Annotated in this window: 46 protein-coding genes and 2 pseudogenes; 22 read left to right on the top strand and 26 right to left on the bottom strand. The window is 49.8% G+C overall.

What is annotated here, in order from left to right; genetic code table 11:
• Positions 1–6 precede the first annotated feature (6 nt).
• From BSZ32_RS07185 to BSZ32_RS07155, 7 genes are all read right to left on the bottom strand, one after another.
• Positions 7–243 (bottom strand): hypothetical protein, encoded by a 237-nt coding sequence (locus BSZ32_RS07185; protein WP_105042814.1) that lies wholly within the window; start codon positions 241–243, stop codon positions 7–9.
• Between the two features lie 74 nt (positions 244–317).
• Positions 318–581, bottom strand: a complete 264-nt coding sequence (locus tag BSZ32_RS07180) for a Txe/YoeB family addiction module toxin (RefSeq protein WP_105042813.1) — start codon at positions 579–581, stop codon at positions 318–320.
• Positions 578–820: a type II toxin-antitoxin system Phd/YefM family antitoxin gene (locus BSZ32_RS07175; protein WP_105042812.1), complete on the bottom strand. Its 243-nt coding sequence runs from the start codon at positions 818–820 to the stop codon at positions 578–580. The genes BSZ32_RS07180 and BSZ32_RS07175 overlap by 4 nt, the downstream gene beginning before the upstream one ends.
• A gap of 462 nt (positions 821–1,282) precedes the next feature.
• Entirely contained in the window at positions 1,283–2,134 is an 852-nt protein-coding gene (locus tag BSZ32_RS07170) for an HAD-IIA family hydrolase (protein WP_206018750.1), read from the bottom strand.
• A gap of 259 nt (positions 2,135–2,393) precedes the next feature.
• Positions 2,394–2,783 (bottom strand): hypothetical protein, encoded by a 390-nt coding sequence (locus tag BSZ32_RS07165; RefSeq protein WP_105042811.1) that lies wholly within the window; start codon positions 2,781–2,783, stop codon positions 2,394–2,396.
• 71 nt (positions 2,784–2,854) lie between these two features.
• Positions 2,855–3,496: a YceI family protein gene (locus BSZ32_RS07160; protein ID WP_105042810.1), complete on the bottom strand. Its 642-nt coding sequence runs from the start codon at positions 3,494–3,496 to the stop codon at positions 2,855–2,857.
• 43 nt (positions 3,497–3,539) lie between these two features.
• Positions 3,540–4,259 (bottom strand): pirin family protein, encoded by a 720-nt coding sequence (locus tag BSZ32_RS07155; protein WP_105042809.1) that lies wholly within the window; start codon positions 4,257–4,259, stop codon positions 3,540–3,542.
• 110 nt (positions 4,260–4,369) lie between these two features.
• Here BSZ32_RS07155 and BSZ32_RS07150 point away from each other — a divergent pair, with 110 nt between their 5' ends.
• The 9 genes from BSZ32_RS07150 to BSZ32_RS07110 all read left to right on the top strand — a co-directional run bounded on the left by BSZ32_RS07150 (position 4,370) and on the right by BSZ32_RS07110 (position 15,350).
• Complete coding sequence (locus BSZ32_RS07150; RefSeq protein ID WP_165788709.1) at positions 4,370–5,242, top strand: LysR family transcriptional regulator; 873 nt, start codon at positions 4,370–4,372, stop codon at positions 5,240–5,242.
• A gap of 197 nt (positions 5,243–5,439) precedes the next feature.
• Positions 5,440–6,504: an alkene reductase gene (locus BSZ32_RS07145; RefSeq protein WP_105042807.1), complete on the top strand. Its 1,065-nt coding sequence runs from the start codon at positions 5,440–5,442 to the stop codon at positions 6,502–6,504.
• 89 nt (positions 6,505–6,593) lie between these two features.
• On the top strand, positions 6,594–8,291 hold the full coding sequence (locus BSZ32_RS07140; protein ID WP_105042806.1) for an esterase/lipase family protein: 1,698 nt from the start codon (positions 6,594–6,596) through the stop codon (positions 8,289–8,291).
• 3 nt (positions 8,292–8,294) lie between these two features.
• Positions 8,295–9,320, top strand: coding sequence for a lipoprotein N-acyltransferase Lnb domain-containing protein (locus tag BSZ32_RS07135; protein ID WP_105042805.1), 1,026 nt, complete (start codon positions 8,295–8,297; stop codon positions 9,318–9,320).
• A 9-nt stretch (positions 9,321–9,329) separates the two neighbouring features.
• Complete coding sequence (locus tag BSZ32_RS07130) at positions 9,330–10,337, top strand: M42 family metallopeptidase (protein ID WP_165788708.1); 1,008 nt, start codon at positions 9,330–9,332, stop codon at positions 10,335–10,337.
• A gap of 152 nt (positions 10,338–10,489) precedes the next feature.
• Positions 10,490–12,400 (top strand): DUF3604 domain-containing protein, encoded by a 1,911-nt coding sequence (locus tag BSZ32_RS07125; RefSeq protein ID WP_105042803.1) that lies wholly within the window; start codon positions 10,490–10,492, stop codon positions 12,398–12,400.
• 6 nt (positions 12,401–12,406) lie between these two features.
• On the top strand, positions 12,407–13,246 hold the full coding sequence (locus tag BSZ32_RS07120) for a peptidyl-prolyl cis-trans isomerase (protein WP_105042802.1): 840 nt from the start codon (positions 12,407–12,409) through the stop codon (positions 13,244–13,246).
• Positions 13,247–13,308: 62 nt separating this feature from the next.
• Positions 13,309–14,235 carry a HupE/UreJ family protein gene (locus BSZ32_RS07115; protein WP_206018749.1) on the top strand — a complete coding sequence of 309 codons (927 nt, stop codon included), beginning with the start codon at positions 13,309–13,311 and terminating at the stop codon, positions 14,233–14,235.
• Positions 14,232–15,350 (top strand): hypothetical protein, encoded by a 1,119-nt coding sequence (locus BSZ32_RS07110; protein ID WP_105042800.1) that lies wholly within the window; start codon positions 14,232–14,234, stop codon positions 15,348–15,350. The genes BSZ32_RS07115 and BSZ32_RS07110 overlap by 4 nt, the downstream gene beginning before the upstream one ends.
• Before the next feature lie 204 nt (positions 15,351–15,554).
• On the opposite strand, the gene BSZ32_RS07105 is transcribed toward BSZ32_RS07110, so the two are convergent.
• Positions 15,555–16,079 carry a hypothetical protein gene (locus BSZ32_RS07105; RefSeq protein WP_105042799.1) on the bottom strand — a complete coding sequence of 175 codons (525 nt, stop codon included), beginning with the start codon at positions 16,077–16,079 and terminating at the stop codon, positions 15,555–15,557.
• A 781-nt stretch (positions 16,080–16,860) separates the two neighbouring features.
• Here BSZ32_RS07105 and BSZ32_RS07100 point away from each other — a divergent pair.
• Positions 16,861–17,793, top strand: coding sequence for an amidohydrolase family protein (locus BSZ32_RS07100; RefSeq protein ID WP_105042798.1), 933 nt, complete (start codon positions 16,861–16,863; stop codon positions 17,791–17,793).
• 88 nt (positions 17,794–17,881) lie between these two features.
• On the opposite strand, the gene BSZ32_RS18330 is transcribed toward BSZ32_RS07100, so the two are convergent.
• Positions 17,882–18,700 carry a DUF6515 family protein gene (locus BSZ32_RS18330; protein WP_129589642.1) on the bottom strand — a complete coding sequence of 273 codons (819 nt, stop codon included), beginning with the start codon at positions 18,698–18,700 and terminating at the stop codon, positions 17,882–17,884.
• 695 nt (positions 18,701–19,395) lie between these two features.
• Entirely contained in the window at positions 19,396–20,421 is a 1,026-nt protein-coding gene (locus BSZ32_RS07090; protein ID WP_206018748.1) for a DUF3500 domain-containing protein, read from the bottom strand.
• 253 nt (positions 20,422–20,674) lie between these two features.
• On the opposite strand from BSZ32_RS07090, the gene BSZ32_RS07085 reads away from it, so the two are divergent.
• Positions 20,675–21,301, top strand: coding sequence for a hypothetical protein (locus BSZ32_RS07085; RefSeq protein WP_105042795.1), 627 nt, complete (start codon positions 20,675–20,677; stop codon positions 21,299–21,301).
• 133 nt (positions 21,302–21,434) lie between these two features.
• Here the strand turns inward: BSZ32_RS07085 and BSZ32_RS07080 are convergent, their stop codons facing one another.
• The gene (locus BSZ32_RS07080) at positions 21,435–21,920 is read right to left on the bottom strand and encodes a HEAT repeat domain-containing protein (RefSeq protein WP_129589641.1); all 486 of its coding nucleotides are present in this window, start codon (positions 21,918–21,920) and stop codon (positions 21,435–21,437) included.
• Positions 21,921–22,341: 421 nt separating this feature from the next.
• Here BSZ32_RS07080 and BSZ32_RS07075 point away from each other — a divergent pair, with 421 nt between their 5' ends.
• Entirely contained in the window at positions 22,342–23,547 is a 1,206-nt protein-coding gene (locus BSZ32_RS07075) for an NnrS family protein (RefSeq protein WP_105042793.1), read from the top strand.
• Between the two features lie 23 nt (positions 23,548–23,570).
• On the opposite strand, the gene BSZ32_RS07070 is transcribed toward BSZ32_RS07075, so the two are convergent.
• Both BSZ32_RS07070 and BSZ32_RS07065 read right to left on the bottom strand, forming a co-directional pair.
• Positions 23,571–24,248, bottom strand: coding sequence for a hypothetical protein (locus BSZ32_RS07070; protein WP_129589640.1), 678 nt, complete (start codon positions 24,246–24,248; stop codon positions 23,571–23,573).
• Between the two features lie 178 nt (positions 24,249–24,426).
• Positions 24,427–24,777: a zinc ribbon domain-containing protein YjdM gene (locus BSZ32_RS07065; protein WP_105042791.1), complete on the bottom strand. Its 351-nt coding sequence runs from the start codon at positions 24,775–24,777 to the stop codon at positions 24,427–24,429.
• Positions 24,778–25,178: 401 nt separating this feature from the next.
• On the opposite strand from BSZ32_RS07065, the gene BSZ32_RS07055 reads away from it, so the two are divergent.
• Together BSZ32_RS07055 and BSZ32_RS18755 are read left to right on the top strand one after the other, a co-directional pair.
• The gene (locus tag BSZ32_RS07055; RefSeq protein ID WP_165788707.1) at positions 25,179–25,352 is read left to right on the top strand and encodes a hypothetical protein; all 174 of its coding nucleotides are present in this window, start codon (positions 25,179–25,181) and stop codon (positions 25,350–25,352) included.
• Positions 25,353–25,403: 51 nt separating this feature from the next.
• Positions 25,404–25,553: a hypothetical protein gene (locus BSZ32_RS18755; RefSeq protein WP_165788706.1), complete on the top strand. Its 150-nt coding sequence runs from the start codon at positions 25,404–25,406 to the stop codon at positions 25,551–25,553.
• A 128-nt stretch (positions 25,554–25,681) separates the two neighbouring features.
• Here BSZ32_RS18755 and BSZ32_RS07050 read toward each other — a convergent pair whose 3' ends face one another.
• The 3 genes from BSZ32_RS07050 to fbaA form a co-directional block, all read right to left on the bottom strand.
• Positions 25,682–26,965 carry a carbohydrate porin gene (locus BSZ32_RS07050; RefSeq protein WP_105042788.1) on the bottom strand — a complete coding sequence of 428 codons (1,284 nt, stop codon included), beginning with the start codon at positions 26,963–26,965 and terminating at the stop codon, positions 25,682–25,684.
• A 69-nt stretch (positions 26,966–27,034) separates the two neighbouring features.
• Positions 27,035–28,036 (bottom strand): aspartate/glutamate racemase family protein, encoded by a 1,002-nt coding sequence (locus BSZ32_RS07045; protein WP_105042787.1) that lies wholly within the window; start codon positions 28,034–28,036, stop codon positions 27,035–27,037.
• A 444-nt stretch (positions 28,037–28,480) separates the two neighbouring features.
• On the bottom strand, positions 28,481–29,509 hold the full coding sequence (gene fbaA, locus BSZ32_RS07040) for a class II fructose-bisphosphate aldolase (protein WP_105042786.1): 1,029 nt from the start codon (positions 29,507–29,509) through the stop codon (positions 28,481–28,483).
• 121 nt (positions 29,510–29,630) lie between these two features.
• On the opposite strand from fbaA, the gene BSZ32_RS07035 reads away from it, so the two are divergent.
• Positions 29,631–30,623, top strand: a complete 993-nt coding sequence (locus BSZ32_RS07035) for a hypothetical protein (RefSeq protein ID WP_105042785.1) — start codon at positions 29,631–29,633, stop codon at positions 30,621–30,623.
• Between the two features lie 154 nt (positions 30,624–30,777).
• Positions 30,778–31,845 carry a DUF21 domain-containing protein gene (locus tag BSZ32_RS07030; RefSeq protein WP_105042784.1) on the top strand — a complete coding sequence of 356 codons (1,068 nt, stop codon included), beginning with the start codon at positions 30,778–30,780 and terminating at the stop codon, positions 31,843–31,845.
• 421 nt (positions 31,846–32,266) lie between these two features.
• On the opposite strand, the gene BSZ32_RS07025 is transcribed toward BSZ32_RS07030, so the two are convergent.
• Positions 32,267–33,418 carry an alpha-hydroxy acid oxidase gene (locus tag BSZ32_RS07025; protein WP_105042783.1) on the bottom strand — a complete coding sequence of 384 codons (1,152 nt, stop codon included), beginning with the start codon at positions 33,416–33,418 and terminating at the stop codon, positions 32,267–32,269.
• A gap of 509 nt (positions 33,419–33,927) precedes the next feature.
• Between BSZ32_RS07025 and BSZ32_RS07020 the strand changes: the two genes are divergently transcribed.
• The 3 genes from BSZ32_RS07020 to BSZ32_RS07010 all read left to right on the top strand — a co-directional run bounded on the left by BSZ32_RS07020 (position 33,928) and on the right by BSZ32_RS07010 (position 37,926).
• Positions 33,928–35,604 carry a ribulokinase gene (locus BSZ32_RS07020; RefSeq protein WP_105042782.1) on the top strand — a complete coding sequence of 559 codons (1,677 nt, stop codon included), beginning with the start codon at positions 33,928–33,930 and terminating at the stop codon, positions 35,602–35,604.
• 11 nt (positions 35,605–35,615) lie between these two features.
• Entirely contained in the window at positions 35,616–36,311 is a 696-nt protein-coding gene (gene araD / locus BSZ32_RS07015) for an L-ribulose-5-phosphate 4-epimerase AraD (protein ID WP_105042781.1), read from the top strand.
• An 82-nt stretch (positions 36,312–36,393) separates the two neighbouring features.
• Complete coding sequence (locus BSZ32_RS07010) at positions 36,394–37,926, top strand: sulfatase family protein (protein WP_105042780.1); 1,533 nt, start codon at positions 36,394–36,396, stop codon at positions 37,924–37,926.
• 77 nt (positions 37,927–38,003) lie between these two features.
• Here BSZ32_RS07010 and BSZ32_RS07005 read toward each other — a convergent pair whose 3' ends face one another.
• The 6 genes and pseudogenes from BSZ32_RS07005 to BSZ32_RS06975 form a co-directional block, all read right to left on the bottom strand.
• Positions 38,004–38,783 (bottom strand): SDR family oxidoreductase, encoded by a 780-nt coding sequence (locus BSZ32_RS07005; protein ID WP_105042779.1) that lies wholly within the window; start codon positions 38,781–38,783, stop codon positions 38,004–38,006.
• Positions 38,784–38,858: 75 nt separating this feature from the next.
• Positions 38,859–40,261 (bottom strand): annotated as a pseudogene (gene uxaC, locus BSZ32_RS07000) (glucuronate isomerase).
• 4 nt (positions 40,262–40,265) lie between these two features.
• Positions 40,266–41,351, bottom strand: a complete 1,086-nt coding sequence (locus BSZ32_RS06990; protein ID WP_105042776.1) for an Ldh family oxidoreductase — start codon at positions 41,349–41,351, stop codon at positions 40,266–40,268.
• A gap of 7 nt (positions 41,352–41,358) precedes the next feature.
• Positions 41,359–41,853 carry a gluconokinase gene (locus BSZ32_RS06985; protein ID WP_105042775.1) on the bottom strand — a complete coding sequence of 165 codons (495 nt, stop codon included), beginning with the start codon at positions 41,851–41,853 and terminating at the stop codon, positions 41,359–41,361.
• A gap of 4 nt (positions 41,854–41,857) precedes the next feature.
• Positions 41,858–42,838, bottom strand: a complete 981-nt coding sequence (locus tag BSZ32_RS06980) for an NAD(P)-dependent oxidoreductase (RefSeq protein WP_105042774.1) — start codon at positions 42,836–42,838, stop codon at positions 41,858–41,860.
• A gap of 59 nt (positions 42,839–42,897) precedes the next feature.
• Entirely contained in the window at positions 42,898–43,665 is a 768-nt protein-coding gene (locus tag BSZ32_RS06975) for a substrate-binding periplasmic protein (RefSeq protein WP_105042773.1), read from the bottom strand.
• Between the two features lie 482 nt (positions 43,666–44,147).
• On the opposite strand from BSZ32_RS06975, the gene BSZ32_RS06970 reads away from it, so the two are divergent.
• Positions 44,148–45,332 (top strand): DDE-type integrase/transposase/recombinase, encoded by a 1,185-nt coding sequence (locus BSZ32_RS06970; RefSeq protein ID WP_105042772.1) that lies wholly within the window; start codon positions 44,148–44,150, stop codon positions 45,330–45,332.
• Positions 45,333–45,453: 121 nt separating this feature from the next.
• Here BSZ32_RS06970 and BSZ32_RS06965 read toward each other — a convergent pair whose 3' ends face one another.
• Complete coding sequence (locus tag BSZ32_RS06965; RefSeq protein WP_105042771.1) at positions 45,454–46,743, bottom strand: Gfo/Idh/MocA family oxidoreductase; 1,290 nt, start codon at positions 46,741–46,743, stop codon at positions 45,454–45,456.
• Between the two features lie 179 nt (positions 46,744–46,922).
• Here BSZ32_RS06965 and BSZ32_RS19690 point away from each other — a divergent pair, with 179 nt between their 5' ends.
• Complete coding sequence (locus BSZ32_RS19690) at positions 46,923–47,558, top strand: sulfatase-like hydrolase/transferase (RefSeq protein ID WP_240610577.1); 636 nt, start codon at positions 46,923–46,925, stop codon at positions 47,556–47,558.
• A 12-nt stretch (positions 47,559–47,570) separates the two neighbouring features.
• Positions 47,571–48,380: pseudogene (locus BSZ32_RS20205) on the top strand (sulfatase-like hydrolase/transferase); the annotation flags it as partial.
• Between the two features lie 577 nt (positions 48,381–48,957).
• Here BSZ32_RS20205 and BSZ32_RS06955 read toward each other — a convergent pair.
• Positions 48,958–49,293 (bottom strand): hypothetical protein, encoded by a 336-nt coding sequence (locus tag BSZ32_RS06955; RefSeq protein ID WP_105042770.1) that lies wholly within the window; start codon positions 49,291–49,293, stop codon positions 48,958–48,960.
• Between the two features lie 90 nt (positions 49,294–49,383).
• Positions 49,384–49,575 (bottom strand): hypothetical protein (locus BSZ32_RS18750; RefSeq protein WP_165788703.1); only part of this gene is annotated, 192 nt, incomplete at its 5' end.

The raw sequence follows: 49,575 nt of genomic DNA, 5'->3' as shown, positions 1-49,575 counted from the left end.
CTTTTTTTATATTATTTTTATTAGTCTGTCTTTTTTTGTTTTTATGGCTGCGGAGCCAACTAATTCGCCTTCTTTCTCACCGATGTAGGTGGTGGGTATAAAATCATCGCCAAGATAGGATGTCATTTTATGGATACGAGTTTCAAGACGACCATCGCTACTTAAATGTGACCACTCGCTGTGATGCCACTGCGCAAGTTGCTCGATACGAGAGGGTGCTTCCTCTAAGTTTAAAATATGCATAATTTATTCTGACCCATGTATAAAACTCTCACGTTCCACTATCACTCTGATGTGGAGCTAGCTTTGGGTTTGCTTTATTCGTAGTGACTCCACAAGCGTAACACCTTGATCACTGGATCGCCATCTGAAACCATATACACCAATCTGTGCTGGATATTAATACGCCTAGAATACGCGCCCTTAAGATCACCTACTAATGCTTCAAACGGAGGTGGATCAGCATAGGGGTCTTCTTTTATAATCTCGAGGAGCTCTTTCGCCTTCTCGGACAAGTGCGAACCCTTGAGCTTCTTTGCGTCCTTCCGAGCTTGCTGAGTATAGACTAATGTGTAACTCACAAATCAATCTCCTCTGCACAATCTTCAATCGGCTCAGCCATCCCCTTGACGATTGAATCTCTCATGCCGGGAATACCCAGTAGATAAAGCGTCTCTTGAATCGCGCGCCAATCGTCTTCAGCGACCAATACCACATTTCCCCGCTTGCCTGTGATCTGCACTGGCTCATGCGTGGACTGAGCGGAGTCGATTAGTCTATATAGATCGGAGCGGGCTGATGTTGCGGTGATCGTCTTCATGTAGCTAGCGTGCGCTATAACGTGCGCTTCAGCAAACTTTTATTTTATGACTCAATGATTTATACCATTTGAATGGTTAGATTGGGGTAATGACACTGAAGGTTTTCTATTCTAGCAAGGCTCAAGGAAAGAGCATAGCGAGCTATGTGACTGACGAAGAACGCCGCTAGAATGGGAAAGATTCAGCGTTATATAAGAATTCAGCTTGGCTGACAAATCACCAACTCAAAACCAATCATTACTCCAAGGTAACTGTGAAAATGGTATTAGAACAGAAAAGATGGGCAGATATGAATGATGGGAACTCAAGAGATCTGCTCTTATGCCATTCCTTCGTCGAGCCTTGATTTATCGAGAAATCACTCCGGCATTAGTCTCTTTTGGAACTCTAAGCGGTATAAGCTCATGTCATATTTAGCTTAACTACGTGCCATTGAGGTATAGATCTAGTACAAGCGTGCATTAAGAAGCATTGGCCATTTCAGGGAGGGCTGGCTCAGCAGTCTGACCTGATAATGGTTTTAGGAAGAACGATTCTGGAAGATCATTTAAACAGGGTGCTATGATGTCTGGTCTGTACGCGTAATGAGCGACATCATTTTCGGTGGTGTGGCCGCTGAGTACCAGAGCTGAGCGGTATCCCATTTCTACAGCACCCAGCACGTCGGTGTACATCGTGTCGCCGACCATGATTGTTTCATCAGTGCGCAGGCCTAGCGTCTTGCGTGCCATGCGCATCATGACTGGCGATGGCTTGCCTAGAGAAAAGGCTTTTTTCCCGGTGGCTGCCTCGATCATTGCTACGATGGCTCCACAGCCTGGGCGGATTCCTTGGTCGGTCGGGCAGGTGGTGTCGAGGTTGGTTGCTATTAAGGAAGCACCATTATAGACGAGTCTAACAGCTTTCTCTATATTTTCAAAATTCATGGTTCGACCTTCACCGATAACGACGAAGTCCGCATCATCGTCGACCACTGAGATACCATTCTCGTGGAGGGCGGAGCCTAGTCCATTTTCGCCGATGACGTAGGCGGTGGCGTTTGGCTTTTTCTCGGCGAGAAAACGTGCGGTGGAGATGCCGCAGGTGAAGATGTCTTTTGGTGCTGCTGGGATACCGAGGCGGTTGAGTCTGAGAGCCATGTCACGCCGAGTGCGTTGACTGTTGTTAGTAAGAAAGAGGTAGGGTATTTCTAACTGCCGAAGTTTCTTAAGAAAAGCTGCTGAGCCTTCGATGAGGTCCTTGCCTTTGTAGATAACTCCATCCATATCGAGAAGGAAACCTACTTTTTCGTATTTTTGAACTGTTGTAGCCATGCAATAGCGCACAGCATTCGTTGTGCCATTTTCATTGGTTGACGCTAAAAAAATGGAAATTTTTGCTGTCCGTTATTTTAGATGAATGGTTCTTTATTTTAAGTACAAATTGTACTCATCTAGCAACTAGATCTAGCGGGTAAATGCCTCTGGTTGATGGTTTAGATGTATTCGGTTCATGGATGGATAAGAGCACAAAAAAAGCCCTAGCATTGCTAGGGCTTCAATAGTTTGTTAGGTAATGTTCTTGTGCTGGGAACTAGTCACCGAGTAGGCCGAGGAACTTGTTCTTGGCTGCGAACAGTAAATAGGCAGAGAGGACTGAGATCACAATGACGGGTGGTTGGAAGACCGCACCACCACCGATGATGAGGATGTTGATGGCGAGGATGTTGATAATGATAGGACCGAGTATCAGCAGTCCAATATTGCGCGTCTTGGGAATGGCAACGAGGAGACCACCTGTGATTTCGAAGATCTTAACAAAGGTCAAAAATCCTGTAGGAACAATGGCGCCGAAGAACATGGCTTTAGCCGAGCCTTCTTCCGTTGGTCCGCCCGCTGGCATGAAGTTTAGAAAATGGTTGAGGCCAAAGGTGATGAAGCCGAGACCGAGGAGGACTGCGGCGGTGCTAGGTAGTTTTTTCATGATAATATAGGGTTGTTCAATCTGGGACGCGTTTATCTAAAACACGTCCCAGAATTGGATATATGCTAGATTTAGCCTTCTGTCGCTGTTGGTTTTGCGTTGAGGTCAAAGCGGATGACTACTTCTTCGTTGATGAGGTCGTCTTGCATGCCTGGGTATTTCACATCGAAGTCGAAACGATTGATGAAAAAGTCTGCCTTCAGGTTGATGGATTCAGCGGATTGTGTGACGGTGACAGGAATGTCGATCGACTTGGTGACGCCGTGGAAATTGAAGTTTCCTGTGAGCAGGTGGGTCTCACCCTTTGCTCCTGTTTTGGCTTCGAGAGCAGTGACGGTGAAGGTGCTGGTAGGGATGGCTTCCACATTGAAGAAGTCAGCAGAGATTAGGTGGCCTTGGAGCTTTGGGTCATCTGCGAAGGTGCTGGTCATATCGATGACTACTTCATGGCCACTAGCGGAAAGTGTGTCGCCATCGACGTAGAAATGTCCTGAGAATTCTTTGAATCCACCTTCGTGGCTTCCTGTGACTTTGGAGCCAACGAAGGTGATAGCTGAATTATCAGTGAAGCTCCATTTCTGGCCAGTGGCTGCTGCTGTGGAGACTTCTTTGGCTTCAGAGACGGTCGCTTCTGTGGAGTTGTCGGCTGGGTTTTCACAGGATACGAGTAGTAATGTGGTGGCTCCGGCGAGTGTGAATAGTGTTGTTTTCATAGTATTATTATTTTGTTAGTATTAGTTAGGTTTGATTTGGTATTTATTTGAGATCGAAAAAGAGCGCTTCAGTATGCTCTATAGCTGTGAGGGAGATCGAGCCATTTTCTTCCATAAAAGCGGCATCACCCACAGAAATTTCTGCATTATTGACTCGGAGCTTACCTTTGATGAGCTGAACCCAAGCGCCGCGGCCTTCTTTTAGATCGTGGCTAACACTCTCCCCAGCCTCGAGTTTGATACGGTAGATATAAGCGTCTTGGTGGATGGTGGCTGATTGGTCACGGCCGTCGGGGGAGATGAGTAGGGCCATTTTATCGTTGCGCTGTTGAGCATTGGGAGTCCAGTCGGTGTAGCTGGGTGTGAGCCCTTGGCGCTCTGGGGTGATCCAGATTTGCAGTAGAGAAGCTTCCTCTTCGCTGGAACCGTTGAACTCGGAATGAGTCACTCCTGAGCCGGCGGACATCAGTTGGATCTGGCCAGGGCGGATGCAGCCTTCATTACCCATGCTGTCTTTATGATTGAGGGCACCACTGAGGACATAGGTGAAAATCTCCATGTCGCGGTGCGGGTGGGTCGGGAAGCCACCACCGCCAGCGATCCTGTCTTGGTTGATCACCCGCAGGCTGCGGAATCCCATTTGCTCTGGGTTGTAGTAGTTGGCAAAGGAAAAGCTGTGACGAGCTTTGAGCCAACCGTGGTCGGCTTGTCCTCGGTCGTCAGATTTGAGAATTTGTACTGTGGGTATTGCTTGCGTTGTCATGGCTACACCTTGCCAAATAAATCTCCGTTTGTCTCATGTTGAGAGTGAACTCATGGCATGCCTAATGGGTATGCTTGATTATGCCTAATGGGAGTGCTAGAAGTGGTGCCATGCAAATTAGACAACTTCGTTACTTCATCAAGGTCGCTGAAATGGGGAGTATCACGGCAGCAGCGAAAGAGCTGAGAATGACCCAACCCGCATTGAGCCGACAGATCCGCGCCTTTGAAGATGAGTCTGGCTGGAGCTTGCTCGATCGTGGAGCTAAATCGATCCGCCTCACCCGTGCCGGCCAGGTGGTGGTGAAAGAAGGACTGACCATGGTGGATGCGATGGATCAGGGGCTCGCTCGGATGCAGAGGGAGATTGAGGGCGGAGTGATCCGTATTGGATATGCTCCGAGCCTCGGGGGCAATTTGCTGAAAAAAGCGATGGGTTGCTACATCCAGCGTCATCCGACGGTACGGATTGATCTGGTCGATTCGAGTTCAGAAGAAATGCGTAAAAAAATCCAGACAGGAGAAATCGATCTCATGGTGGGAGCCAAATCAGACTCGAGTGACATGGAATGGGAGGTTTTGTTAGAAAAGCACCTCTGTCTAGCGTTGCCCAAACAACACGAGTGGGGGAAAAAGCGCTCGATTTCTAGTGAGTTGTTAGATGGGAGGAGGGTCTTACTTCTTTCTCGTCACGAGTACCCAGAGTATTTCCAGGGAGTGAGTAAATTTTTTCGTGAGTTGGGGATCAATGCGAAGGTTGCGGGTGAGTTCGATGGGATTGAAAGCCTCCGCGTCGCATTGGAGGCAGGTATTGGCATCGCACTCGTGGCAGAGGGGTCATCGGTGGGACCGGATATAAACCTGCTAAAAATCAAGCCAACTGCAAGTCCAGTGGAAGTAGCTGTAGGGTGGCGCGGAGATCGGGCGCTCGATTCGATGACCGCCGCATTCGTTGAAGAACTAAGACAAGCTGCACGGGCTTAAGTGCTCAGTCCTAGCACGATGAAAATTTTCTACTGCGAAAAAGACGAAAGGCGCTAAAAGGCCAGCACGATGAAACACCTCTACCACGAATAGTAGCAAGTTAGTAAAGCGCCACCTATGTTCTGACCTCACTGCGGGAAAGAAGTATGTCTGCCTCTTGTTGACGGGAGAGAAAGTAGGATTATGATCGGCTCAATATGGCCAATCAATCAACTGCTCTTCTTTCTCCGATCTCTATGGGTGCTTTGGAATTACCTAACCGAATGATTATGGCTCCTTTGACACGTTGCCGCGCTAGTGAAGGGCGCGTGCCCAATGCCATGATGGCCGAGTACTACGCTCAGCGTGCTACGGCGGGATTGATTATTTCTGAGGCTACTTCGGTTTGCCCAATGGGTGTGGGCTATCCCAACACTCCGGGGATTTGGTCGGACGATCAGGTGGAGGGGTGGAAACTAGTGACGGATGCCGTGCACCAAGCTGGTGGACGTATTGTGCTACAGCTCTGGCACGTGGGGAGGATCTCTGACTCGTCCTACCTAGATGGTGCATCGCCAGTGGCTCCTAGCGCGATTGCTGCTAAGGGTCATGTCAGTTTGGTGCGTCCCGAGAAGGCATTCGAGACTCCACGAGCGCTGGAGTTAGATGAGATCCCAGCGATTGTCGAAGCCTACCGTAAGGGGGCTGAGAATGCCAAGAAAGCTGGATTTGACGGTGTCGAACTACACGGAGCGAATGGCTACTTGCTAGATCAATTCTTACAAGACAGCACGAACCAACGAAGCGATGTGTACGGCGGGGCTATCGAGAATCGTTCCCGTCTGATGTTAGAGGCTGTGGATGCAGCTATTTCTGTCTGGGGGGCTGACCGAGTGGGATTGCACATCGCACCACGTGGTGATGCTCATGATATGGGCGACTCGGATCTAGCGACGACCTTTACCTATGTTGTTCGCGAAATGGGGAAACGTAAGATTGCTTTCTTGTTTGCTCGCGAAGGCAAGGGTGATCCTTATCTAGGACCGATGTTGAAGAAGGAATTTGGTGGGGTATTCATCGCCAACCAGCAATTAAGCATAGCCGATGGCGAGGAGATGATCGCAGCAGGAGAAGCGGATGCTATTTCCTGGGGGCAGCAATTTATAGCAAACCCAGATTTGGTGCGACGCTGTGAGGTCGGTGCAGATTTAAATGATCCAAACCCAAATACTTTCTACGGTGAGGGCCGAGTGGGCTACACCGACTATCCATTTCTCGATTGAGAAATCCGCAGCTGAGTGAGGGGCGGAAACTAGCAGCCTCGATGGGAGGTTGACGGATGAGGATGAACTCTCTAAATGACCGTTAGTTTATGCCGCTCTCATCTTCCTCACTCCTTCGTTTGTTTGCCCTTGGTTCAGCACTCATGCTTTGCTCGCAGTGCAGCCATATTTACGTCCATGAAAAGGAGAATCCTGTCGTCGATCTGATGGACTACAAGCAGTCGATTGACTCGATCAGTAGCCAACAAGAACTGCTTTACGATGGGATCTACGAGCAAATCATTGTCGCCAGAAAACACGAGAATAGGAAGCCGGACTTAGCTGTCGCGATTTACCTGCAGGTCGCTGAGGCCGTTTGGAGGTCGAAAGAAGATGGCTTCATACCGCTCTACAACCACGCGATTGGTCAGGCTGCGGATCTGATCCAGCAGCGTGGACTGCGAAATAATGGAGTCTATCAGACGAGTTCGAATAGCTACCAAGTTCAGTTTGATAGTAGTCAATCAGCGACTTTTTCCGAATCAGGGTTTGAGGATATTGTCCCTGTAGACTGCTTGGAGAGGAAGGGCTTACGCACGGAGGTGAGCCAAGCGGGTGTGGGAGCTCCTTTGGTGGTCATGCATGGAGTGGATGGGGAAAAGGAAAATCCTTTTATCAGCCCGATTGGTGGAGATTTCAATACAACCCTATTGGTAGATTTCAGTCAAAAAGGTAAAGCCGTCTTTCGCTTCTATGATGTGACCAAAGTGAGCACGATAAGTTTTTGGGGTCGGCAGCAAGACATGAACGTCAATCTCACCGCAGGCTATTATATGCTAGCGAAGCGTAAAAGCGAAGGTGGCGGAGCTTCCCGAATCATGGGGGTATTTAGGCCGATGAAGTATTCCGGTCGTATGGGGCTCTATTTGGAATCTAGATTCGATCCAGATAAGATACCATTGATCTTAGTGCATGGTCTAGTTTCTAGCCCAATGACTTGGGCTGACCCGATGAATGAAATGCTGTCTGACCCAAAAATCCGGGCGAACTACCAAGCTTATACGTATTACTACCCTACGGGGTTTCCTGTACGAATGACTGGGGCAAAGTTGAAAGAAGACCTGCTAAGGTTAGAGGCCTACGCTCGGAGCCAAGGGGCGGCTGAGAATGCCGATAAGATGATCATCTTTGGACACAGTATGGGAGGGCTACTGACTTCGCTCAATATACGTGAACTTAACGAAACAACGTGGTCGAAACTTTCTAACGAACCGATTGATGCACTCAGAATGTCAGATTTGGTGAAGGAGGATTTTAAAACAATTTTCGAGAAGCCGCAACCGTCTGGAATAAAACGTGCGGTATTCATCTCCACCCCTCACCGTGGAAGTAATAAAGCAAATACTTGGTATGGTAGCTTTGTCGCGACATTGATCAAAATTCCTAATAACTTACTTGTGTTAGATTTTGTTGGGGCAGCTCAATCGATGACAGATTTAGGCAAAAGTGTGTTCAACCAAGATGGCCCAATGAATAGCATGGTGACCTTGCGCACAGGAAATCCAGCACTGGAGATGGTAGCTGATAGACCTATCTTACCCAGAGTACCGTACCACTCGATCATAGGGGATAGAGGTAAAGGGGACACTCCGAATAGCTCAGATGGAGTGGTTCCCTATGCCAGTTCACACATAGAAGGTGCCGAGTCTGAGGTGATTGTCCCCTCTGGGCACAGCTCGCACCACGACCCCGCAGCAGTCAAAGAGCTACAACGTATTTTACTAAAACACCTTAAAGAGAACCCTTAGAATATGATGTACTATTTTTCATTCGATTGGCAAAAATGGCTAAAGAAAATTCTTCGTGTCATAGGCAATACGGGTCTGAATGTATTTATCCTCTATTGGTGTGGAGCAGTGTTTTATGATGGACCATTTGGCCAAGCGAATCTGTGGAATGCTTTGTTGGCCATTGTCTGGCTGACGGCAATGGCGCTAGCATGGCGTAAGCTCCAGCTAAGATGGCAACAAGTAGTGAGCGTGTTTGCTCTATCGCTCGTAGTCATCATCCCATGGAGCTTTATCCAACCGTCGAACGACAAGCAATGGGCGCAGGGCTTTGAGAAAACGGGCCATGTGACCATCGAAGGTGACCTCGTCACTTTCCATAACTTCCGCGACTTCGATTACACCAAAGAGGGAGTCGTTAACCCTGTATGGACAAGCCGGCAAGTCCATCTTTCAAAACTCAAGGGGATGGACATTTTTCATGATAGGTTCCTAGGAAACCTGATGGCGCATCCTATCCTCTCCTATGATTTTGGTGACGACGGCCATATTTGCCTCAGCATTGAGACCCGCCGTGAGGTGGGGGAGAAATTCACTCCAGTGGCTGGTCTGTATAAGGTCTTTGAGCTGCAGTATATTTTTGCCTCTGAAGAAGATATTGTTCGCGTGCGTACTAATATTCGTAAAGAACCGGTCTTCCTCTATAAATCAGCAGTAAATATCGATGAAGTTCGTGAGTTGTTTATTAGCTCGGTAAAAGTGCAGAATGAGCTACTCGTGAAACCCCAGTTCTACAATGTGATCAATGCCAATTGCACCACTAGCATTCGAAATCAAATCCCTAAAGACCGTCAATCACCCTTCGATATCCGTATGTTAGTGAATGGTTTGTTAGACAAATACTTATACGAAAAAGGAAGTATTGTCAGCCAGGGTCTGAGCTATAAGGAGCTACGAGATCGATGCCAAATCGACAAGGCAGCTCAAGTCGCCCACGACGACCCAGAATTCTCCAAACGCGTCCGCGAAGGCAGACCGGGGCAGGAGTAAAAAATCACCATGACCGACTATTCCACACTAAGAGAGCTGATCAACATCGACTCACCTTCGGGTTTTACCCACGATGCCTGTGATTTCATCGTCCAGTTGCTTGTAGCCGAAGAGCTGTCGCCATTAACCACTGTGAAGGGCGCTGTGCGCTGCTCGCTCGGGCAGAAGCCAAAGCTGGCGATTGCGGCACACGTTGATACTTTAGGGGCGATCGTTTCTGGTATCAATCACGATGGCACGCTGAAGTTCTCACCGATTGGTGGTTTGTCGTTGACTGGGGCCGAAGGCGAATACGTGCGGATTCGTACGCTCGAAGGTAAGGTCTTTACCGGAACCATTTTGCTCAATGATCCTTCATCGCACACCAACAATGGGCGCGAGGCTACGGCGAGAACGATCAAGAGCATGCACGTGCGACTAGACGAGGAAGTGGCGAATAAGTCCAATGTGGAGAGTCTTGGAATCTGTATCGGCGACATCATTTGTCTCTACCCGAACTATGAGGAGTTGCCGAGTGGCTACATCAAATCACGCTTCATGGACAACAAGGCGGGCTGCTTTGTTTTGTTCGAGCTAGCGAAGCGCCTTAAAGGGCAAGACGTGCCGGTAGAACTATTTTTCTCAAATTACGAGGAAGTAGGCCACGGTGGAACTTGTGGCTACTCTGATGGTATCGAGGAATTGTTAGTGATCGATATGGGCGTGTTAGGTGATGCTTGCGAAGGTGTTGAGACCGCGTGTTCGATCTGCGTCAAAGACTCGACAGGTCCATACGATTATCAGATGCGTAAAACGTTGGTTGAATTGGCGCGCGACAAAGGTATTGCACATAAGCAGGATGTTTATCCCTTCTATGGATCAGATGGCTCCGCTGCTCGTGCTGCTGGCAATGATTTTAGAGTGGGGCTCATTGGCCCAGGGGTAGCCTCGTCACACAGCACTGAGCGCACCCACAAGAAGGGCGTGGAAGCGACTATAGAACTCTGTCTCGCCTATATCGGGCAGTTGCAGTTGTAGGAAATTTACTTCGGCTATTCTAACTATTAGATGACCGCTCCGAAGGGTGGTTACCTCAGTGATCGCTGAGTGTGCTTGACCCCACAGCCGTTATCGTAGTATGAAGTAACTCTTCCGATTTTTTGTCGACACGATCTAACACAAAAACTGCTATGAAATACCCATTCCTTACAACCATCATTTCGATGGCATCGGTCTCAGCGCTCCATGCCGAGGCTGTCACGGCCCAAGAACAGAAAGATAACTTTTCACCCTATGTCGGGAAGACGTACCCGAGCGAAGTCTACTGGGGTGACACCCACGTGCACACAGCTCTTTCGCTGGATGCTGGGTTGTTTGGCAACACACTGGGTGTGGAGGAAGCTTATCGTTTTGCAAAAGGTGAGAAGCTTACGTCAGCGACTGGAGTTCCTGTAAAACTTGCTCGTCCTTTGGACTGGTTAGTAGTGAGTGACCATACAGATTTGATGGGGTTTGCAACCGACCTACAGGCGGGTAAGCCTCACATTTTAGCCAATGCAAAGGGCAAAGAATGGTATGACGGTTACAAAAAAGGGGGAGACGCTGCTGGAGTTGCAGCCTTTGATTTGATCACCCATTTTGCTCAAATGAAACTGCCACCAGAATTTGTCAAAGCGTACAGCCCCGGTGCTCCGGAATTCAAAAGCGTTTGGTCTAAAATTGTTGGAGCAGCAGAAACCCACAATGATCCAGGGAAGTTCACCGCCTTTATCGGCTTCGAGTGGACCTCAGTGCCGAAGGGGTTCAACCTCCACCGCAACGTGATTCTCCGAGATAATGGAGACAAAGCGATGCAGGTAGTGCCGCCAACAACACAGCCACCAATGGGCAGTACGGATCCATTAGATCTTTATAAATGGTTGGAAGAGTACGAGAGCAAAACTGGTGGCAAGGCATTTTGTCTAGCACACAATGGCAACCTGTCTAACGGATGGATGTTCCCAACAGAAGACACCTATGCTGGTGGCAAAGTGGATGCCAACTACGTGAAGCTCCGCGCGAAGTGGGAACCGCAATACGAAATCACTCAGATCAAAGGTGATGGCGAGGCGCATCCTGTGCTTTCGCCAAATGATCCGTTTGCTGATTATGAAAACTGGGACGTGGGTAACCTCGATCTCACCCAGCTGAAAAAGCCAGAGATGCTCAAAGGCGAATACGCACGTGAAGCTCTCAAGCAAGGACTTCTCCTTGAAAAGAAATTTGGGGTGAACCCCTACAAGTTTGGATTCGGTGGTGCGACTGATAGTCACACTACTTTAGCAACTGCGGATGAAGACAACTTCTTCGGAAAGTCTGCTTCTGCTGAACCATCGGCAGGTCGGGTGAACCATCCATTCATCGAATCAAAACTAGGCAAGATCGAAGGCCACACATTGGTGGCTTCTGGATACACAGGTGTCTGGGCAGAGGACAATACCCGCGCAGCACTCTTTGACGCATTCATTCGTCGGGAAACATACGGAACCACTGGACCACGTATGAAGGTACGCTTCTTCGGTGGCTGGGACTACACAGACGCTGATCTAAACGCGCCAAACTCCACGACTCTGGGCTACCAAAAAGGTGTGCCAATGGGCGGAGATCTGAAAGCTCAAGCTGACGCTAAAAAGGCTCCTACATTCATGGTGTCCGCTTTGCGCGATGCTGTTGGAGCAAACCTCGACCGTGTACAAATCGTTAAAGGCTGGATAGATGCTGATAGCAAGCTTCACGAAAAGGTCTACGACATCGCCGTCTCCGGTGACCGAAAAATTGACTCTAACGGCGTCTGTAAGGCTGCTGTTGGAAACACAGTGGACTTAGAAAAGGCAACTTGGTCTAACACCATTGGCTCTACTGATCTAGGCACTGTCTGGACGGATCCAGATTTCGATGCCACTGAATCATCCTTCTACTATGTGCGCGTGTTAGAAATCCCGACTCCTCGCTGGGTTGTATACGACAAGCTTCGCTTCGGTGTTGAGTTGCCAAAAAATGCCCAACTCATCGGCCAAGAACGCGCGTACACATCTCCGATTTGGTACTCACCTAGTAAGTAACCAAGGATGAAATTTCTGAAGGAGCCATTGCTTCATTTCATGTTGATAGGAGCGGGGCTGTTTGCTCTTTATGGCTGGGTAAATCCAGAGGCTAACCAAGATGGCGATCGTGAAAAAATTGTCATCACTGAAGGGCGAATTGCCCAGTTTATCAGCATTTATGAGAAAACTTGGCAGCACCCGCCGAGTCAGGATGAACTAAAGTCATTGATCGATGACTATGTGCTGGAAGAGATCTACTACCGCCAGGCAGTAGCGATGGGAATCGACCAAGACGATACCATCATCCGCCGCCGAATGCGTCAGAAGTTAGAATTTCTCACCGATGATGTGATGTTAGGTACTGATGCCAATGACGAGGATCTGTCGAAATTCCTCCATGCACACCCAGAAAAGTTCAGCAAAGACGGGCTCTATAGTTTTGAGCAAATATTCATCAACCCTCAGCGTCATAGAGACGATCTAGAGGGTTATCTGGCTAGTGTCAGGGCTAAGCTTAAGGCTGGAGAAATCGTTACGAGTGATTCGTACTTCCTCCCCCCAAAAAATATGCAAACGCCCGCGTGGAAGGTGGATCGCGATTATGGTGCTGGCTTTGCTAAAAAGCTCGATGGACTGGTGTTAGCTGACTGGAGCGAACCATTGCGCTCTGGACTTGGTGTCCACTTTGTCCGTTTGTCTGAGCGCACTGCGGGATCGCTACCTGCGCTAGTTGATGTGCGTCAGAGGGTCGAACGCGAATGGCTCCATGCCAAAAAAGTAGAGAAGCGCAGCGCCTTCAATGAAAAATTTGTTGAACAATACGACATCGTGATTGAGTGGCCTGAGGAGGACACCGACGCATGAGACTATGGTTGCTTCTTTGTTGCTTCATTTTTGGGCAGCTGGGTAGTCTCCAAGCGCATGAGATGCGTCCAGCATACTTGGAGCTTAAGGAGACTGGAGCAGGGAAATTTGATGTATTGTGGAAGGTTCCTGCGCGCGGTGCGGACCAGCGATTAGGCTTATATTTACGCTTTTCTGACGATGTGAAAACAATAGGCGAACCGGTGTCGGGTTTCCTCAATGGGGCACATGTGCAACGGCTACGGGTGCAGCGTGAGGGTGGGTTAGCAGGGACTGAGCTACACATTGATGGACTTGATAAAACGATGACGGATGTTCTCTGCCGAGTCGAGTACGCCAACGGAAACCATCTAACCACTCGAATTTCTCCCGAAAGCGCGAGCTATATTTTTGCGACTGAGCCGAGCCAATGGGAAGTCCTCTGGACTTATCTTGTTCTTGGTGTGGAGCATATTCTTTTGGGAATTGATCACCTGCTCTTTGTACTAGCCCTGCTGTTAGTGGTGCGCAGCTGGAAGTTATTGTTCGGAACTATCACAGCTTTCACTATTGCCCACAGTATCACACTAGGCCTTGCCAGCTTAGGTTTCGTCTCTGTTCCTGGTGCACCAGTCGAGGCGATTATAGCTCTGAGCATTGTCTTTGTCGCCGCTGAAATAGTCCGCTCGTACCGCGGAAATCCAGGGATTACTCAGCGGGCACCTTGGATCGTGGCTTTCAGTTTTGGGCTACTCCATGGATTCGGGTTTGCTGGAGCCTTGAGCGAAATTGGTCTGCCGCAGAGCGCAATACCAATGGTCCTATTGAGCTTCAACGTAGGAGTCGAACTCGGTCAGTTAGCCTTTGTTTTGACTCTGGTGCTGGTGTACCAAACCGTGAAACGTGTCCCTCTGAAGCTACCGCAATGGTCACGGTTAGTAGCTCCCTATGCGATCGGCTCAGTGGCTGTATTTTGGGTGGTTGAGCGGGTTCTAGCATTCTGGCAATGAGAGCTTATCTTCTAGCGGCAGTATTGCTGAGCTGGTGCTCGGCAATCGCTTGTCAGATTTGTTTACCCTATCCGAAAGACAGCCTGCTGGATCGAATCAATGCATCGGAGAGTTTGGTGTTAGCGAGGGAGAATCCAGACAAAGCTTATAGTTTGTCGACCATTCGGATCTTACGTGCCTCGCCTGACGTTCCCGAGCTAGAGCTCTTTCTTCCTAGTAGCACACGTAGGATGTTAGATGTTTACCCTGAGCGTTCTCTGCTGTGCGGATGGAGCTCGGGCGATTGGCAGAACCTTGCGGTTCAGACAAAAGAAATGGAAGCAGTACTACCACTTTTGCTAGCGAATTCTTGGGCTGAAGATCGTACACAGCGAGCACAATTTTTTGTCGAATATCTGAACTCAGCAGACCTCCAGCTCCAGCGGATGGCTCACTTGGAGGTAGCGCGTGCCCCTTACGCGGTCATCCGCACGCTGGGTCCGGTACTGGATTTTTCTGAGGTAAGACGGTTTCTTGGGGATTCAAGGATGCTAGAGTGGCACGGGCTTTACATTTTATTACTCGCTCAGAGTGGCGAGAAGAACGATCAAGATCTGATAGGAAAACGCTACAAACTCAACGAAGTCTATAGCATCTCGCTGCAAGCTGCTGCTTGGGCTCTAGCCTATCTAGAGACTGATGCTGCTGCTCTGCCACAGATCCGTACGGATTACTTCGAGGACTTAGTTCATGAAGAGAATGAGGTCAGTGCGGTGCTGGACGCCCTGTCAGCGTACGCCACCATTCACACGGATAAGCAGCCAGCCATTGCAGAGATGTATGCGGTCGCGCTAAAGCGCTTCCCCGAGCAGCTCTCAAAGAGGATCGATGACTTACAAGCGTGGCGACAATGGCAATCAGCGGGCGCCGTAAGTAGCGTATTTACCCAGCAACAGCAGGAAATGAGTATCGAGCACATCAGCAAGGTGAGAGCATTCCTGAGTGCCGCCTCGGAGCAATCTAGTACTGAATTGGTTGATAAGCCGTCGAGCACGCTGCTCTGGCTCTGTAGCATCCCATTAGTTTTGTTAGGATTCCTGACTTTTTCAAAATTCAGGAAATGCTCTGGAGCCTAAGAGGGATGATAGCATTAGCTTTTATTCAGTGATCTGTTGTAGCTGTCTAAGCTCGGAAAAGTCGAATGTTCTGGTTTGCAAAGTCTGGTGGCTTGGATCCTTTCTTATCGTGACCACGCGATCTCACCTCACCTTCGACTTTCAGACATTGGACAGTCTGAGCAGAGGGATCAGCCTTGCATGCTGGCAACTGCCTACTTCTCCTCAGTGGACTTTTCCTTCTGCTCGCCAAGCATCGCGGGTGGGCTGGCTGATTGGTTTGCCCCAGCCATTATTTTCTGCGAATAGGGAATCTTGATAGAGAGCGATTTTTGGGAAAATGAGGCTCTCACGTTCGGCTAGGTTGAGCGAAAATTTGAGGTAGTCGAAGGAGGTTTCGTCATCGGCAGTGCGGAAGAAATTCCCCCAGAGGATTTCCACCGGAGCCTCGCAGACTGCGAAGAGTTCTGCCTCATCGATTGGTAGCTGCGGCATTATTTCGTCTAGGTCGTCGGGGAGATCATCGGTGAGGCCGAAGTCGACGAGATCGCCACGTTTCGCCTCCCAGGCTGAAAATTCTTTTGGTTCACCCTGCAGTGGATGGTCCCACAGGTGGTCAAAAAACTCATCGACCAAAGCATGCTTGAGGCCAATCTTGCGGAAGTAGGCCTCGGTAATGTGCAGGGAGATACAGGCGCGCGCGGTGAGCGAGAGTGGTTGGGCTAGGCTGATGAACTTATCGAGAGTCACAAGTACGAGTGTTCAGATCCAGAGCTCACGAGCAATGCTTTTTATCTTTCGGTCGAGGTTTTTGGTAGGGTCTGACTACCAGGAAAATGCGGAAGGCGACAGTATGTTTGGAGAATGAGTGCTCGGTTTTCAGTTTTCAGAGCTGTACGATGAAACCTTGGAATGATGGAGCAGTACCATTCGAATTGCGAATGCTACCGACTCGCTACTCTCCCGACAATGTGTCGAAGATCGGGAGGTCTAAGGTCGAGCTAGTAAAGTCTGGTGACTTTGACCCAAGCTTATCGCGACTTTCGACAGCCCGATCCAAGACGACAACTCAGAGTGATGCCTCCACCTAGTGGCGTGGTCGATACTGAATGGGCAGACCTTGTGACCGTAACTGGTAGAGAGGCAATACTGACTTATACACAAAGAATTAGGCTTTAGCGGACCTTTCCCGTGGTTTCCAAGATGCGTCAGTTATCGTTCCGTTGTTCAATTAATAGTCTAAAGAGCGGGTGGCGAAATTCCGGCATTTAGGCCAACATGCATAGCCTCAGTTCTTCGAATTTCGTCTTGATCTATAGTCGATGGGTTCTAACAAGAAGTGTATTCTTACAGCACTTGGGTTAGCAATCGATTCGGCAGTGTTCCTATCAAACCAAGAACAACGATTTTCGATGCCTCGGCCAGCCCACGGCTACGGAGACAAACCAGAGAGTCAGTCGATCATTGGACGTTAAGTCGGTGGAATTTTCTGGTGTCATCACAGCTGCCTCCTAGGGTTGTCGGTGTTACCATGAAATTTCTATTCTCCTTTTTACTTCTGATCACGATCGCCGCAGCTGACCAGCGTCCGCTTCCCAAGGTGAAGCACATGATCGATACCCACATCCACCTCTACGATCCAACCCGTGAAGACGGTATTCCCTGGCCACCGAAGGGGGACGAGGTGCTTTACAAACCACACCTGCCGGCGGAGTTCAAACGGGTCTCAAAACCCACGGGTCTCACGGGTGTTATCATTGTTGAGGCCAGCGACCGCCTTGTGGACAACCGATGGGTGCTCGATCTAGTCAAGGGTGACGACTACTTCGTCGCCCTCGTCGGCAACATCGATCCTTATGCCGACGACTTCTCGGAGCAGTTAGGCAAGTTGAAAAAAGATCCACGCTTTGTCGGTATTCGAGCGCGCAACGGAAGTGCGAAAAAGAAGATCGATTACTCCGACCCAAAATTTCTCGCCAGCATGCGTGAACTTGCGAAGAACAATCTGAGCGTTGACATCCTAGCCAATGGTGGAGGGGTGGAAGCTGTCAAACAAGTTGATCAACTGGCTCGGACGATTCCGCATCTGCGCATCGTCGTCGACCATGTTCTCGGGTATGATTTCGACGGTAAAGCAGCCAACCCCGAGTGGGTTGCTGCGGTTGAGAAGCTGGCGAAAAACAAGAACGTCTGGTGCAAAATTTCCGGGCTCTACCAGCGCAGCGTTCAGCAACCTGCGCCACATGACATCAACCACTACCGCAGCGTGCTCGATGTGCTGTGGAAAAACCTCGGTGCGGAACGACTCATCTTCGGTAGCAACTGGCCATGCACCAAAAACAGCGGCGACTACACCAGCTTTGTAAAAATGGTGAATGAGTACTTTTCCGCCAAAGGGCAGGAAGCCTGCGAACGCTACTTCTGGAAGAATGCCGCTGAGGCTTACAGTCTGAAGGTCGACTGAACGCCGTTGAGAAAACTGAGCTGATTCGCGGAGTGTTGCAGAAGGGTCTCGGTTTGCTGGGTATCGAGGGGCCGGAGAGAATGGAGTGTTACCTTAGGCGACGTTTGCCTTTGTCGGAGCTCGACTTGGACTTCAATTGTTTGGAGATGGTATGCTTTTTCTTTTTATACTCGGGTACTCTTGAGCTTTTAGTCCGGGTTTTGGTGGACGGCTTGGTGCGAGTGGAAACGTATGTTGATGATCCACGCTTGGGGGAAACACTTTGAGAATGATCGCTGTGTTTCTTGGTAGCTTTGCCGTGTTTTTTTCTATCAGAGCTATTGCGTTGTCTGTCGTGGGTTCCATGGCTGGAGCGGCTACTATGGCTACTATGGCTACTATGGCTACTCTGACTGCTGTGACTGCTGTGACTGCTGTGACTGCTGGGTCGACGGTATGAGTCGGACCTGTGGTGTTTGCTGCTGCTTGAGTATCCGTGGCTCTTATGCTGGTTGTGACTAGAGTATCCTGATGGCCTTTGGCAAGTCACATAGCGGCTGCCGCTCTTGCGGTACCAGGTGCTGCCGTGGTTGTAGTAGCTGCTGCTACCGACGGTGACGCTGCGGTATCCGTATGGGAGGCGACTGATGCCGTGGCTGCTGTGGTGACCACTATGGCCGATTGACCCGTGGTATCCGTGGGGGCGTGAGCAGCTGATGTAGCGACCGCTACTGCGACGGTACCATTGGCTTCCGTGGTGGTAGTATGGCGTCCCGCTGACGTAGACTGTGTTGTGGCCGTTGGGGAGAGTGGTATAGCTTGCGCTGCCGTAATGAACGGATTCGCCGTAATAATTGGGATCGACGCAGGATGATAGTAGCAGGAGGGTAAGGGCGCCAAGCGCACCGAGCAGGAATGGAGTCTTCATAGTTGAATAGACGCGAACCACGGGAGAAAATTCATTTTCATTTTCAAAAGCCGGCTAATTTTTGAGTTTTCTGGTTGGGAAAATACAAAGCCAAGTGTCTTCACTTGCGCTTGGCTTTAGCTGTACGTGGGAGACGAGGTGTTGAGATGGCAGACTTCAGTTTATAGAGCCAGCAGGATGAAACCCAATTTCAACCGCGAAATACGCTAGGGAATACGGGGGATTTTCAACCTAACATCGAGCGCTGTGATAGGTCTCATGTGCAAAACATGCACGCCTCAGAGGAGCCGAATAATAGCCATGGAGTACAATGCCTTGGCGTATTACTGCAGGATTAGACACACAATACTTGCGCAATGTGACGGTCTCTCCACGTAGCGCGACCGTCTCGGTCGCTCAAATAATCCCAGCGAAGCTGCTGACTCACAGCGCTCAGAGCCCACCAGCGAACTTCCGCGTGCCATTCAGTCCCGTCATATCCACACAAACCCGGCTAATATAGCCCTCCATAGAACCTGATTGTTTTTCAAGATCCTTTATAGAAAAAGAGATTGCTCAAATTTAAGATCATTTAGTTTTGCTGTCTCATCAGATCACATCTCACAGATCGAAGATGATTTGGATGTGCAGGATTTGACACCCCATATTTAAGCGTAGGTGGCGGTGGGGATGATGAGTAGGGAGAGGGAGGTGACCTATTTTCTGTTCTCAGGCTGGCGAATGTGCAGCCAAGCATGGACATGGGGCTTGCCGCGGAAGTAGGATACCATGTTAGGACCTTCGATTTGCCATACGTCCCAGACATTATCGTCGCCGATGTTCTCGCCTTTGTAGAAGGAGAGGTGGAGATTATCGATTCCGCCAGCTTCTACGTGTTTCATAGCCTCCTCCGCATCTACTTTGCGGAACGGAGCGAGGATGTCGCCCAAGACTTTGCGAAGGTGGTTTTTTTGATCGTGTGTTAGATCAGATGCGCGAATACCAGCGAGACCTTCTTTCTTGCCGGTCAGCGCGACGGTTTTGAGCCCGTTCTCACCACGGCTCTTGTTGAGTAATGCGACCTCGCGTTGTTTGCCGTCGAGCATCTGATAGACCTCGTTTGCTTTCATGGCTTGATACCAATAGGCGTTGCCTTCGTGCTTTGGTCCTTCCCGGAAACCTCCTGCGGCGTGACCGTAGAAAATGGGTCCACCGAAGGCAGCGCCTTTCATGGAGTCACCATCGCAGCGACGCGTGCAGTGGCGCCCAGTCAGAACGAATTCAAATTGCCCTGAGCCCGGCTCCCCGAAGATCGCGATGGAGGAGCCGCCATCGAAGCCGTCTCGACCACTGTCGGAAACTACCTGATTGTAGACTTTATCAGCATACTCTTCACTGTGGAGTCCCATAAAAATATCCTTGATCATGGCCTGCTGGTCTTTGGTGAAATCTTTCACCATCGTTTTCGTGATGTGCCAGTTATTATCGACCTCGAGGCGTAGCTTGTTGTTGTAGGCAAAGCAGATTTTGTTTCGTTGCTCCTCGTTCAGACTATCGTAGAGGGTTTTGACGAGGGTGTCAGAAGTCGGCTTTGCTTTGGCCAGGTTAGCGGCACTGCACGGGATGATCCCGCCGGCTCCGATGGCACCAACGGCGAGACCGGCGGTCTGGATAAAAGATCGGCGCGTTACGATCTGCGGACGGCGATTGGAATCGGGGTCGATGTTCATGGCGTCAGACACTGTCAAAATATGAGGAGGGTGTCGATGGGATTTCGTAGGCGTAGCGATGTGAAAATTCAGCACTAAGGCCCCAGCTTCATTCTTCCTTGCCTCAAACATCTGGCATGAGTAGGTGGGGGAGACCACCTTTTCCTTCTTTCATCCTGAGCGTTAGGAATTGATCTTATTTTTGTAATGGCGAGCATGTAGTGTTAGTACTTATAGATAGTGGATGTTAAAAACATTTACTCTATCAGTGTATACAGCGGCTAGTATGCTAACTCCTATATTTGGCCAATCAGCGAAACTCGTCAGTGTCACCGCTGCGGCAGGTGTGCCAGAAGGTGCCGATTTCCAAGTAAAGCCGATGGGCTATGAATACGGAGTTACTTTGCACTTCTTTGTGACGGGTGAAAATATGATTTCCTTTGATGAAAAATCACTGAAGGCTGATGGCTGGAAGCTCGGTTCCTTTCCCAAAGTAGGTGACGATGGCAGCCAAGCATCATTCGCGATTCAGAAGAAGGGCAACTATCTAGGCAAAGTAGACAACCTCAAGGTCGAGGGCTCAGTGGTTCTCTATACAGGTGGTGAGACCAAGACGCTCACTCAGAAAATGAAGGTCGGTGACAAGGTGGTCGAGATGGGGTCATTCAAAGTGAATACTGGTAAAGCAAAAGGATCTTTTGGCGGGGAAGGAGTTCACGTCAAAGGTGACATCAAAAAGATCAAACAAGTGAAGGTACTTCAAAATGGCAAAGAGCTCGACCGACAAGGCTCTTCTTGGAGTGACGGCTCAAAGACGTTCAACTTTAAGGGACTCAAAGGCGAAGGCGAAGTCGAAGTCACCCTCATCTACTGGCCAGATTTAAAGAAAACAGAGGTGTCTTTTAGTAAATAATTCCACTCGGACATTCGCTCCTTCGTCGCCCCAGACGGCTCTCAATTTTTCCAGTCGCTCTCGCGCACTGCGATTATAGGATCATCTATGTCGATTTTGTAAAAACCAAGGGGCTTTTTTTCCACATCAGTGATCAACCAGACATGTCCCCTATAAGATAGGGCGCAGACGGCAGTCGCTCCGGGTTTGAGCTCGCCACGCCACGCTTTCCTGCTGCCGTCGGTTTTGCAATAAAAACCCGCACCGGTTTTTTCGTAAGGTTCCGAAAGGTGAGCTTCACGGTACCGCCTCCCATGGTTGATCGATACTTGCCATTCTCCACATTTTCGGGATCGTTCCATTGCAGTTCTCTGCTTAAGGAGGCCAGATAATCGAGCACGCCACGCACTCTTGCGCGTGTCTCGGGATTCGGGTCATCGAGAAATGCGCCAAGTTGTACAGCCACAGCCTCGCCCATTTCTTTGAGTTCTTTATCTGCCTGCTGACGGATGGTGAAACGCTCATCCCCGAGCTTACGAACCAGTGCTTCGACTTCGGATTTATCCGGAGCCTCCGCGGCACTGAGAGCTGCAGTGAAAACCGCCATGCAGCTGAAAAGGGTCAGGATGATTCTGTGCATACTGAGTGTCATAGAATTGGTAAGAAAAGTGGATCTGAAAAGAATTTATAACAGTTTGATTCCCCCTTCTATATTCAATTCTTCGGGTTTTAAATGATATTTTATCACAGCATTAGAAATCTATTCGATAGTGCGCCTTCAAAGCCAGAGAATCAATGGATGATTGGGCATTAAGTCGGCGGAATTTTCTGGTGTCCTCACATTTGCCTCCTAGGTTTGTCAGCGTTACCATGAAATTCCTATTTTCCTTTTTACTTCTCATCACGGTCGCCGCAGCTGACGAGCGTCCTCTCCCCAGACCATTTAGTCTGTCTCACTGATCGATTAGTAGTCTTGCGCATTTCTTGGGGTGTGGGGGAGGAAATAGGCGTGTGGGTTGAATTGCCTTTCTCGCTTGCTGAGGATGGCGTAGAAGGGGTGTGTGAATACCAAGCTTGTTGCTGCGGAGCCTTATCGGCTGTTCTTTCCTATGGCATTGTTGACTGGGGTGGTGGGGGTGATGTTGTGGCCTTTGTTTTACTGGCAGATGCTCGATTACTCCCCGCTTCAGGCGCACACGCGGCTGATGATTCAGGGATTTGTCGGTGGCTGTGTGATTGGATTTCTGGGGACGGCGATGCCTAAAATGCTGACGGCTCCGTCGCTGAAGTTGTGGCAGGTAATGACATTGGTGGCGGGGTACATTGGCTATTGCGCCGCGCATTCTAGTGGATTGCAGCCACTGGGTGATGGAGTTTTTGCCGCGACGTTGAGCTTCATGTTAGTATGTTTCGGAATGCGAGTAAAGGTGAGGAAATCTGCTGTTGGTCCGCAAATGGTGCTGGCTGTGATGGGAATGGTGAGTGGAATTCTGGGAGCTGCGTGGTGGGCCTTTTGTATGCCGTCAGAGCATTTTCAGGTGAGCATTTTTTCACAGCGATTGCTGTATCAAGCGTTCATCTTGCTGCCGATACTGGGAGTGGGAAGCTTCTTCTTTCCGATGGTGCTCGGGGTGAAGAAGGAGGAGATAAAAGGGACCCAGGCTTGGAGAAGGAAAGCGGGCGAGAGTTTTGTTGTTGGAGCGCTTATTATTCTTACCTACTGGGTTGAAGTTTACGCGCAACAACGCGTGATGGCGTGGACGCGATTCCTTATTTGTTTCATCTGGCTGACCAAGGAAAGTGGCTGGCTCAGGAGGACGGGCACGAAGGGCGTGATGGTGCATTCACTGCGCGCTGGTATTGTTTGTCTGCTCGGTGGCATGATTGCTGTCGCCGTGTTAGAACAGCATCGCGTAGCACTAGAGCACACGCTCTACATCGGTGGATTTGGGCTGATCACCATGATTGTCGCCACCCGTGTAATCTATGGACACAGCGGGCAAGGGGCGAAATTCCAAAGGTGGGTCAAACCACTGGTGGCGTGTGTGGCGCTGCTTATGTTAGCAATGGCGACACGAGTCTCCGCCGACTTCATGCCTGCCATACGCAACATCCACCATACCTATGCTGCGATCTGTTGGGTGGTGGTCAGTGCCATCTGGGCCCTAGCCGTTTTCCCCTTCATCCACCGCTGCCCACCAGCAGTGAAGGCCAAACCTGCAGCGCCTGTGAAGTCGGTGTTAGATATGGATTTCAGGAAGAAGTGAGAAGTGTGGAGTGTGGAGTGTGGTTAGCTCGTTTGTTTCTGCCATGTTTTCATCTGGGCGTGGGCTCTGGGGTCGAGTTTTGGTCTGCCGTAGCCGCGTGCGTTACGGCTGGCATCGCTAAGAATTTGGTAGCTGCTAAATGGATTTGAAAGTTTGTTGGTGTAGCTAAGCTGGCGGGAGACCTTGAAGATGGAGTTATACGCATCACGTGGAGGGACGAAGGTGTCAGGTGTGTGGGTGGTGATCTCGTGATCGACGTAGATGATGTCACCACAGGGTAAGATTTCCTCTACAGTTTCCACGTGGGTATGGCAGTGGCCGGGGATGGTGTAGCCGGTGAAATGGCTCACTTGTTGGGAGTTGTTTACTTTGGCTGGTTCTAGATAGAAATGTTTCTTCCCGTCTATGGCTGCACGCTCTGCGGCACGAACCAGAGAAAAGTAGGCCGTGGCTTCCGGGCTGGGACGGTTGTAGCTCTCGAACCCGATTTGGTAGTTGTTCGCGGACTTGCGGGTTTCGGTGTAACCTCCCCAACGTGAGCTTGAGCCTTGCCAGTTGCCACTTGGGCGGCTGGTGAGCGGATGGTAGTGAAGGTCGGCGGTAGTGCATGCAACGGTCAAGCAGCAAAGGAAGCCTAGTAGTAAGGAGGCGAAGAATGGTTTCATACCGATTTGGACGAGAGCTAGGCAATTTCTATTCATAGGAGTTTTTGTTTTGGCGCGCGGAGTACTCATCCATTCAGCGAAGCGCTCTCGTCAAAACAAAAAAGCCAAGCGCTGGTGAGCACTTGGCTTTATGAAATTGTTAGGCAAGCAGTTAGCGAAGCAAAGGCCTTTCCCCTTTTTCCTTATCACTTTCCCCTCCTCGGCTACGCCGAGGTTACTGATTCACCTTTTTGACGAACATGGCTTTGAGGCCGATGGAGAGTCCGTCCATTTTGCAGGAGATTTCGTGGTCGCCTTCTTCCTGGATGCGGATCGGCTTGGACTTAGTGCCACTTTTTAGGACATTGGAGGTGCCGGTGAGCTTCTTATCTTTGATCATCTGGACGATGTCACCCGTCTGCAGGATGTTGCCGAAGGCGTCCTTGACCACGCGTGGCCCAGTGGCTTTTTCCTCTTCAGCGACGGCAGCTTTTGGCCATTCATGGCCGCAAACCATGCATTCGAGCTTATCAGAGTGCTCTGCAACGTCGTCCATTGTGCAGAGTGGGCAGGTATTATCAGACATGCCTTCAGCTAGGCTGAAGGAGTGATAAGTTGCAAGTTTGAAGTGGTGAATCGCTGCGCGATAGTTTGAAGTGTTCAGTGTTCAGACTGGTTAGATAAAACCAATGTGTGTAGTTTGTGTGGGTGATGTCGTCTCCTCCAAAATCGAGAAAAGCGTGGTGGGTTACCCTTGGGGTGACTTTTTGTTTGTTTGCATTTCTGCTGTTTCTTGGAACCGGGAGGACTTGTGGCGGTGGGGCACGGATATACGCAATCAACAATGGGAAACAGCTCTCCACTGCTCTGTTTTCATATGCGTCAGACCACGATGGGATGTACCCGAATGAGCAAACTGCGATGGCGGAGTTTGGTGAACCTGGCGACACGGCCGAGGCGTGTTTTACTTAGCTATTGAATGCTGATGTGATTGATGATGAAGAAGCTTTTTGGAGTAAGAAGAACATAGTTCTCGGTACCGTCGCTGCGGAGACTCCGGATAACGACGGCATACTCACTGCTGGTGAGAATGCTTGGGGGTATGTTCGAGGTTTGACCACTGAAGATTCACCCGACACACCCATGTTATTTGATAGTTAGAAGGTTGCGGGGGAATTTAGTACTCGAGTGTGGGAGGGGCAGGCGTTAGTAGTGAAACTCAATGGCTCGGTAAAGACGATGGATATTTCGCCCGCCGATAAGCCAGTTGGCCTCGTTTTAGAAGAACGTGACGGAAGGAAAGTGAACATCTTCAAAGACCTTCCGGAAGGAGCAAAGTTACTAGTTCCAGGTTTGGAGTAGGGTGAATTCCTATCGCGATTACGCGATCTGGTTGGACATTTGACCTTATGACTTTGGACATTGGAGAGTGTCGAAGGTCTGAAAGTCGAAGGTGGAGTTAGAAAAGTATGGGTGCTTTGATTCCCGGGTTAGAAGAATACTCGAGCGCGGAGTCCGAAGGATACAACACTGTCCTTGTCTTGGTTGAGCGCAGGGTTTCCTATAAGGTTGATATTGGGAATGACTTCAAGGTTCCGCGTCAGCCGGAGGCGAGTGAAGAGCTCGAGAGCGTATTGGTCATGCAGTGCCGGCCCGAATGTGTCTTGGTTAGGTTCGGACCAATTGAGACCTAGGCCTACCAGGCTAATTCCGTCTGATAGATGATAGGCCGTTCCAGTGCTAATCGATTTCTGGAAGAGGCTGCCACCGTCCTCGGCGTAACCGCCTCTGAGGAAGTACATCCACTTTGTGCCAATGGAATGCGAATATGAAAAGTTGGCTCCCCAACCATCAGACACTCCCGCGCCATCACGTTCATCGACATGCCACAGCGTGACGTGTGCGTTGTCGAGGTAGAAGCGCTCTTGTGAGGTAGTCCAACCTAGCTCGATGGATTTGAAGTATTCGTTGTCGTTAAAAAAGGTGTCGAAGCCATTGAATGGGTCGGTGGAGTCAGCATTGGCGTCAGCAAAACCGGTGATTAGGTAGAAGTTGTCCGTAAGCATGGCATTGAAGTAGGCTCCTAGGGCCGCATCGTCGGGCACTCCGATAGTGGCACTCCCCGTACCAAAACTAAAGTTGGTGAAGCCATTCCAAGGCGAGGCGAGGGCGTAGAGATCCACCCAATCCGTGGTGTCGATCATGCCTGCTATAAGTTCGACGCGACCGTCCTTAAAAAGCTGCTTCCAATAGAGGTTTGTGAGCCTAGGTCCGGAGTCACTGAGAGGGCCAAAAAGAGCTCCGGCGTAGCCCATGTCGGCTGCGGCCCCATTGTAGGCTGGAGTCGTGTAGCCATGTCGGTGTTCCGCCTTCCAAATAAAGGTGCCAGTATTACCAGATTCACGTCCGATGAGATCCCATGACCCGTAAAATCGTAGAGCTCCACTAGCATAGAAATCCCTTCCGCTGAGACTACTCGAGGCTGCAAGTGCTCCGGAAGTGTAGTCCAAGGTGTAGGAAAATCCATGTTGTTCACGCAGCTGGTCTTTCCAGTTGAAATAGCTTTCAAGTCCGCCGACTCCAGTCAAGGAATCTGTAATGCTCGCGTCATCGTCTTGCTGATTTTGAACAGAGTTTGGTCCACCAAAGCCGGTTGATGAAGCTACATCCACTGAAGTATCGGTTTGGCCAACCATTTGTGGTTCTTCAGCCATTCCGGAAAGGCATGACAGTGTGAACAGTAAAATGAAACTGCTGGATTGTTTATTCTTCATGTGATCTCTCAGGTTTTTGCGTTTCTAACGGAGGTGCAATATTGGATCGTTCTAGGTGTGTTATGCTGGCTAAATATGACCGACAAATGGGCGACGCACGCAACCGTGGTAAATGAACTCGGTTAGAGATGTGTAGTCCCAAACCGGCATTTTTGTTAATTTCTGAACAGCCACTGCGTGCGGAGAGAGTTCCGTGCATTCGAGTAGAATGACAGCGATGTCTTTATCCCTCTTAAGCAGTCGCTTGATGCCTGCAAGGACATCGGCTTCGAACCTAGCTGCATTGTACTTGCCAGTGCAGGCCATCGCTGCGGCGAATTCTAGATCATCTCCGCAACCTTCGATCACAACGCGCGTGGCTTTGTCCTCGGCACTCAACCCACAATTTTCCATCGCTGGGCCGCTACTGAGTAGTGGCCCATTGGCTGTAAGCACGCCAACCTTCTTGTTGCGTGGCATGGAGCGCACGATCATTGGCAGCATCATCAGGCTGGAGGAGAAAAAGGGAGTGTCGATTTGATCCTGCACAGCCTTCTGGTAGTGACCAAAGAAGCCGCAATTTCCCATGATGGCACTCACGCCCTGTAGCTCGAGCCACTTAGCGGCCTCGACGACACCATCGGTAAAGTTTTTCACTGGTGTGGTAGCCATCACGTCCAATACGTTGTCCGAGTTCATCTCGCGATAGAGCATCGGGAAATCAAAGGTGGTGGCATTGCCCATGTTGCCGGGCATCATAGGTAGGTTGGCACGAAACTGAACTAGTCCGATTGTCACGCCTGAGACGTTACGTCCGCTCCACCAAGTAAGATCAGAATTGTCTGGGTCGAAGCCGGTTTCTTCCGTGTAAAGGTCTGTATCTTTCTCGCCTGGCTTGAGCGTTTTCCAGTCGGGAGTGCTAAATTTTCCAGCCTTGGCGGCATCTTCGGCGCTGGCTTGCTCGGCGGCTCCTATTACTGCTCCACCAAGTATGGCGGCTCCGATAGATTTCCCAAGAAATTCTCGGCGAGCAATGGGGGCATTATTTGTTGGGGTAGATTGATCTAACTTGTTGGGGTTTTCAGGAGTCATAACATTCGACCATTATAGAATAATCCTTTTAGAGTCAAGAGGGTTTGAATGGTGCCTAACAATGGTAAAATGTGTTAAGTGACTGTTGGGGTAAGACTTGAGCTATAGAGCGATCGCCGCCACTCAGATCTTTTCTGACTTTGGACCTTATGACTTTGGACACTGAGGAGCATCGAAGGTCTGAAAGTCGAGCTAGCAAAGTCTGGTGACTTTGTGGGGGGGGGCTATCGCGGCCAAGCGATGTGGCTAGACCTTGGATGTTCTGACTTTTGGCAATTGGAGCGTGTTGGTTGGTCTGCCAATCGTCTGCAAAGAGGCTGGAAGCATCTTCTACGGTACGAAAAAGCCCTGCTAGGTGAATGATCACCTAGCAGGGCTTAGAAAGTATTTTTGCGAAGCAAGAAACTCAGTCTGAAAACTGAAAACTGCTCACTGAAAACTCATTCACTTTTTATAAATCGTCTTACCTGTGGAGAGGAGGTCGTCACAAGCTTCTTTCATGCGCTCGCAGAGGCCTTGCTCACCCTTCTTGAGGTAAGAACGTGGATCGTATTGACCCTTAACTCCTACTTCGCCGTCGATCTTAAGAACACCTTCGATGCTCTGACAGATGTGAGTGACCACTGGGCGTGTGAACGCGTACTGAGTGTCAGTGTCGATGTTCATTTTGATAACACCGTAACCGAGTGTCTCGCGGATGTCGGAGAGCTCAGAACCTGAACCACCGTGGAATACGAAGTCCATTTGCGCAGCAGCGCCGTGCTTCTCAGTAACAGCAGCTTGGCCGTCACGAAGAATTGTTGGCTTGAGCTTAACTGAACCTGGCTTGTATGCGCCGTGAACGTTGCCGAATGTAGCAGCGAACATGAAGCGACCGATTGGTGCGAGTGTCTCGTACACCTGAATCATGTCTTCAGTCGTTGTGTAGAGCTTCTCAGCTGGGAGATCAGATGTGTCGTGACCGTCTTCTTCACCACCTACGCAGCCAGCTTCGACTTCGAGGATGATGTTGAGCTCAGCGCACTCCTTGAGGAGTTCAGCGGAGATCTTCATGTTTGCGTCGAGGTCGGTAACAGAGCCGTCGAACATGTGGGACTGGAAGAGTGGTCCTTTGCCTTCTGCGATGCGCTTGCGGGAAGCTGCGAGAAGTGGCTTGAGGAAACCTTCAACCTTGTGTGGGTGACAGTGGTCAGTGTGGAGGCCGATGAGTACGTCGTGCTTCTCTGCGAGGAGGTGCACTGCTTCAGCGAGAACGATAGCACCAAATGCCTCGTCTGCTACGGCAAGGCCGGAAGCGAATGAACCGCCACCAGTGGAAACCTGGATGATTCCGTCAGAGCCGGACTCGGAGAATGCTTTCAATGCGCCGTTGATGGTCGCGAGTGAAGTTACGTTGATTGCAGGGTATGCGTAGCCGCCCTTTTGGGCTGCATCTATCATATCCGCGTATTGTTGTGGTGTTGCAACTGGCATTTTACCGCTTTAGCCGATGTCTGACTGATGTGCAAGAGTTTAGATAAGTCAGCAGATTTCATGCTACTGTGGCACTAGTTACCGCGCTATTTATGACTGCCATCTTTGTACAAAACGTATAATGAGTGCGTTAGTCGATCTTGCCGATATATTTTTTTATGCCAAGATGATTGCCATGAAGTGTCTATTTTTGTTTTTTATGTTGGTTGTTGTTAGTGCAGCCACTCCCTCTCGCGTGACCTGGGATTCCGAGGTGTTTTTGGGAGTAAGTGATGTGCAATATGCGGTCATGCGTACCCACCATGACACATTGGGCAGCTACTACGCTGACGAATCTAAAACCTATTTCGATGAGTACAGTCTGGAATCGGGTAAACGAATCGCTAGCACGCTCCTGAAAACGCATCGAGTTTCTATAGATGTTGATGATTCGTCAAATGTAACGGTGACGAATACTCCTGAAAATAAAGAGCTTAAATTGGCAGAAATTTGGACTAAATACAATGTGTCGCTGGCTCCTAAGGCTATGCCAGAATGGGGAAGCCGCCTGCAATGGGGAATCCAGGGTATACGTCTAGATGATAGCGCCGAAGTAACCCCAATTTATAGTGCTGAACTCAAAGAGAAATATGATTTGGAGCAGCACAAATTGGAAAGTGATGAACTGCTAGGTATCATCTCACAAATTGTCGTCGAAAAGGGAGCTGTTTTTCTAACCTTAGCGATCGATTATTCAAACGGAGGCGATGATGGAGGAGGGATGAGCTCAAAGGTTGTTTATATTCCAGCAGCTAAAGCAAAGCGCTTGCTGGATTGGACGCTGAAGGAGGAAATCTACCTGCAGGCTGGAAAATTTGAGACCAAAGAAGACGCCCAAGCATTCGCAAAAAATCTCACTCAAGTGTCTGAGCTCAATAAAATTTATTATCCGAATATTAAGATATGGTCTAAGCCGGGGACCTCGGACAACCTAGTTTACTTGGTCGTTCTAGGAAACGCCAAAGCACAGATTCAGAACGATAGAGTCGAAAAATTGAATCAGACGCTTAAAGTTCATTTGGTTCCAGTTTCATCAGAGCCATTATTGGATCGTTTCCCTCTGGAGAATGAATAACTAGAGTGTATCACATCCCTCTACACACTTGATTATCGAAGTGGTGACAATCTAGATGCTATTCACTGAATACTTTTACTGGCGCTTTTCAGCTTAAATGCTTAGTTAGTTGTAGTAAAAGTACGGCAAGGGCCGAATAAATTAGAGAATATTCATGGAGCAGATTTGGATTTGGGTAGGCATTGCCTTTTGTTTGTCGCAGTCGGCGATGTTTTCGGGGCTAAACTTGGCCCTGTTTTCATTGGGCCGAATGGGCCTAGAGGCTGAGGCTGAGAAGGGGAACAAGGCGGCGGTATCGATCCTCAATCTACGGCAGGATTCCAACTTATTACTGTGTACTATTTTGTGGGGAAATGTCTCTGTAAACGTATTGTTAGCATTGCTTACTGATAACATATTGGCAGGTTTTGGTGGCTTCGTGCTCTCAACAGCGGGAATTACCTTTTTTGGAGAGATTATCCCGCAGGCGTATTTTTCACGCAATGCGCTGAAGGTGGGTGCCAAGCTCACTCCAGTGATTAGATTTTATAAGGTTTTTCTCTACCCCTTGGCTAAACCCTGTGCCTTGATTCTGGATGGTTGGATTGGGCCTGAGGGACCCTCGTTCTACCGCGAACGCGATATCGAGATCATCCTTGAGAAGCACATCGATGAAGATGATAGCGAGATCAGCGCTAATGAAGGGCGTGGTGCGCTCAACTTCCTAGCGCTCGACGACCGTAAGATCTCTGAAGAGGGAAGTGTGATCAAGCCAAGCACGATCATCAAGTTACCGACGAAAATGGATCTCCCAGAGTTTGCCGATTTCAGTACCGACAAGGGAATGGCATTTCTCGCGAGCTTAAAGATAAATCCAGCAAAGTGGCGGGTGATCACTGATGAGAATGATGTGCCTCTAATTGTGTTGGATACGCCTGAGTTTTTAGCGCGCTATATGGCCTATGACGGGGAGGTGGATATCTACCGTTTTTGTCATCGGCCTATTTTGGTCAAGGATGTGGACGAAACTCTAGACCTAGTGTTAGGGGAATTTGTTGTAGAAGCAGACGACCGCAATGACCATGTGGTCGACCAGGACGTGGTGCTGTACTGGACGGATGAGCAAAAGCGCATCATCACCGGTGCTGATATTTTTGGACACCTGTTGCGAGGTATTGCCCAGCGTGTGCCGATGGATCCGTTAGATCGAGCTGAGGAAAGTGGTCTCAGACCTGAGAGCTAGAGTCGCTGCGCTCCAATTAGGAATCAGGAATTAAGAATTAGGGATTAATAATTCTGCTGCAGAGGTTTCCTCTCCTGACGTTTCGGAAAAACTATCCCAGCCAAAACATTCGTGGGATTGGTGTGATTCGTGGTAGAGGGTTTCATTGGTCTAGCAGCCCAACCCAAATCTGTTTAATCAGTCTAATCTGTAGTCGAAACTCGTTTCATCATTCTGGCGGCTTTCGTCTTTTTCGCGGTAGAAAGACTTCCATAGTGTCGGCAAAAAAAGCGATCATGCTCGTTGTTAGAAAGCGGCTTCACCACAAAACACATTCTGGAGCATGACCGCCATAGGGGTCACTGGTTTGAGTTCCAACGTATAGACGAAACAAGCTGACATCGTCGCAGAGATGGCCGCCAAGTCTATAAAAAAGGGATGGCTATTTAGAGATAAGATGGTTTGGGAAGTCAGCCACTTTTTCACAAGCGATTTGTTCCATCACCTGCTGAATCTGACGTTTTAGCATGGTGAAAGTATGGTGGCCACCATTTTTGCCGAGGGCGCCAACTCCGTACATTGGTGTGCGGCCTAGGAAAGTGAAGTCTGCTCCAGAAGCTAGAGCGTTGGCTATGTCTGGACCTGAGCGAATTCCTGAATCCATCATGATCTTGATCTGCCCCTTGAACTGCTGAGCTAGCTCAGTGAGTGGGACGATGGTGGACTGGCCGGAGTCGAGCTGACGGCCACCGTGGTTGGAGACGATCATGCCGTCGAGGCCGAGCTTGATTGCAGTCATGGCGTCCTCTGGGTTGACGATGCCTTTGATGACGATGTTGCCCTTCCACTTGTCCCGGATTGGTTTGATCTTTTCTTCGTTGAGACGGCCTGAGAACGTTTTGTTCATGAACTGAGCCAAGTGCTTCATGTTGAGTCCTTTCGGGATGTACTCTTTCATGGTCTTGAACTCAGGGGCTCCTGCTGCGAGTTGGCTGAAGGACCACGTAGGATGCGTGCACATCTGGAAGATGTTGCGTGCTGTCATGCGTGGAGGAATGGAAAGACCATTCTTAATCTCCTTTGGGCGGTAGGCAAAAGTAGGTGTGTTAGCGAGGATGACCAATGTGCGGCAACCGGCTGCCCATGCGCGCTCAAGCAGCTTGTCGCGCAGCTCGTCTTCGGCTGGGTGGTAGAGCTGGAACCAGAATTTGCCCTCTGTGATCTCAGCGACTTTTTCGATACTCGCGGTGCCGACCGTGGAGAGCACGAAGGGGACGTTGTGGTCGAAGGATGCCTTGGCCAGAATCTCGCAACAATTGGGCCACATGAGCCCCTGCAGGCCGACTGGAGCCATACCGAATGGAGCGGCATAGGTCTCGCCAAAGAGTTCAGTCTCTTGCGAAGCGCCTTTGTAGTCGCGGAGGTAGTAGGGCTTGAGCTGAACATCGCGGATGTCAGCCGTGTTGCGAGCGAGGTTGACCTCAGAGAAGCAACCGCCATCGAGGTAATCGAAGGCGAAGCCTGGCATGCGCTTCTTTGCTTGTGCTCGGAGAGCCTCCACTGACGGGAAGCGTGAGTCGAAATAATCAGTCATGATTTATTTTAGTCTTAAAAATGGTTGGGAAATGGGGAAGGACGGCTTTTCCTCTTCTGAAGAATTTTGTCCGTCAGTGCGTAGCATAGAGAGAGATTTACTCTGTGAGATTGATGTCAATGTGTAATACAGGTTTAGGTTGATGTTGAAAATTTGCAAGTATTGATCGTGACAGGGGAATTGGGAATTCAGAGTTCCGGTTAGAACATAGGCGGCTCTTTTACTTGCTTGTTCTCATTCGTGAGATCTGTGTGGCTTCGTGGTAGAAGTCGCTTTGCTTCAATGAAGGATTAGGAGTTACGAATCAGGAGTTTTTGCTGTCGTTTTTTCGCGTTTTTCGTGGTGGGATAGTTTTATCGTAGTGGGAAGTTTCATCGCACGGGCTCGCAAAAGTGAGTAGAAGCTAAGTGATAAATCGTATGAAATGGGATTTATTTCTGGCTTGATAGAAGCTCAAAAATTGTCGTGTACTGTGAGCATAATTAGTAGAAAGTACCGATAGAAATATTATGTCAGCGTACTCAATTGGCCTCGATTATGGCACCAACTCATGTCGATCATTATTGATTGATTTGGATTCTGGAAAGGAACTAGGATCAGAAGTTTTCAATTATCCATCAGGAAAACTAGGGATACTCACGGATCCAAACGATCCCAATGTGGCTCGTCAGAACCCTCAAGATTATATTGATGGCTGTGAGAAGATCATCCGTGGCGCAATCGCTCAGGCTCAAGCAAATGATCCAGACTTTTCACCGTCAAAGGTCATCAGCATAGGTGTCGATACTACTGGGTCTACTGTGATCCCAGTAGACGCTGCAGGTAATCCCTTAGCATTTGACCCTCAATTTGCAGATAATCCGAATGCCAAAGTATGGCTTTGGAAAGATCACACCGCTTTCAGAGAAGCCGAGCAGATTACTAAATTAGCTCAGGAAATGCGGCCGCAATATCTAGAAAAATGTGGTGGCACGTATTCTTCTGAGTGGTGGTGGTCAAAAATTCTACGTGTCCGCAAGACCGACCCCGCAGTATTCGACGCGGCATTCTCGTTTGTCGAGCACTGTGACTGGCTCACGGCTGAACTCGCTGGCGATACCAACCCGCTCACGCTAAAGCGCTCAATCTGTGCCGCTGGCCATAAGGCAATGTTCAATGACCAGTGGGGAGGTTTGCCAGATAAGGAGTTTCTATCAGCGCTGGATCCAGCTCTAGCCGAGCTTCGGGATCGACTCTATGAGGATGCCCATGCATCTGATCAACTAGCCGGAACGTTATGTAAACAGTGGGCAAATCGCTTGGGTCTCGATGAAGGGGTCGCGATAGCGGTTGGTGCATTTGATTGCCACATGGGGGCTGTAGGATCAGGAGTTAAAAAAGGAACTTTAGTCAAAGTTCTGGGGACTTCAACCTGCGACATCACTGTGGCTGATAAGGGCATTGCGGATGTACCTGGGCTCTGTGGGCAAGTGGATGGGTCTGTTGTACCTGGCATGATCGGAGTGGAGGCTGGTCAATCGGCTGTTGGGGATTTGTTCCTCTGGCTGGTGAACCACATCGTTCCTGATAGTTACGGTGCTGATAGCGGCGCAAAGTTTGCTGCGATGGGAGAAAAAATTTCCAAAATGAAGCCCGGCGAAAGCGGGCTGTTAGCGTTGGATTGGAATAATGGCAACCGGTCGGTGCTCACCGATGTCAGACTCTCTGGACTTATGTTAGGACAAAGCTTGCACACCGAAGCCCATGAAATCTACAGAGCCTATATTGAAGCCACAGCCTTTGGAGCCTACACGATTATCAAGCGGATGGAGGAGTTTGGAGTGGAGATCAATGAGGTGGTCACCACTGGTGGCCTTTCGCTAAAGAATCCTACTTTGATGCAAATATACGCGGATGTGATTGGCAAGCCTATGAAGGTCTCAGTCAGTGAGCAAACCTGCGCGCTAGGTGCTGCCCTGTTTGGTGCTGTATCAGCTGGCTATGGAACGCTGGCTCAACTGCAAGCGAAAGTCGTGAGTTATCATGATCGGGTGTATTATCCGATTGCTGAAAACCAAGTGGTCTATAGCCAATTGTTTGAACTCTACAGCCAGCTTCATGATGGATTTGGAGTCACGGAGTGGCGTGGGTCGATGGCTAATGTAATGAAAGAGCTGATGGATATCCGCGAGCAACAACGAAACTAACAGAAAAATTTATGACTGAAGATTTAAAACAGATGGTCGTCGAGGCCAATCAAGCACTTGTTAGCTCAGGATTGGTCGCGTTGACTTGGGGGAATGTCAGTGCCATCGACCGTGAGTCGGGGCTCGTCGCCATCAAGCCTAGCGGAGTTGCCTACGAGGAGCTAACCACGGAGAGTATTGTGGTGCTCAATCTCGACAATGAGGTGGTGGAAGGAGATCTACGCGCATCATCAGACACCAAAACCCACCTAGAGATTTACCGAAACTTTAAGGACGTGGGAGCAGTGGTTCACACCCATAGCCCGTCAGCTACAGCCTTCTCTCAGGCTGGAGTTGGGCTTGCTTGCTTGGGAACTACGCATGCAGATCATTTCTATGGCGAGGTACCCCTTGCCCGCGCCCTAACACCTGAGGAGGTGAGTAGCGATTACGAACACGCTACTGGAGTGAGTATCGTGGAACGTTTTGCAGAATTAGAGCTCAATCCTATGGAGGTGCCCGCTGTGTTGCTAAAGCATCATGCTCCTTTCACCTGGGGGAAGAACGCAGCCAAAGCTGTCGAGAATAGTATAGCGTTAGAAATGTGTGCAAAGATGGCGCTGATGACCTATCAGCTCAATCCAGACGCGCTGCCGATCCCGGAACACATACTCAATCAGCACTATCTCCGAAAGCACGGCAAGAATGCCTACTACGGGCAAGGCTGAGTATGTGCTAGAAATAAAGTTGTCAGTGCAAGACAGGTTTCTTTAAATGTGACGTACTAAATACGAGTCACATTTAAAGCTAATGAGAAAATCAATCAATTCAATGAGATCTGTGGTGGGCGCCGCAATAGCGGGCGCTTTAGCACCATTTTTAGCGACCACCTGTATCGGGGCATCACAGCCGAATGTGTTGATCCTTTATGCGGACGATCTAGGCTATGGCGACCTCACTTGCTACGCGAGTGAGAGCAAAATCCCTACGCCTAACCTTGACCGCTTGGCTAGCGAGGGAATGCGGTTCACCGATGGCCATTCGTCATCGGGGATTTGCACACCATCGCGCTACGCCTTACTCACCGGGCGTCACCACTGGAGAGACTTCCACGGTATTGTGAAGGCCATGGGCGATTCTGTCTTTAAGCCCGAGCGCCTGACTTTCCCTGAAATGATGCAGGAAAAGGGCTACCATACAGCAGCGATTGGCAAGTGGCATCTTGGTTGGGATTGGAATGCAATTAAGAAGTCGGAGGCTCCCAAGGGTAAAACACATTTCAGTAGTTATGATTGGAGTAAGTCAGTGCCCAATGGACCATTAGCGCATGGCTTTGACTATTATTTCGGAGACACTGTGATTAATTTTCCTCCCTATGCATGGATCGAGAATGACAAGTTAGTTGTTGCTCCCGATTCGATGCTAGATACTAAATCGTTCAAAAAAATAAAAGAAGGATCATGGGAAATGCGCAAGGGGCCGATGATTAAAGGCTGGGACCCATACGAAAATATCCCTACCACCACCGCTAAGGGTGTCGAATTTATCAAGCAGCAAGCAAATGAAGAAAAGCCGTTCTTTCTCTACTTTGCTTACCCATCACCGCACGCTCCAATTATCCCGAATGATGCCTTCGATGGGAAATCCGGAGCGGGTGCCTATGGTGACCTTGTGGTCGAGACTGATGATTCAGTGGGGCAACTGCTCAAGGCCTTGAAGGATTCGGGACAGGAGCAGGAAACGATTGTTATTTTCACCGCTGACAATGGCCCAGAGCACTACGCCTATCCGCGGGATGAAAAATTCGGTCATTGGTCGGCAGCTCCTTTGAGAGGTCTAAAGCGCGATATTTATGAGGGCGGCCACCGGGTTCCGTTCATCATCAAGTATCCAGGGGTGGCAAAGGCGGGCGCCGTGAGCCATTCATTGGTTTCTCAGATCGACCTGATGGCCACTGTCGCGGGTGTGATTAGATACGCATTGCCGGATAAAAACGCGGCCGAAGACTCACATGATATCATGCCAATTTTGAAGTCGCCTGAGAAGTCGGTTAGGACAGCACATGTGCACAATACCTTTAAGAACGCCTACGCCATGCGCCAAGGTGACTGGGTGTTAGTAGCTGCCAAAAGTGGCTACCATTCAAAGCGAAACAATGCTTGGGAAAAAAAGAATAACTACCCCGCAGATTCCGCATCAGAGTATGAACTCTATAACATTAAGAATGACATAGGGCAGCGCCATGATCTAGCTGGAAAGCACCCAGAGAAAGTGAAAACACTGCAAGCTCTTCTCACTCAAATTCGACAGCAAGGGTACTCAGCACCACGACTTTCCAAGTAGAGGGGCTGTTTACCGTGAGCGCATTTTCAGACATCGTTTCGCGATGTCTGAAAAGCAAACTCCTTGGTGATCTATAGCTAGATTGACATCGAGTCGAAGCCGCCGTCGACGACCATTTCGTGGCCGGTGATGAAACTTCCAGCTTTGTTAGAAGCGAGCAAGATGGTAGCCCCTGTTAGTTCGTCAGGGCTGCCAAATCGATCCATCGGGGTGTGTTGCATGATCGACTCGACTCGGGACGGATTGAGCACTGCTTTGTTTTGTTCGGCTGGGAAGAATCCAGGTACGAGGGTGTTGACGCGGATGCCTTGGTCGGCCCACTCGCGTGCGAGGTTCTTGCTGAGATTGTGCACTGCAGCTTTTGAGGCTGAGTAGGAAAAGACGCGGGAGAGTGGATTGAGGCCGGAGATCGATCCCAGGTTGATGATGCTTCCTTGTTGCTCGTTATCTAACCAATGCTTAGCAAATACTTGGCAACCGTGAAGTGTGGCAGTGAGGTTGATGTTGAGAATGTTGTTGAACTCCTCAGTGGTGATTTCTAACACAGGTGTGGGTGAGTTGATTCCTGCGCCATTGATCAGGATGTCAACTCTACCTGAGCGCTCTAACACGGAGTCTAGCACTTGTTGGATGGAGGCTTTGTCAGCCACGTCGGCTGCGACGAAGTAGGCTGAGCCGCCCGCTGCTTCGATTTGCTGGATTCTGTCTTTAGCTTTCGCTTCTGAGCGACCAACGAGGACGACATTAGCGCCTGCTTGAGCTAGGCCTAGGGCCATGTGGCCACAGAGTTCGCCAGTGCCGCCGATGATAACGGCGACTTGGCCGTGAAGGTTGAATAAATTTTCTAAGAAATGCATAGGTAAAATAATGTGTGGTATTTATTGAAGAGGATGAAGGCCGTTTTTCTAGTGATGAGCCAGCTCAAGAGGAGACTACCATGAGAAGTAGTTTTTCGGATTGTTGTAGCAGATGTCAGCAATCAAGGTTTTGAGTGTTGCTGGGTCGCACGGGATTTCCCCAGCCTCTGCCGCCTTACCAATGTACTGGCAGAGGAGTCTGCGGTAGTATTCATGGCGGACGTAGGAGGTGAAGGAACGTGAGTCGGTGAGCATGCCGATTGATGTGCCAATCGCTCCGAGCGAGCTGAGGATGTCGAATTGCTCACGGATTCCGCGGATGTGATCGAGGTGCCACCAGGCTGGGCCGTACTGGAGTAGTCCCTGGGCTTTTTCGTTCTGAAAGTTCTGCAGAGCGCAGCAGATCGGTTCGGACTCCACGGGGTTGAGATTGTAGACGATGGTCTTGCCGAGGATGCCTGCGGAGTTTAGCGCATCGAGAAAGCTGATGAGCTTTTCTGTCTGTGGCTTACTCCCCATAGTGTCGAATCCGCTATCTCTACCAGTGATTAGAGAGGTGGATGAGTTGACATTACGTTGTGGGCCGAGGTGGAGCTGCATGGTCCATCCGGCTTGATGGTTCCATTCTACCACGTGCTTGAGGATGGCGTAGGCGAATGCTTCCCACTCGTCATCAGATGCTGCTTGTCCGTTGAGAGCGTTGCTGAAAATACTTTCTAGTTCAGCTTCAGAGGCATCGCGTTGCGGTGCGTATGAAAGTCCGTGATCGGAGAGTCGGCAGCCGTGGTCTTGGAAATGCTGGTGTCTGGCTTGTAGGGCGACGACAAGATCTTTAAAACTATCGATGCGATTGCCAGTGAGTTCCCCCAGCTTTTGAAGCCATTGGTTGTATTCAGCTGGAACCTGCACGTTGTGCGCGGTGTCTGGTCTGAATGTCGGAAGCACGCTGACTGTCGAATACTTGTCTGCTAGATCTTTGTGCTGGGCGAGCGAAGCGTCGGGTCGTCGGTGGTGCACACGCGTACGACGTTGAACTTTTCTAACAATCCGCGCACGCTGAGTGTGGAGTCATTTAGAAGCTGCTGATTCGCTGTATTCCAGATCTCTTCCGCAGTGTCCTTACTGAGTGTGAGGTGGATGTTGAAAACCCGCTTGAGCTCGAAGTGTGCCCAGTGATGTACTGGGTTTCCTGGAGCGAGGGGCATGATGCTGGCGAAGGCTTCGAATTTCTCCCAAGGGCTAGCTTCACCGGTGATTCTGGCTTCATCGATCCCGCAGGCCCGCATCAGCCGCCACTTGTAGTGGTCGTGCTTGAGCCAGAGCTCCCAGAGGTCTGAGAAGCGGTGGTCGTCGAGTATTTCACCTTCGGGAAGATGAGTGTGGAAATCGATGATAGGCAGCTCGGCAGCAGTCTCGTGGTAGAGCGTGCGTGCTGTCGCTGTGTCGAGGAAGACGTCCTTGTGGAGATATTCAGTCATGGGATTAGCTCACTGGTTCTTTTTTGAATGCTGGGAATCCTAGGGATTCTGCGATCTCGTTGAGCTCGTCAATCTCGGCTGATGAGAAGAGCAGGCCACCAGCGGCTTCGGATCTTTTCGCAGCTTCAGCTTCTAACTGACCTGGTAGCAAGCTGCGCTCGTTGCCTTCCGTGAGGATGTTGTCGATGACTGCTTTGATGTTCTCCGTCTGGTCTCTGCCGCAGGCAAAGTCGCCACCAGAGAGCGCGTCGGGGTGGATGATCTGGAAGAAGAAGGAGGTGGTTGATTTTTCGTCAGCACTCGGAGACGTGCGCCCACGGTGGAGTGGCAGTGATCCTCCGATGTAGGCGGCTGTTAGCTCATTGATCAATGACATGCCGTAGCCTTTGTGTGCGCCAAATGGTAGTAGGGCGTGCACCTTGTTAGGGTCGGTTGTTGGGTTGCCGTCTGAGTCTACTGCTGCCAAAGGTGGGAGAGTTCCTCCCTCGCGTTTGAGCTGCTGGACGCGGCCCATGGCGCAGGTGGAGGTGGCCCAATCGATGGCGATTGGATATCCTAGAGCTTCTGTGGTTGGGAAGCCCCAGCTGTGAGGGTTGGTGCCTAGGGTTGGGGTCTTGCCCATGAAGGGAACCACTTCCGCGAGTGTGGACGTGCAGTTCGTGTAGGCGATGTAGCCGCGCTTAGCTGCCTCGATCACATAGCCACCACCCCAAAGGTAGTGGAAGGCGTTGTCGACTGATACGATTCCTACGCCGTAGATCTCAGCGAGTTCCATTGCTCTTTCAAAGGCGCGTTTTGCCACTGATTGGCCGAGTTTTTTGTTGGAGTTCCAGACTTCAGTCGCTTTGAAACGAGACTCGAGCACCTCGATCTCTGCCTTGGGGACGCAGCCGCCTTTCGCCGAGCCAAAGAGGTCGTCGAGGTGAAGAGCCTTGAGGGCGTTGTGTGTGCGGTTGCCGTGCCAAGTCGCTGCGGCTGCCATTTCAGCGGCTTCATCAGCTTCTTGTTTATCGTATCCTTTTGCCTGATAGGCAGCAGAGACGAGCTCGTTGTGTTCTGTGACGTTGATCTTATAAAATGTTTCAGACATGGAAGTGTTAGGAAAGTTGTGCCAACGCGTCTTTGAGCAGAGCGGCGGGCGATTGTTGTATATCGAGAGTGATGACACCAGCTTCAGCGCTAGGGTCTTCGAGTGTGTCTAGTTGGCTATCGAGCAAGGCATCGCTCATGAAGTGGTCGGTGGTCGAACTGCGATCATTGAGCCGAGCACTGAGAGTGGCCTTGTCTCCAGAGAGATGGATAAAGCGGACGCCATTAGCTAGCCGTAGAGTGTCCCTATAGCGGAGCTTCAGGGCCGAGCATGCGATCACGCACCCGTCTTCGTGGTTCTTGAGTTGGCGAGCTAGCTCTTCTAACCATGGCTGTCGGTCGTCATCGTTGAGAGCTGTCCCACTCGCCATTTTTTGGATGTTAGAAGCCGGATGGAAGTCATCACCATCCAGAAATGGGAGGTGAAGACTATCGGCAATCATCTGACCAACGGTGGATTTCCCACAGCCAGAGACGCCCATGATGACGAGTCGAACAGGCATGCTATTATCGGTTTACGATGTTTGCGCAGGCGTCAGGACCTTGCTCAAGGATTGTGATGATGTTTTGAGCGGCAGTTGACGCCATTGCAGCGTTTGACTCCTCGGTGTTTGAGCCCACGTGTGGGGTGACTAGGATGTTTGAAAGGCCGCGGAGGTCCTTGGCTGCATCTTGTGGCTGGTAGGGTTCTTGCTCGAACACATCGAGAGCTGCACCTGCGATAGTGCCGTCTTGCAGTGCGTCGTAGAGGTCATTCTCGCAAACTAGCGCACCGCGTGCCGAGTTGACTAAAATGGCTGATGACTTCATTGATTTGAAGAACTCGGTATTAGCAATGTGCTTGGTCGCTGGGACTACAGCCATCAGGAGAACGACGTAGTCGGCCTCGGCAAGAGCCGCTGCACGATCGGTTGTGTATTTACTGAATCCGACGCTTTCTTTAAGGTCAGCAAAGTCTTCCTCTGGACGGATGTCGACACCAGTCACATCCATGCCAAAGCCGTAGGTGAGTTTCTTACAGAGTTCTTGGCCGATTCTTCCAAAGCCGAGGATAGCAACCTTGCGGCCGCGTAGTTCAACACCACCTTGCGGTGCCCATTCTCCTGCAACTGTAGATTTGTGGGCTGTGTGAAGGTGGCGAGCAGAGCTGCCGATCATCCAGCAGGCGTGCTCGGCCACGGCGTTGTCCAGAACTCCTGGTGTGTTGGCTACGTGGATGCCATTCTCGCTGGCTTGATCTTTATCAATGCTGTCGTGGCCCACTCCGTAGCGCGTGATGATTCCACCTTTAGGAAGAGCTTTGTAGAGAGCTCCGGTGTAGGGGTAGATGTCAGCAATGAACGCTTGGATCTGGTTGTCCTTGATCGCAGCGGAGAGCGAATCTTCGTCTTCGGCTACAGGGACAAAATTGTAGGCAGTCTCACTATTGAGGCGCTCAAAGGTCGATTGGGCTTTGTGGTAGGAAATCTCTGATACGTAGATGGTCATTTGCAAACAGCCTGCCGTATGTATGGATTTACCACAACTTCACTTTGCGACACTTAGGTTTACTTTTTGAGGCCGTCTATTTTTGGTGGTTGGGTCTCTCCGTCGACCTTGATTACTGGTGCTCTTGCGTCCGAGAGCTTGTGTTTGAGCATCATTTTCTGCACTTCACCGCTTTCATAGAGATTGTGAAAAGCTTTCTCATAGTGCTCTTTGAGCTCAGACTTGTTGAGAGCAAACCCTGTATAAACATTCTCAAGAATGACGCCGTCGATGATGACAAAGTTTTGCTCGAGCTCAAGTGATTTCCATAGGAACTGGATGTCTTTTTTAAAATCAAGAACCGCATCGACTCGACCTTTTTTAAGCATCAGAAGCATAGAATTTAGGTTGTTCTTTTCTGAATATTTGATGGGGGTTTTGAAGTAGCGATCGAAGGCGTAGGCATTTTTGGCGACCACAACTTTGTTCGTTAGTGACTCGAGCCCTTTCCAGTTGGCAGCCAGATCTTTATTGAGAACGGCGCTGATAGAGTCTGTATTGGTGGGGTATTTGGCAAGATAGACCGCCGGGACGTCCTCGGGATATGCACCCAATAGGATGTCCGCTTTACCAGACTTCAACATCAGTAGTGAGCGCTTGAAGGGGACGAATTCAAACTTGAGTGAGTACGCAGGAGCTGGGAAAATGGCTTTCAGTAGGTCGATGTAATAGCCACGCTCATCCTTCGATGTGTAGCCCTCCCATTCATCTGTGGCGACAATGATCTCTTCCGCACGGGCTGCGAATGTGAGCGTGAAACTCACCATTATGCTTAAAAAGGCTTTCATGGACTAAGCAACATAGCGGGAATCTTCTAAGCTGTGAACTAAAATCTGGAGCTGCAGATTTATACTCACCCTATTTTCAAGGGTGCGTTTCCCGTTTTCCTGACCAGCCAGATGAAGCGTTTCTACCGCGAAACACGCGAACAATACGAAAGAAAAAACTAGTAACTCGTAATTCCTAATTGAAGCGCAGCGACTTCTACCACGAATTTCACTAATCGCACGAATGATCGCTAGTTCGGTGAAGCGGTGAGCCCCCCCCTGTGAGCGCCAAGCCCCAGCTTGGTAGACTTGACCAGCGCGGCACGTAGAAGAGTGCTTCCAGCCTCTTTGCTCTAAGCCAGCATATTGAAGCGAGTTTCCACCACCGCGAAACACGCGAACGATCCGAGGTCCGGGTTCAAAACATAGGTAACAGATTAGGGTCAATACATGGGTAACACTTTGGCATGATCAAAATGTCTCTAAACTGAGACTGTCATGCCATGGAAAGATACCCAAAAAATGGACCAAAAAATAAAATTCGCCCAAGAAGCGCTGCACACTATAGCAACTTCCTTGAATTGTGCAAAAAATACGAAATTAGCCGGAAAACTGGTTATAAATGGAAAGAGCGTTACGAGGCATATGGCTCCTCAGGTATGGCAGATCAAAGCCGCCGTCCGCACAGTCATAGTACGACGCTAAGTGAGGATGTAGTCTGTGAGATAATATTACTCAAGAGTGCTCACCTCAAATGGGGACCTGTGAAGATCCGAGAGCTGTATCGTCGCAAGCACCCCCAAGGCATTTTACCTTCTGAGAGCACTTTTAAGAGAGTCTTCAAGAAAGCTGGACTGATCCAACGAAAAAGAACAAGAGTGGTCACAAATTCATCACGTCTAGCCAAAGGGATTAAAGCCGAAGCGCCAAACGACACCTGGACCATTGACTTTAAAGGTTGGTGGAAAGATGCCAATGGATTGAAAGTTGAACCTCTTACCGTCAGAGATGAATACAGCCGTAAGATTCTTGATGTTCGACTAATGAAGAGCACTAAGACTGAATCTGTTCGAGTCGCATTCGAGCTTTTGTTTAAAAGTTATGGGATGCCTAAGGTTATCCGTAGCGATAATGGGCCACCTTTTGCTAGCTCTAACTCCTTGCTAGGGCTAAGCCGCCTCTCTGCATGGTGGCTAGCGCTAGGTATCGATTTGGAGAGGAGTCGACCAGGCTGCCCGCAAGACAACGGAGCTCATGAGCGCATGCATTTAGATATTTATCGAGAGCTCCAAAAAGAAGGGATCGGATGGGATCAATCAGCCTTCGACATATGGAAAGATGAATATAACAACCTCCGGCCACATGAAGCGCTAGGGCTACAAAACCCAGACGAAGTGTACACAGCCAGTACATCTAAGTACTCCGGCACCCCTGACGAACTAGAATACGAAAACATGGTAAGCCGCCGAGTGCATAAGCAACTTGGAACAATAAGTTTCGAGGGAGAGTACTACAAACTCACCAGCGCGCTAGGTGGCTGGAAAGTAGGGTTAAAAGCTGTAGAGTCGGATCAAATCGAGGTGTGGTTTAGTCATCAATTGCTGGGTCATATAGATCAGGAAACTCGACAATTTAGCGCCTTAGCAATTAATCTAAGAATCGCTAGCAAAGAGCACGAAGAAGTGTAACCCTAACCCGAGAAAATGTAACCTATGTATTGAACTGAAAGTGTTACCTATGTTCTGACCGTACCATCCTGCTGGAATTATTAATTGTTCATTGTTCATTCTTAATTGGAGCGCAGCGACGTTAGATCGGCAGCTTCCATTTCTCACGATCTGGCTGGCTGATTAGGCTGTTAGCGAGATCGTTGTCGAGGAAGCGCATGGTTTTTGGATCGAATTTGAGGTTGCTGTTGATGCGGTGGGCTATCTTTCCAAGATTAACTAAGGTGCAGGAGTTGAAGCCATTTTCCTCGTTGAGGGCGAATTTCTTCTTCTCGCGTATCGCTTGGTGGAAGTCGGTGACCTGAGGAGCTGGCTCAGGCAGGCTTTTTACTTTTTCGGCGAAACCTGCGACGTCAGATTTGAAGCCTTTGAAGATTTTCCCCTCTGCGCCTTCGATGAAGGCCGCGTCTTTGTCCTTATTCTCACCATCCAGAATGATCTGGGTGCCATCGGCATAGGTGTAGGTGATCCGGCGCCACTTACCTACGGCGTCTTTGTCCTGCGGGTCGGCATCGATTTCTACTGAGACTGGTAGTTCCTCGTCTTTTCCGAGGATGTACTGGATTGGGTCGAGGTAGTGCTGGCCCATGTCACCTAGTCCACCACCATCGTAATCCCAGTAGCCACGGAAGGTGCCGTGGGTGCGGTGGGCGTGGTAGGGTTTGTGTGGAGCGGGTCCGAGCCATGTGTCGTAGTCGAAGTGCTTCGGTATCGGTTGTTCGACAAGGTTGGTTTTACCCACCCAGCCGAATTTCCAGTTGAATCCGGTGTGGCCTGAGAGTGTGACTTTGTATGAGCCCTTGCCGATGAGTCCACCGTCGAGCGCTTTTTTGACTTGGCGCGCGGTGACTCCCGACCCGTAGAAGTTAGATTTGAAGCGGAACCAGGTGTTGAGGCGGAAAGCAACGTCCGCGTCTTTGATCGCCTTTTTCATGGCAATGCCTTCGCCGATAGTACGGCTCATGGGTTTTTCTCCCCAAATCGCTTTACCGGATTTTGCTGCGGCAATGGCCATGTAGGCGTGCCAGTGGGGAGGGGTGGCGGTGTGAATGATGTCGATGTCATCGCGGGCGATAAGCTCGCGGAAGTCGTGGTAGGCTTTGACGTCGTTGTTGCCCTTGGCTTGGACTTGTTTCATGCGGGAGTCGAGTCGCTTAGAGTCGACATCGCAGAGGCCAAGAATACGGCCGGGCATCCTAAGGTGGGATGAGCAGATGCCGCCACAGCCGATGATAGCACGGGTGAGTTCCTCACTAGGAGGGGTCTGGCCGTTGAGTCCAAGGAGACGGCTAGGGACGATAGAAACCGTGGCAAGTATCGCTAATTTCCCGAGCGCTTGCCGGCGATTGATGAGGTTTGGTAACTGGTCCATTAGATCATCTACGCGGCTAGTAAGAACATTCTAGCATGAAATTTTTCTAAAGTGTCTAGCGCTAGAATTCATAGGAGGACTGAGTCTTTACAAAGCTATTTGCTAAAAGTGGATCTCGTGTTTTAAATCTAATTTGCTGTTTGAGTTAGAATGCTACTTAGAATAGGTACTTAATTTGAATGCTCAAAAGAACTCTTGTAACTATCCTCAGCGCTGTGTCGTTAGGCCACGCTGCTGAAAAACCTAACATTGTTGTCATTTTGGCAGATGATATGGGCTTCGGTGAGCTTTCATGCCTCAACTCTGAAAAGGGGAAAATCAAGACACCTGAGTTAGATGCGATCGCTGCCAGTGGGATGGTACTTACTGACGGCCATAGTGGGTCGTCTGTCTGCACCCCGACGCGTTACGGTCTGATGACTGGCCGTTACGCATGGCGTACTCGCTTGCAGTCAGGTGTGTTGACTGGTGGAAATTCTTTGATTGCAGAGGAGCGGCTGACAGTAGCAAAGCTGCTGACAGTAGCAAAGCTGCTGAAACAGCAGGGTTACGATACAGCCATGGTGGGGAAGTGGCATTTGGGTATGTTGTTCGATGGGAAGAAGGTGAGTGGAAAAGTACCAGTGGGCACCAAGGTCAGTGAGGGGCCTATCGAGCGCGGTGGCTTCGACGAGTTTCATGGCTTTCACCATGCCCGACAAATGAGCCTTTGGATCGATAATAAAGAAGTCACAAAGAATCTTGAAGCTGAACAGATGTTGCCAATGCTGACCGAATCAGCAGTCAAATACATCGTGAGCCGTAAAGGCAAGTAGAAGCCATTTTTTCTCTATGTGCCGTGGAATGCCCCGCATTCTCCAGTCGTGCCTACTAAGGAATGGCAAGGGAAGAGCGGCCTAAATGCGCACGCTGACTTTGTGATGCAAACGGACCATAGCTACGGCCAGGTTTTCAAAGCACTGAAAGAAAATGGATTGTTAGGGAACACTCTAGTCATCTGTTCCGCGGACAATGGAACATCGGCTCGGACATCAAATATGGATGAGCTGAAGTCGAAAGGGCATTTTCCTAGCGCTGGTTTGAGAGGGTCAAAGGCCGACCTCTGGGACGGTGGACACCGGGTGCCCTTTATCGTCAGCTGGAAGGGCCACGTGGAGGCCGGTTCTAAGTCTGATAAACTTGTTTGCCTCACAGATTTATTGGCGACTGCTGCGGATGTTGTCGGTGCCGAGCTACCAGCGAGCGAGGGTGTGGACTCTATCTCGATGCTGCCGCTGCTCACAGGGAAAGGCGAGCACCAGCGTGGCGATGTGATTCACCATTCGATCTCAGGGTTCTTTTCTATCCGCCAAGGGAAGTGGGAATTATTGCTGACTCCTCGTCCTGAGGTGGCCGCGAAAAAGGGTGAGCCGATGATTCAGCTCTATGACATGGAGGCCGACCTCGGGGAGCAAAATAATCTAGCCGCAAAAATGCCAGAAAAGGTGAAGGAGCTGAGGGCTCTGCTAGAGAACCAAATAGTACAAGGCCGCAGTACTGTAGGGGCTGCGCAAAACAACGATGTCGCTATTGATGTTGAGAAGCTTTCTAGGTTCAAACAGAAAGCAAAGAAAAACGCCAAGAAGAAGTCAAAGTAAGTAAGTCGATAGAAAATCTAACGGCCGATTTAAAATGATAAAAAGAACTCCATTGATCCTGTCCTCCATTTTTGTAGCGCAAGTGAATGCTGCGCAATCCTGGGAAATATCGACTGACGCGCAGTAAGTCTCCATTTCGGACCATGCCTCATCGGGGGGTGTGTTTTAGTCATATTGTCTCTTATTTTTCTTATTAAGGTAAGAGCGACTGGCACGGGTGCAAAAGCGGGATGTTTAGTGAGCGGAAGGTTGCAGTCAGGTATTCGGGAGTTGATCCCACGATAGTGCTTTCCGCATCGGCTCAGTCACGAATTTGAGGAGTAATCTCAGTGAGATTCTCAAGCCTAATAGACCTTGAGCACCCCTTCCGTGTTGCTGCACATTCGGGTTTCGAGAGAACACTAGCATATCTAGTAAATGCGCTCCCATGCCAGTTGCATGAATAACTTCATACTGTCACGAATGCTAGATGGGGAGATGCTTTTAGACAGAATTTACAAAATTGGCAGAATCACCGTCAAGAGTACGAATCGTACTTCTCCAACGGAATTATTCATTATTCATTGAAGCGGTGACTCTACTCGAGGTCGATCCGCCGGATTGCTTGTTTGAGGAATGCTTCCCTTTGGCTGTGCTTTTTTTGCAATTCTGGGTTTTTAGCCGCCTCTAACTGGCTTTGAGTTCCTTTGAGGAGCTCATGGAGCCAGCCACGGATCATCACATAGTAGCGTGAGTCTGTGCCGTATTTGGCGATAGTTTCGAGCGATGCTTTCTCATCTGATTTTTTGAGAGCCTGCTGGATTTCTTGAACCATGGTTCCTATACGTATGGGTTCTTGGTCGCTATTTTCAGCGGCTTGGATGACGAGTGCGCTAAGTAATAAGGTGATGCAGATTTGTAGTATTTTTTTCATGGAGGAGTTAGGAAGGTTTGCGGAACAAAAAAGTCCCTTGCTAGAGGCTAGGTAATCTAGCAAGGGATGAGAAGAGATACTTTGTAGCAGTTAGTTGAGCACTCGCTGAAGCTGGATTTCATAGCTGTCGTACGCGGAGTCTTTTGGCGCAGCGGCTGTGAGTAACCCTTTGGCTGGGTCGAGCGTGAAGAGGGTGTCACCAATTTTTAGTTTGTTTTCACCCTTGATTTCCCATGCTCCAGCGAGGGGGAGATGTTGCAGCTTAACATCGTTGTTTGGATT

This window comes from Rubritalea profundi (assembly GCF_002954445.1).
Lineage (GTDB): Bacteria > Verrucomicrobiota > Verrucomicrobiia > Verrucomicrobiales > Akkermansiaceae > Rubritalea > Rubritalea profundi.
This window is presented reverse-complemented; position numbering and strand designations above follow the sequence as displayed.

Coding starts and splice junctions, on each gene's coding strand:
- BSZ32_RS07185 (WP_105042814.1), bottom strand. CDS start 243: ATGCATATTTTAAACTTAGAGGAAGCACCCTCTCGTATCGAGCAACTT.
- BSZ32_RS07175 (WP_105042812.1), bottom strand. CDS start 820: ATGAAGACGATCACCGCAACATCAGCCCGCTCCGATCTATATAGACTA.
- BSZ32_RS07170 (WP_206018750.1), bottom strand. CDS start 2,134: ATGGCTACAACAGTTCAAAAATACGAAAAAGTAGGTTTCCTTCTCGAT.
- BSZ32_RS07165 (WP_105042811.1), bottom strand. CDS start 2,783: ATGAAAAAACTACCTAGCACCGCCGCAGTCCTCCTCGGTCTCGGCTTC.
- BSZ32_RS07160 (WP_105042810.1), bottom strand. CDS start 3,496: ATGAAAACAACACTATTCACACTCGCCGGAGCCACCACATTACTACTC.
- BSZ32_RS07155 (WP_105042809.1), bottom strand. CDS start 4,259: ATGACAACGCAAGCAATACCCACAGTACAAATTCTCAAATCTGACGAC.
- BSZ32_RS07150 (WP_165788709.1), top strand. CDS start 4,370: ATGCAAATTAGACAACTTCGTTACTTCATCAAGGTCGCTGAAATGGGG.
- BSZ32_RS07145 (WP_105042807.1), top strand. CDS start 5,440: ATGGCCAATCAATCAACTGCTCTTCTTTCTCCGATCTCTATGGGTGCT.
- BSZ32_RS07140 (WP_105042806.1), top strand. CDS start 6,594: ATGCCGCTCTCATCTTCCTCACTCCTTCGTTTGTTTGCCCTTGGTTCA.
- BSZ32_RS07135 (WP_105042805.1), top strand. CDS start 8,295: ATGATGTACTATTTTTCATTCGATTGGCAAAAATGGCTAAAGAAAATT.
- BSZ32_RS07130 (WP_165788708.1), top strand. CDS start 9,330: ATGACCGACTATTCCACACTAAGAGAGCTGATCAACATCGACTCACCT.
- BSZ32_RS07125 (WP_105042803.1), top strand. CDS start 10,490: ATGAAATACCCATTCCTTACAACCATCATTTCGATGGCATCGGTCTCA.
- BSZ32_RS07120 (WP_105042802.1), top strand. CDS start 12,407: ATGAAATTTCTGAAGGAGCCATTGCTTCATTTCATGTTGATAGGAGCG.
- BSZ32_RS07115 (WP_206018749.1), top strand. CDS start 13,309: ATGCGTCCAGCATACTTGGAGCTTAAGGAGACTGGAGCAGGGAAATTT.
- BSZ32_RS07110 (WP_105042800.1), top strand. CDS start 14,232: ATGAGAGCTTATCTTCTAGCGGCAGTATTGCTGAGCTGGTGCTCGGCA.
- BSZ32_RS07100 (WP_105042798.1), top strand. CDS start 16,861: ATGAAATTTCTATTCTCCTTTTTACTTCTGATCACGATCGCCGCAGCT.
- BSZ32_RS18330 (WP_129589642.1), bottom strand. CDS start 18,700: ATGAAGACTCCATTCCTGCTCGGTGCGCTTGGCGCCCTTACCCTCCTG.
- BSZ32_RS07085 (WP_105042795.1), top strand. CDS start 20,675: ATGCTAACTCCTATATTTGGCCAATCAGCGAAACTCGTCAGTGTCACC.
- BSZ32_RS07080 (WP_129589641.1), bottom strand. CDS start 21,920: ATGCACAGAATCATCCTGACCCTTTTCAGCTGCATGGCGGTTTTCACT.
- BSZ32_RS07070 (WP_129589640.1), bottom strand. CDS start 24,248: ATGAATAGAAATTGCCTAGCTCTCGTCCAAATCGGTATGAAACCATTC.
- BSZ32_RS07065 (WP_105042791.1), bottom strand. CDS start 24,777: ATGTCTGATAATACCTGCCCACTCTGCACAATGGACGACGTTGCAGAG.
- BSZ32_RS07050 (WP_105042788.1), bottom strand. CDS start 26,965: ATGAAGAATAAACAATCCAGCAGTTTCATTTTACTGTTCACACTGTCA.
- BSZ32_RS07045 (WP_105042787.1), bottom strand. CDS start 28,036: ATGACTCCTGAAAACCCCAACAAGTTAGATCAATCTACCCCAACAAAT.
- fbaA (WP_105042786.1), bottom strand. CDS start 29,509: ATGCCAGTTGCAACACCACAACAATACGCGGATATGATAGATGCAGCC.
- BSZ32_RS07035 (WP_105042785.1), top strand. CDS start 29,631: ATGAGTGCGTTAGTCGATCTTGCCGATATATTTTTTTATGCCAAGATG.
- BSZ32_RS07030 (WP_105042784.1), top strand. CDS start 30,778: ATGGAGCAGATTTGGATTTGGGTAGGCATTGCCTTTTGTTTGTCGCAG.
- BSZ32_RS07025 (WP_105042783.1), bottom strand. CDS start 33,418: ATGACTGATTATTTCGACTCACGCTTCCCGTCAGTGGAGGCTCTCCGA.
- BSZ32_RS07020 (WP_105042782.1), top strand. CDS start 33,928: ATGTCAGCGTACTCAATTGGCCTCGATTATGGCACCAACTCATGTCGA.
- araD (WP_105042781.1), top strand. CDS start 35,616: ATGACTGAAGATTTAAAACAGATGGTCGTCGAGGCCAATCAAGCACTT.
- BSZ32_RS07010 (WP_105042780.1), top strand. CDS start 36,394: ATGAGAAAATCAATCAATTCAATGAGATCTGTGGTGGGCGCCGCAATA.
- BSZ32_RS07005 (WP_105042779.1), bottom strand. CDS start 38,783: ATGCATTTCTTAGAAAATTTATTCAACCTTCACGGCCAAGTCGCCGTT.
- BSZ32_RS06990 (WP_105042776.1), bottom strand. CDS start 41,351: ATGTCTGAAACATTTTATAAGATCAACGTCACAGAACACAACGAGCTC.
- BSZ32_RS06985 (WP_105042775.1), bottom strand. CDS start 41,853: ATGCCTGTTCGACTCGTCATCATGGGCGTCTCTGGCTGTGGGAAATCC.
- BSZ32_RS06980 (WP_105042774.1), bottom strand. CDS start 42,838: ATGACCATCTACGTATCAGAGATTTCCTACCACAAAGCCCAATCGACC.
- BSZ32_RS06975 (WP_105042773.1), bottom strand. CDS start 43,665: ATGAAAGCCTTTTTAAGCATAATGGTGAGTTTCACGCTCACATTCGCA.
- BSZ32_RS06970 (WP_105042772.1), top strand. CDS start 44,148: ATGGAAAGATACCCAAAAAATGGACCAAAAAATAAAATTCGCCCAAGA.
- BSZ32_RS06965 (WP_105042771.1), bottom strand. CDS start 46,743: ATGGACCAGTTACCAAACCTCATCAATCGCCGGCAAGCGCTCGGGAAA.
- BSZ32_RS19690 (WP_240610577.1), top strand. CDS start 46,923: ATGCTCAAAAGAACTCTTGTAACTATCCTCAGCGCTGTGTCGTTAGGC.
- BSZ32_RS06955 (WP_105042770.1), bottom strand. CDS start 49,293: ATGAAAAAAATACTACAAATCTGCATCACCTTATTACTTAGCGCACTC.